We start from the raw sequence: 57,174 nt of genomic DNA, 5'->3' as shown, positions 1-57,174 counted from the left end.
GGGTTGCGCGAGTCCGAGCGGCTTTTTAATCAGCATTTCGTCATTTCGGATAGAGCGGAAGATTGATTCAACGAACTTCTAACTCAGGACACTAGAGATGAAAAAGAAGGCTGCGCCGACGGCGACGCTGCTTCAAGTCGTGTTTTTTCCATAGGCCTTCGGCTTATACGATGGCCGTCCGTTGAACACAGTACGGCGGAAGTAGCCGCGCCTGCACAGTCATGCGGGAAGTGCTTTCAGTCGTTTGTGTATGGGGGATCGGCTGACGACTGATAGTCAAATCATTAAGAAAACAGCCTGGTTCCCTTCCACGACCAAACCTGCGCGGAAAGGCTTTTTCGAGACCCACTGGTTGGTCGGGTCGCATTCCGTATTGCGCTACTGGGATGGGAAGTTATGGCATGCAGATGGACAAGTCTGCAGTAAACAGGACTGGCCGCGCAGATTACAAAATCCAGTCCTGATACGGCAGACAAATTTAGCCCCCCTCAGAAAACCCGCAACCAGTTGTAAACGAAATTCTCAAGCATGAGCGCCCATGCCGCGTCGCGCCATCAAGCTCAGGCATCTCGAGGAACCAGTGTGCTTCCTTCAAGATGAAATCAGGTTCGCCGTTGACCTCCACACGTCGATGTCGTTACACTCGATGTCTGGCCATCGCTCCCTCGCCTCCCGGCTCATGGATCTAAAGCAGATTCAGTATTTCATCGCGCTGTTCGAAGATGGCTCCGTAACGCGGGCCGCGAAGCGGCTCAATATCGTGCAGCCCGCGCTCAGCATGCAGATCTCCAAGCTTGAAACGGAACTGAACAGCCAGCTCTTTGAGCGCGGCCCGCATGGCATGACCCCCACCGACGCCGCACGGCAGATGTACCGCCTCTACATGCCGATCATGCGCGACATCGACCACGCGCGCGAGCAGCTCTGCCGGCACGATGTGATCGTGGCCGGGCGTATCTCGCTCGGGATGGTGGCGTCGGAAGCGCAGAGCGTCCTGCCGGAATCGCTCGCGCTATTCAACGCGCTCTACCCACATGTCGAGGTGTCGGTGGCCGATGGTTTCAGCGCGCAACTGATCGACGCGGTGGAAGCGGGCCGGCTCGACGCGGCCATCATCAACCGGCCCCGCGGGCGCCTGTCGCTCGATACGTCTCCACTGGTAGTCGAAGAGATGGTGCTCGTCACGAGCGCGGAACACGGCCCTGCGCTGCCCGACACCATTACGGCATCCGCGCTGACGGAGCTCGAGCTCGTGCTGCCGACGCGCCGCAACGGCCTGCGCGGCGTGCTCGACGCCGCGCTGCTGAATGCCGACATCGTGATCAAGCCGCAGTTCGAGATCGACCTGCTGACCACGATCGTGCAATTTGTCGAACAAAGCAGCATCGCGACGATCATGCCGCGCGTGGTCGTGCAGCGGAAGGTCGACGACAGCCTGCTGCGCGCGACCCCGATCTCGGCGCCGCGCATCGTGCGTCACATCGTTTGCGTGAGCCATCCGAAGCGGCCGATCGGTCCTGCCACGACCGAGCTCATCGACATCATCGCCGACCAGATCCGCCGCGTCACAACGGGGATCGAGATCGCGGACCCCGATCCGGCCAACGGTAACCAGGCGTGAGCCGCTTCGCTGGTGCTGGCCTTCCGCCGGCTGGCGCGCGTCGCTACGCGCATCGCTGCGGGTAGCGAACGGCGCGACGCAAGTCGGCCTATCGCGCGCGGTCGCGCGATCAGTACGGGTCGCGCACTGGCGTGTTGTCGAGCTTGCCGAGCGTCTCCGGCACGACGAACGCGCCGACGAGAAAGATCACGCTGATCGCGCCGACGAACACGGCAAGCGTCATCGGTAGATCGAGTGGCGTCTTCGCGACCAGCGAGACGAGCGTGGGCATCATCCCGCCGATCGCAAAGCCAATATTCCACGACAGACCCGTGCCGGTCGCGCGGATCGCCGTCGGAAACCGCTCGTTCAGGAAGATCAGAATCGGCGCATAACCGGCGCTGCCGAGCGCACTCAGGATGACCGCGTAGACACCGACCATCGTGATGGTCTGCGCCGTCGGCAACAGCAGGAACAATGCGGGCAATGCAAACAGACGGATTGCGCCGAGCAGGATGAAGGTCCGTTTGCGGCCGATGAACGTGCTCAGGTGACCGGCCGCGACCGATGCGATCACCACGGCCACGCTGCACAACATAAGGATCGCAGCAGCCGTCCCATTCGGTGCGTGGTTGACGACCTTGAGGAAGGTCGGCAGATAACCCGACGTCAGGTAATAACCGCTGCCGCCGCCGATCGTCAGCAGCAGGTTGACGAACAGGATCGAACGATAGTCGCGCGAGAACAGCGTGCGAATCGGCGAACGAACCACCTCGACCGGCGCATTACGCGTCTTGTCGGCGGCGGCACGCGCGGCCTTTTCCGCGGCAAGCTTCTTCCACAGCGGCGATTCTTCGAGGCTGTTGAAGACGAAGAGTCCGAGCACCGAGCTGATGATCCCGGTGAAGAACATGCAGCGCCAGCCCCACACGTCGAAGAGGTCGCCGGGAAACAGCGAGGACATCGCGAGATACGTCAGCGAAGCGAGCATCGCACCAAGGCCTGCCCCGCCGCCGCCGATCAGCCCCGACACCGCGCCGCGGTACTTCAGCGCAACGGATTCCGTGCCGATCGTGTGCGTCGACGCCACCACGCCGCCGACGAATACTCCCTGCACCAGACGCAGCAGCAGAAAGAGCACCGGCGCGATCACGCCCACCTGTTCGACGGTCGGCAGCAAACCGAACGCCGCCGTCGACAGACCGACGCCGACCACCGCGAGAATCATCGCGCCCTTGCGGCCGCGCCGGTCCGCATACGAGCCGAACAACGCGGATCCGAGCGGCCGCATCAGCAGCGTGACGGCAAACGACGCATACACCGCGGCGAGCGACAGCATCGCGTGCTCGGAGGGGAAGAACAACCGGCCAACGACCGGTGCGACGAACAACAGGACGAACAGATCGAACAGATCGAGTGCCCATCCCAGACACGAGGCTACCACTGCGCCCATCACCTGCCGCCTGTTGATTGCGGGCACGGCGGCGCCACTTTGCGCTGCAACGGACATCATCATCTCCTAAGTTAATACCGGGCTGGCCCAGATGTGAACTCACCCGATGTGCGACGCGCTTCGGCCTCGTCAAAGGCACGGCGCGCTCTTGTTGCGTTGACGAAAATCGTTATGACGTCAGGCGAGCCAGACCGCGCTGGTCTTGCGCCGCAAACTGCGTCTTGCCGAGCATCGCGTCGGCGATCTTCTCGGCGATCATGATGGTCGGAATGTTCGTGTTGGCTGACGGCAGACGCGGCATCAGCGACGCATCGACCACACGCAGCCCATGCGCGCCATGCACGCGCCCTTCGGTATCCGTCACGGCGCTGCGCTCGCGCGCGTCGCCCTTCCGGCAAGTACCGCTCGCATGCCAGACGCCGAACACGTTCGCGCGAATGAAGTCGTTCAATGCGCGCTCGTTTGTGAGTACCGACGACATCTGCACGCCGCGCGTGAAGAAGCGTTTGATCAACGCCCGCCGCATCGGTGCGGGTGTATCGAGCAGCAGCCCCAGCAGCGATGTGATCACCGCATTGGTTTTACTCAAGCGGCTCAATGCCTTCACGCGCGGCGAAAAAGCGGCGGGGAAAAAGTCGCGCTGATCCTCGCTCAGTCCCGAGGCCGCGACCACGCGCGCCAGCATGCGCACGCCTGCGGCGAGCCGCGCGACATCGCGCTCGTCGTCGAGCAGATTGAGATCGACCTGCGGTGCGGCGAACGAATCGCTCGAGACGAGCTGCACGCGACCGCGCGAATACGGACGGTTGCACCACAGGAAAAACAGGCCCAGCCGGTTACCGAGTGCATGCCACGCGGCGCGCGTCGCACTCGACAGATACAGATCGGACGCCTCGCAATCCGCGACGCCCGACGTGAATCGCGCTGCCGTCATGCTGGCGCGGCGCCTTGCGAGCGGCATGCGAAAGCGCGGCTCGAGAAAATGACAGAACGTCAGCGACGGATGGTCCTGCAGATTCCGCCCGACGCCCAGCAGATCGAGCACACACTCAATGCCGAGTGCGCGCAGTTCGCTCGCGTCGCCCACGCCCGCGCGCATGAGCAGTGCCGGCGACTGCAACGCGCCGGCGCACACGATCGTTTCCCGCGCGTTGAAGCGCAGTCGCTCGCCTTGCGGCGAAACGGCAACCACGCCGCGTGCAGCCACCCCTTCCATCACGATGCGCTCGACGCGCAGGTTCGAAAAGATCTGCAGGTTCGGCCGCTTGCGTGTTTCTGCATCGAGATAGGCGACCGCGGTCGATACGCGCCGGTCGTCGCGATTCGAAAACGCGCCGGGAAAATAGCCGTCGTCGAACTGCGCGTTCTGGTCCTGCAACGCCGCGAAGCCGTTGCTGCGCAATCCGTGGGCGAACGCGTTGCAAAACGGCGGCCACTGCTGCGGCATGATACGGCGGATCGGCACCGGTCCATCCGAGCCTTGCAGCGGACCATATGGAAAGTTGACGTCGCTCTCGAGCTTGCGGAAATACGGCAGCACGTCATCCCACGCCCAGCCTGCCGCACCGCTGGCGGCCCAGTCGTCGTAGTCGCGCGGCAGGCCGCGATTGGCCGACTGCACGTTGATGCTCGAACCGCCGCCCATCACACGGCCCTGCTCATAGACTTTAGCCGCCGACTTCCGCGTGGCCTTCGCCTTGAGCTCAGGCCAGATCCAGGTCTCCCCGCAGAAAACAGGCATCGGGTAGCTGTCGAGGATCGCCTCCGGCACCGCGCCCGGCGGCGTATCCGCGCCCGCCTCGATCAATGCGACGCTCACCGACGGCACGGCCGACAGCCGATGCGCGAGCACGCATCCTGCCGACCCTCCGCCGACGATCACATAATCGAAACACGCGCTTACCCGCTCCATGCCTGTCTCCTGGATTGCTCGATCTATGCGCTGCTATCAGCTACCGCGAAACACGGGCTTGCGTTTGCCATGAAACGCTTCGACGCCTTCACGGAAATCGTCCGAACTGCGCAGCCGGCTATAGCAATGTCCTTCCAGTTCGATCGCGATCGAAAGCGGCGCGTCTTCGGTGTCGTTCAGCAGCTTCTTCGCAGTGCGCTGCGCGAGCGGCGAGAAGGCGCGCAACTCGTCGACGAGTGCATCGGTCGCGGCTTCGAGCTCCGCATCGGGCACGCAGTCGACCACGATGCCCCAGTCATACGCCTGCTTGCCCGGAATGCGGCGCGAGCGCATCACGATGTCCTTCGTGCGGCCGACGCCGACCATCTTCTGCAGACGCGCCGAGCCGCCCGAACCCGGAATCTGGCCGAGCTTCTGTTCCGGCAGTGCGTAGAAGCTGGTGTCGGTCGCGATGCGGAAATCACAGGCGAGCGACAGTTCGAAACCGACGCCGAAGCAGAAGCCGCGATTGGCCGCGATCACCGGCTTCGAGCACCGTGCGGGCGCAGCGACATTCCACGCCAGCTTCGACACGTGTTCCGGCGACGCTTCGAGAAAGCCCTTGATGTCGCCACCGCTCGAAAAGTGCTCGCCTTTCGCACGCAGCACGATCACGCGGACGCGGTCGTCCTCGTCGAGTGCTTCGAATGCGGCGCGCAGCTGGTCGCGTGCATGCATCGAGATCACGTTGAACGGCGGGCGGTGCAGGATGATGTCGGCGCGTTCGCGCGCGGCGTCGATTTCGATCGAGAAGCCGTCGAGTTCCTGCAGCAGCGTCTGGCCGCGATGAGTCAGGTCAGTCATGTGTTACTCCTTTTGTGGTTCTGTCAGGTTGTGCGGCGCCGTGCTCCGTTTCGTACTCGCCCGCGGAAAGCTTGCGGCGCAGGATCTTGCCGACCGGCGATTTCGGAATGTCGTCGACAAACACGTATTCGCGCGGGCGCTTGAAGTTGACGAGATCGGAAGTCCGGCAAAAGTCATCGAGCGCCTGGGCTTCGACGTATTCGCTGCGCTTGATGAAGGCGACGACACGCTGCCCCCAGCGCTCGTCTTTCACGCCAGCGACGGCCACTTCGTCCACCGCCGGATGCAGCGACAACACCGATTCGATATCGACCGGCGAGATGTTCTCGCCGCCGCTGATGATCATGTCGTCGACGCGGCCCGACACGAAGAGATCGCCGTCGTTATCGAAGTAGCCGGTGTCGCCGGTGAAATACCAGCCGTCGCGCAACGACTTCGCGTTCGCGTCGGGCCGGTTCCAGTAGCCCTCGAAGGACTCGTCGCCGAGCAGATCCGCGATGATCTGGCCTTCTTCGCCGGTTTGCGCGAGTTCGTCGGGCGACGTCGCGTCGAGCTTCACGACGCGCAGCCGCGTATTGATGCCGGCGCGGCCCGCGCTGCCGGGTTTGAGCGTCGCCTCCTGATCGATACTGAACGTGTAGACCTCGGACGAGCCGTAGTGATTGACGAACAGTTCCGGCTTGAAAGCAGCCGAAAGACGCTTCAGCAGACCGTCGTTCATCGGCGCGCCGGCAAAGCCAAGTTTCGTCACCGAACTTTTGTCGGTGCGCGCGAACTCCGGCGCGGCGAGCAGATCGTGATAGAGCGTGGGCACCAGATACAGACACGTCAGCCGGTACGTGCAGATGGAATCGAGCGCAAGGGTCGCATTCCAGCGGCGAACGCAGACGAACAGCCCGTCGACGAGCGCCATCGACAACAGCGAGCGCACGCCCATCGTGTGATAGAGCGGCATCACGCCGAGCGTGCGTTCGCCGTTCCGATAGAGGTTCTGTGCGACGTGCGCGAGCGCGGCGGCGCGTTCGTGGCGATGCCGGCGCGGCACGCCCTTCGCCTTGCCCGTGGTGCCGGACGTGTAGAGGATCAGCGAGTAGTCTTCCGCGGTGGCCTGCGGGGTGGCCCCAACAGTAGCTGCGCCTTCGCGCCGACGCTCGCGCAGCAGTGCATCGAACGAAATCGACGCGCCCGCCGCATCGTCCAGCGCAATGCGCGCAACGGCCTTCGCGGCGACGCTTTGCGTGACGGCTTCGGCGGAAACCGGCTCGTACACGATGGCTTTGACGCCCGCATCGGTCACGCAGTAATCGAGCTCGTCGGGTTTCGCCCGCCAGTTCAGCGGCACGATCGCCACGCCGGCGAACTGGCACGCCCAGTGCAGCGTCGCCATTTCCCAGCGGTTTTGCAGCACGACGAGCAGACGGTCGCCGTGTGCGAGACCAAGTTCGCGCAGACCGTCCGCAAGGTTCAGGATAATCCGGTGCCACTGCGCATACGTGAGCGTCAGTTCACCGTCGACGAGCGCCAGCGCGTTCGGGCTACGCTCCACGCTTTGCAGAAAGGTTCGGCCGAGATCAAGCATCGCTCGTCTCCTTCTGTTCCTGCGCGTCGCGCCGGCGCGCCGCCACATCGAGCACGGCGGCGACGATCGGCGTATAGCCGGTACAGCGGCACAGATGGCCCGACAGCATGTCGCGCACCTGCGCCTCGTTCGGATCGGGCACGCGCATCAGATAGTCGGCGCACGACATCAGAATGCCGGCGGTGCAAAAGCCGCACTGCAGCGCGTGATGTCGCTGGAACGCCTGCTGAAGGTCGCCAAGCGTCTGGTCGGGGGCGAGGCCTTCTACCGTATCGATGCGGCGGCCGTCCGCCTGCACCGCGAGCATCAGGCACGAACGTCCCGCCACACCGTCGATGTGAACCGTGCAGGCGCCGCACACGCCGTGTTCGCATCCGACGTGCGTGCCGGTTGCGCCCAGTTCGTGCCGCAGAAGATCGGACAGCAGATCGCGTGGCTCGCAATAGCCACTGCGTTCGCGGCCGTTGAGCGTCACGGTGATTCGCCGCCGTTCGCCGCGTGGTTGTATGCCCTGCGGCATGGTATTAACAGGGGTCTTCGGGGTCTTGCTCACTTCGCCTCCTCTATCACGCGCCATCCCAGTTGCCGGACCAGATGCCGGCGATACGTCGCACTGACATGCGCGTCGTCTTGCGCGCCCAGCTTCCAGCTCAAATCGTTCAATGCAGTACGCAGGTCGTCGCCCTGCAGACGCGGCCAGCGCTCCACCACCGGCCGGTCGGCGACGCCGCCCACTGCGAGCCGGATCGCGTTATCCGTGACCACCGCCGCGCACGACACGAGCGCGAAATCGCCATGACGTGCGGAGAATTCCGCGAAGCCGTAGCGCTCGCCCGGCTTTTTCAGCGGAAAACGCACCGCCTCGACGAGTTCGTCCGGCTCGCGCGCCGTCATCAACATCCCCTGAAAAAAGTCCTCGGCGGCGAGCACGCGCTTGCGCTTTGTCGAGCGCAGCAGCACATCGCCGCCCAGGGCTGCCAATGCGAGAGGCAACTCAGCGCTCGGATCCGCGTGAGCGATCGAGCCGCATACGGTGCCGCGATTGCGGATCTGAAAGTGGGAAATGTGCGGGAACGCGAGAGCGAGCAACGGCACTTCGTCGCGCAGCGACGGGCGCCACTCGACGCTGCCCTGCGTCGTCGCCGCACCGATAACGAGCTGCCCCGCCTCGTTGTCGAGACGCACCGTATTCAACTCGTCTGTGCGGGAAATATCGACGAGCCAGCGCGGTTGCGCGAGGCGCATGTTCAGCACCGCCATCAGCGACTGGCCGCCGGCCAGCACGCGTGCGTCTTCGCCGCCATGCGCGAGCGCTTCGAGCGCATGTTCCGTACTCGTCGCGCGCAGATAATCGAACGGCGCCGGTTTCATGTTCTGCTCCTGAAGAATGCGAGGAAGCGCGACAGCCACGAGCCTTGCGCGCGGCCTTGGTCGACGGGTTTGCCTGACGCTTGCCGGCCCAGCGATTCGAACAGTTGCCGCAGCACGACTTTCGCCGCGCCTTCGAGCATCCGTCCGCCGACTGCCGCAACCTTGCCGGACACCTGCGCTTCATAGTCGTACGACAGCCGCGTGCCCTGCTCCGTGGGCGTCAGTTCGACGAGCCCTTCGCCACGCGCGGTGCCAAGCGGCGAGCTGCCGGCGCCCGCCAGCCGCAGACGATGCGGTGCGTCGATATCCGACAACCCGATCCGCGCTTCGAAGCGCGCCTTGATCATGCCGACGCCGACCGTCACATCCGCGCGATACTGGTTCGGTCCGGTCGCTTCGAGCGCGTGGCAGCCTGGAATGACCTTCGCGAGCGCCTGCGGGTCCATCAGCACCGCGAAGATCGCTTCGGGTGTGGCGTCGAGATCGACAGTGCCCCGCGCCGTCAGCGCCTTGCCGCCTGCAAGCGCCTTGTTCGGCGCGGCGGCAGCTGCCGCTTCAAGTAACTCGGGACGCGAAGGCGGTGGATCGTCGATGCCGATCAGGTGCATCACCTTCGCGGGCGTAAGCGGCAAGCGGATATCCTCGACGCCGAGTGCATCGGCCACTGCATTTGCGATGCACGGCGGCGTGCTCATGTTGTTGCCTTCGCCGAGCCCTTTCGCGCCGAGCGGCGTGAACGGCGACGGCGTTTCCAGATGCACGATCACCGGATCAGGCACTTCGCAGGTGGTCGGCATCAGGTAGTCGGCGAGCGTGCCCGACTGGAAACTGCCGTCTGCGCCGTAGCGGAACTCTTCCATCAGTGCCGCGCCCAGGCCCTGCGCGAACGCGCCGCGAATCTGGCCGTCGGCGAGTGCCGGATTGAGCAGCGTGCCGGCGTCGTGTGCGGTCACATAGCGGTCGATGCGCACGCGGCCGGTTGCGCGGTCCACTTCGACGGCGCACATGTCAAACGCGAAACCGTAGGCCGCCGAAGTGTTGATGCGATCCTGCTCGTCGGGCGCATCCATGTGCGGCGGCGTCCAGAACACCGTCTCGCGCAGGCCCGGCTCTTCGCCTTCGGGCAACAGCGCGGGCGCCCAGTGCGGCGCATTGCTCGCGACGCGGCCAAACGGCAGCGCGCGGTCTTCCTTGCCCTTCGCAAAGATGCGGCCGTCTTCGAAACAGATGTCCTCAGGCGCACAACCCGATTGCTTCGCGACGATGCGGGCCACCTTATCGCGCACACGCATCGCTGCCAGATGCACCGTGCCGGCCACCGCACCGGCAAAACGACTCGAATAGTTACCTGCCGCCACCGACCACGCGTCCTTGTGCGTGTCAAACTCGACGTTGACGACAATGTCCCGTGGATTCAGACCAAGCACGTCGGCTACGACCTGCGCGCAGACCGTCATATGCCCCTGCCCCGCCGGCGTCGATGCAATCGTCACGACCACGCCGCCGAGCAGATCGACGCTGACCGTCGCGCTCGCGATTGCGCCGCTCTTCGGGCCGGCTTTTTTGCGCGCCTCGGCGGGCATCACGGTCGTGATGTAGCCCATGTTCGACACGGAAGGCTCAACGATCGCCGCAAAGCCGATGCCGTACAGACGTCCTTCGCGACGCGCAGCATCGCGACGCGCGACGAGTTCGTCGTAGCCGCCTTCAGCGAGCGAGCGGCGCAGCGCTTCCTGATAGTTACCGGAATCGAGCAGCGCACCCGCTGCGGCGCGATACGGGAACGCATCGGCGGCGACGAAGTTGCGGCGATACACGTCGAGCACATCGAGCTTCAGTTCGATCGCGATGCGTTGCATCAGACGTTCAAGCGCGAAATACACCTGCGGTCCACCGAAACCGCGGACGAGGCCCGTCGGCGTTTTATTCGTGAGCGCCACGCGGTTGCGCACGACGAGATTCGGAATCGCGTACGCGCCCGTCAGGCAGCCGTGCATCCGGTAGAACGTTGCAGGTTCCGGCGCACGCAGATAGCCGCCGCAGTCCTCGATCTGGTCGTATGAGAGCGCGGTGATGCGGCCGTCGCCTTCGACGGCGGCTTCGAGCGTGGTCAGGCGCGCGGTGGCCGACGTGGCCGCGCTCAGATGTTCGAGCCGATCCTCGACCCATTTCACCGGTGCACCGGCCTTGCGCGACGCAAGGCACATCAGCACCACATACGGAAACACCGCCTGCTTCACGCCGAAGCTGCCACCCGAATCGCGCGGCGCCTTGTGCCGCAGACGATTTGCCGGCACGTTCAGCGCCATCGACATCACCGCATGCAGTGAGAACGGTCCCATGAAATTCGACGTGACGTCATAGCCTTCATCGCCGGACAGATACTCGGCGATCACCACGCCGCATTCGATCGGCGCACACGTGTTGCGCGGATAGTGCGCGTCGATTGTCACGCGATGCGGCGCGCGTTCGAATGCCGCTTCGGGCTCGCCATAGCGATAGTGACGATCGCTGATCACGTTCGTGCCGACCTTCGGATGCAGAACGGGCGCATCGTCGGCGATCGCGTTTTCGATCGACGTCACCGGCGGCAGCGTCTGGTAATCGACCTTGATCAGATCGAGCGCGTCTTCAGCGAGCGCACGCGATTCGGCCAGCACTACGGCAACCGGTTCGCCGACATAGCGCACGCGATCCATCGCGAGCGCCCACTGCTCCATCGGCGACTTCACGCCGACCACGAACGGCCGCGACCAACCGGGCAGATCATCACGTGTGAGCACGGCGCGCACGCCGGCCAGTTTCAGCGCAGCGTCCGTATCGATGCTGCCCAGTTCTGCATGGGCGTGCGGCGAGCGCAACACCGCGGCGTGCAGCGTGCCGGGTTTCACGGCGATGTCGTCGCCGTAACGTCCGCGGCCGGTCAGGATCGCCGGATCCTCGACGCGTTCCATCGAGCGGCCCACATGACGCTGGCGCTGGCGTTCAGCCGACGTTTCGGGCTCGCCAGCGGCGCGTGCATCCGCTACCAGTTCGGCAACTGTATCGCGCTGATTCATTTCACTGCTCCCTGTGCGCGCGTGCCGGTTGCATCGGCGTCGTCGCCCTCGTCGTTGTCGCGTCGGTTGAACTCACTGGCAAGACCGCTCCAGCGGCGCGCAATCTCGCGATGCTCGATGCCGAACAGATCCATGATCCGGCCGACCGTGTGATCGACGATGTCGTCGACGGTTTGAGGGTGCGCATAGAACGCGGGCACCGGCGGCATCACGATCGCGCCCATTTCGGTGGCGAGCGTCATGTTGCGCAAGTGGGCGAGATTGAGCGGCGTTTCGCGCGCGACGAGCACGAGGCGACGGCGCTCCTTGAGCATCACGTCCGCGGCGCGCGTCAGCAGGTTGTCGGCGAAACCGTTGGCGACGCTCGCCAGCGTTTTCATCGAGCACGGCGCGATCACCATGCCCGCGGTGAGAAACGAACCGCTCGCCACCGTCGCGCCGATGTCGCGCACGTTGTGCACTACGTCGGCAAGACCATCGAGGTCCGTACGCGTGAGACCGAGCTCCTGCGCAGCGGTAATGGCGCCCGACGGCGACACGATCAGATGCGTCTCGCGCGTGCCGAGCCGGCGCAAGGCCGCCAGCAGTCGCACGCCGATGACTGCCCCACTCGCACCCGAAATGCCGACGACGATCCGTTCACGCGTTTGCGTTGACTGCATGGCCGTGCCTCGCTCAGACCGCGTCGCGCAGCTGGCCGCTGTGCAGGTAGGCATCGAACGCCGCGTTGCTCGTGGCGACGAGCCGGTCGAGATCGACGCTGTCCTGCCCCGGAATCTGTACGCGTGTGAATACATGTGCCGGATAGACGACCGGGCGCGTCGCGTCGAGACCCATCTTGGCGCTGACACCCTGCATGTGCGGCGGCGCATCGTCGGGCTGGCCGACGGTCGTCGACGGATCGAGTGGCGAGCCCTGTGCGCCGGCCACAATCACAAGATCCCGATCCGCCTGGAAGCGCGTGGCGATCGCCCATTCGATTTCGGCGGGATCGTGCACGTCCACATCGGTATCGACGACGACCACCTGCTTGATGTCGTAATGCGTGCCGAACGCGCACAAAATCACGTTTTTCGCTTCGCCTTCGCGCTTCTTGTCGAACTGGACCCACAGGTGATACCGGCACACGCCGCCCACCGACAACTCCACGTCCTTCACGCCCGGATGGCTGCGCTGCAGATGCGCCAGCAATGTTGCTTCGCGCGGAATGGCGCCGAGCAGCAGATGCTCCATTTCAGCCGGAACAATCGTGTGATAGATGGGCTGTTCGCGGTGTGTGACCGCCGTCACCTCGATCACCTCACGCGCTTCGCGCGCGCTGTAGTACTTCGGGAATTCGCCGAACGGACCTTCGGGCTCGCGCACCTTGGGCAGAATGCGGCCCTCGATCACTATTTCCGAAAATGCGGGTACACGCACGTCGTTCGTCACGCATTTGACGACTGGCAGCGGCGCGCCGTGCAAGGCACCGGCGATCTCCAGTTCGTCGTTGTCGATCGGGGAAATGGCCTGCGACGCCAGCATCGTCAACGGATCGACGCCGATCGCGATCGCCACGTCGAGCGCGTCGCCCGCCGCTTCCGCGGCCTGATAGAACGCCAGCAGATGACGCGGCAACATCAGGATCGCCATGCGGTCCGGGGCGTGCACCTGAATGCGGTTGATCGACACGTTCTGGATGCCGGTCCGCGGATTACGCGCAATAACGAGGCCTGCCGTGATGTAGGGACCGTTGTCGTGCTCGCTGTGGGTCGGGATCGGCAGCAATGCGTGCAGATCGATGCCCTGCGTGCGGACGACCTGCTGGCACGCGGCCTCTTCGCGTGGCAGTTCGTGCCAGGCAACCGGATGGCCGGCCGCATCGCGGAAGCGTTCGAGCAGCGCGGCCTCGGGCACGCCCATCGCTTCGGCGATCCATGCGCGCTTCGACATGAAGCCGCTCACTACCGGAATGGCGTGGCCGCCGGGTTTGAGAAAGATGGCGGCCTGTTCGCCGTCGAGCCGTTTGGCGACTGCCGCGAGTTCGTGTTCGAGTGAAACCGGTTGATCGATCGTCGCGACGCGGCCCGTTGCCGACAGGCGTTCAAGCCAGTGGCGCAGCGTCGGCGCGGTGCTCTGCGGCGCCCATGAGGATTGAGGTGTGCCGCTGCCTGCGGCATCGCGTGAGTTCATTTACGTCTCCATCGGTGCTTGCCGTCGGGCGCCGGAACGAGTCTGTCGGGCGGACATGCAGCAAGTTGGAATGAAGCGTAGCGAGAACGGGCTATAACTTCTAATATTGTTTTTTGATGTTTTCTATCACTAGTTCTGATATCAGTGTTAGCCCCGATGACGCCCTTCGCGCGCTCGGTTATCAATAGGCAACGCTTCCGGCAAGGGTCTTTCTCAGCTATTCAGACAGTTACGCGGTGTGCTGTTGTCACCGGCTTTCGTGAGCGACCTGATGGACCGCGCAGCGGATATTAACTTTCGTGATGCACCCCGCGGCGCCCCCCTGGACGTCAAATGGACCTCGCATGGACCTGAAGCAGATCCAGTATTTCATCGCGCTGTTCGAGGACGGCTCCGTGACGCGCGCCGCCAAGCGCCTGAACATCGTGCAGCCGGCGCTCAGCATGCAGATCGCCAAGCTGGAGGAAGAACTGCATCAGCAACTGTTCGACCGCGGCGCGCACGGCATGGCGCCCACCGCCGCCGGACGGCTGATGTATCGCCTCTTTCTGCCGATCATCCGCGATCTCGCGCATGCGCGTCAGCAAATGGTTCAGCGCGACGAGATCGTGACGGGCCACGTGTCGATCGGGCTGATCGCATCGGTGACGGAAAGCGTGCTCGCCGATTCGCTGTCACGCTTTCACGCGCGCTATCCGCATGTCGAAGTAACCGTCGCCGACGGCTACACCGCGACCTTCATCGACTGGGTGTCGGGCGGCCAGCTCGACGCCGCGCTGATCAACAAGCCGCGCTCGCGCCTGTCGCTCGACTCGCAGCCGCTCCTCGACGAAGAGATGGTGCTCGTCACCAGCGCCGAACACGGCCCCGAACTGCCGCATGCGATCGAGCTCGCGCAACTGCCCGAACTCGAACTCGTCCTGCCCACCAAGCGCCACGGCCTGCGCGGCGTGCTCGATACGGCCGCGCAGCATGAGGACGTGCTGCTTGCGCCGCGCTTCGAAATCGATGTGTTGAGCACGATCGTGAAGCTCGTCGAAAGCACCCGCTTTGCGACGATCCTGCCGCGCATCGCGGTTGAGCGCGCAGTGCGTCGAGGGGCGTTGCGCGCCTATCCGATTCTCGCGCCGCGCATCGTACGCCATATCGTGCGCATCAGTCATCCGCGGCGGCCGTTGAGCGCTGCTGCCGAAGCGCTGATCACCATCATCGCCGACGAATTACGTGAAGTGTCGAGCGAATCGGCGCCGACCGATGGCGGCACGCACCGGTTACCCCCTGGCTTGTCATCCTCGAAGGAAGCCTCTGCATGAACGCATTTCACTGGATCGCTGGCGAATGGACCGGCACGCCCGCCGTCGACAGCATCGATTCCGCGACCGGCCTTGCGATCGGCCGCTTCACCACGACGGCATCGCTGAAGCCGACGCCGCCATTGCCGCAGCCCGATACGCAGGAAACTGTAACGGTTCTGGTGCAAATAGGTAAGCGGGTTGAGAAGCTTCATATAGGTAGGATTCCTTATCGCGCGAACAGGAACGCATTCCATACGGCGGGCTCAGCGGCTTCCCTGAGGCCGAGCTTCGCGAGCTCGAACTGGCCCTTGCGAATGCGATGCGTCAATTCGATACCTGAAATCGTGGTCGCGGCGCTCCTGAACCGTTTGAATCCAAGCATCACGTTCGTTCTTGACTCGATGTGGCGATGGTCCTGCTCGATCACGTTGTTCAGATATTTTGTGGACCCTTTCCTGCCAAGTGCATTTGACGCTGAAGATCGATGTCTTCGGTGCAGACGGTTAGTTGCGTTAGTTCGCCCTGCCATATGTCCTGACTGCAGCAGGCCTGGCCTGCACCCACGAGCCGTCCGGACGTCGCTATGAGGCTTTCCTATCGACCTGGCGGTACTGGAAACGACTTTTTCGCGCCCGGCGTTGTGCAGAGCGCCATGCATTCTTCGATGGCGCTGGCAGCTGGATGACCCGCCCCCGAACGCTCAGAGTCTAACGAGTTCGTTTTTAAATAAGGCCCAATTTCGGGAAGCAATGTCCGCCCCCTAATTCATGCACTGTACCCACGCCTGAGAACACGGCCGCATGTCTCTGGGTCAGTTGTAGCCAAGAATCGCGGTTAAACTAACGTCTGGCCGGTCGTCCACATTGCCTGCCAATGATGTCATCGGGCCTGTGAGCAACACCCTATAGAATGACAAGCGAATATCGGCGAAGCGGTTCGCTACGGGCCGCGCATCGAGCGTGGACGCTCCGCCGGCATGGTTCACGCTTGGATAACAAAAAACGTTCATTTGAATACCTAACTAATGATCTATATGTCAACCACGGATGGTTCGCTTGCGCCGACTGAACGGGCCGAACGATTTCGGCTTTCTTCCAGTTTCATCAGTTGCAAAATACATTATTTCGCTGATTGTTTGCCTTTTTCATAATGATCCTGCTCGAAAAACGATGCGATGGGACAGTCTCTCTTCAACGCTTTCGCGCGAAGCATGCTTCAGCGGCGATCGGTGTTCGGTCACACCCGCAGATACCCCAATCACACCGCGCATCAAGCAGCACTCATTGACGGGCGTTCGACATCTGGCGGGAACACACACCAGGCGCCGTCGCCTTGACGGAAGAAATAGATTGCAAACGCGCCTGTCGATATCGATGCCTCGACGCATACATAGCGCGTATGATTCGAGCCCGCGCCACTTCCGTGTGTTATCCGAGCTGACATTGCATGAGCCATCGCAAGCCATTTTTCCACCGTGTAACGCAAGGGCCTTTCAGTCTTTTCCATGGTTTTCTCCTTCAACCTCGTTTCTGCTGGAGCGGCCGGCCAACGTTCACTTTTCCACTAGGCAGGCGGTACCCAAGAATTGCGGTCCGTTCGGACGATTCGTAAAGCGTTATCGCGACAACGTGTCCTTGGTTGCCAGGGCACAGATGCTGTATATAAATCTCCAACTCCTGACACTAGAATGAGGACATCCCATCCATTCGCACTTCGATTAATCTGCAGTCAAATTCGCTACGACGCGACGCACTCTCGCCTGAGGCGATTCAGGCTGCACCCCTTTCCTCCCTGAACAGGTAAAGCGCCTCCTGAATGGGTCGGTCGGAAAAAGAAAACAGGACGCTGTCCTCGTCTGCCTCGTGCTGCACGTGATGCCACGACGGGACGACAAAGATATCCCGCTCGCTCCACTCCACGACGACATCGTTTCCGATCCGACTGCGACCCCGCCCTTCGATAGGCACAAAGACCGTCGCGTCGGTGGAACGGTACGCTGCCGTCGAAAGCCCCTTAGGCAGCAACTGCGTGAAAGTAGCCATCGTCGCCATCGCATACTTCCCGTTGTTCGGGTTGACATATCTCATCTTCAGCCCATGACAGGGATCCCAGGCGTTCGTGCGGCGCATCCGTTCCAACGCTTCGCGTGTCCGTGCATAAGGATAGTTGAAGATTGGCGAGGTTCCGCCGCCGGGGTGATGGTCTACCGGAAGCAGGTTGGCGCCGTAGCGGAAGTCACTGTCGCCGACGGGGCGCGTAATCGGTTGCTCGTCCTCGCCAAGATGCTCGGCGAACGAGGCGTCCACGAACTGCACCATCGGTATGTCCAGACCGTCCAGCCAGAAGATGGGGCTATCGCTTTCGTTGCCATGATCGTGCCATGCCATCGGCGGCGTGATAATGAAGTCGCCTTCGTTCATCATTGTGCGTTCGCCATTCACCGATGTGTGAGCGCCACCGCCTTCCATCACAAAGCGCAGGGCTGTTTGCGCGTGACGGTGCGCGGGCGCTACCTCGCCGGGAAGGACCAGTTGTACGCCCGCATACAGATCGGTTGTGATCTTCGACTCACCACGCAGGCCGGGATTCTCCAGCACGAGCACACGTCGTTCGGCTTCCTTGGCCGTAATGAGGTCGCCCGCCTCCATCATGGCCGCGCGGACGTCTGCGAAACGCCAGTGTGCTGGAACGCATTTGCTGCGAGGCTCGGGGGTAATCAAGTCATTAAGCGACGTCCAAAGTGGCGCGAGGTTCTTCTGTCCGATCCGTTCGTAAAAAGCCTCGCGCTCGGGCGTCTCCATCACGCCCACGTTGCCAGTGTTATCAGGCATCATTTCCCCCGTTCTCTTCCGACTTAATCCCGCGTTTATTGAAAATCCGTGCAGGAGCCGTTTCCTTCAACGCTGCGACCGCGATGGCTCCCGCGCAGATTGTCCAGAGCGGCATGGTTACCGCATGCTCGATGCCGAAATGCTTGGCCAGGTAACCGGCATAAGCAGGCGCCACGCCACCGCCGAAGACTTCCCCGATACCGATGATCATGCCCGATGCGGTGGACATCAGTTGAACCGGCACGGCTTCCGCCGCGACCGGACCGACGGTCAGCGTGATCAGGCTATACAGACAACCCATCGCGACCATCAGGCAGACGAACAACGGAACCGGCGCCGCACCCGTTCGCAGGAAAATCCATAGCGACAGAAATACGCCGGCCGTTGAAAACAGCATGACGGGCTTGCGGCCGACGCGGTCTGAAAGCGCAGGCAGCACGAGAGCCCCGATCGCCCCGCCAAAGCCTAGCGACGAAAGAATGAAACCCATCTGCTGCATATCGAGATGCAGATAGTCGACAAGATAGTTGGGAAACAGCGCAGCAATGACGATCTGGCACGCGAGCCAGCACAGCATGCAGATGATGCCGAGCGGCACATTGCGATAACGAAACACCTCATACCAGCGATGTTGGGCCGTATCGTGTGTCATCGTGTGCATCGCAATTTCCGTCGGTGACGGCCGGCGCAATACCCGTTGCGCGACGAACGCTACGACGAGACCCGGAAACGCCACCAGCAGAAAAATCCACGGCCAGCTCATCACCTTGAGAAGTTGCGTCACGACAATCGGTGTGAGACCAAGCCCGAGCAGAGCCGGCATCATTTGCTGGATCCCGACATTGCGTCCGTGCCGGCTCGGCGGCGACGCATCCATGGTCGCAATGATGCTCGCAGGCGTGAAGGCGCCCTCAGCTACCCCCATGAATGCCCGGATGGCAATCAGGCTGCCGACCCCCGTCGCGAGTCCGCCAAGACCTGCCAGCAACGAAAAACCGATCATCGCGGGGACAATGACTCTCTTGAAGCCGATCCTGTCTGAAAGATTGCCTGTCAGGAGCGCCGACAAGCCCCATGCGAGCGCCAACGCTCCGGTGATATGCCCGAGATCCTGATAATCGAGCTTCAGGTCGCGCATCAGTACCGGCATCAACGGCACGATCAGGAAGCGATCTATGCCGACCAGCCCCATGCCGAGGGCCATCAGCGTGACAGCCTTCCATTCATAGCTCTTTGACGGCTCGACGTGTGACGGCGCAACCGTTGAGGGCGCCAGAGGAGGGTTGACGTTCATTCGAAGTCCTTCTGGTTGGATGGCGTCGCACGTTCGAACGCCGGCATTGCAAGCGCCGCATCCGAAATCCGCTGCAAGGTTGGAAAAGGAGTCATGTCAAGATCGAAATTACGGGCGTTGATGACCTGAGGAACGAGGCAAATGTCTGCGATGGTGACGTTGTCGCCGTGGCAAAAGCGCCCTGTGTCGGGGCTGGCGGCAAGCATCGCCTCGATGGCGCCAAAACCATCTGCTATCCATCGGTTGTAGCAACTCTTGACAGCGTCTTCTGGCTGATGAAGCGTCTTGCGCAGATAGTTGAGAACGCGCAGATTGTCGATGGGATGGATATCGCAAGCGACAATCTGTGCCAGCGCACGAACGCGTGCGCGCGCGGCCGGATCGGCAGGCAGCAATGGCGGATCTGGCCGCGTCTCATCAAGGTAGTCAAGAATGGACAACGACTGGACTAGCACCCGTCCGTCGATTTCCAGCGTCGGCACGAGCCCTTGACGATTCAGCTGCAAGTAGTCCGGTGCGCGCTGCTCGCCGCGCCGCAGATGATGAAACGCATCCTCATACGCTATCCCCTTGAGATTGAGCGCTATCCGGACGCGAAACGACGCGGAAGACCGGTAGTAGCCGTGAAGTGTGACCGGCTCATTCATGAGGTCGAATCCCTCAGGTGCGGCAATCCGTCGATCCGCGCGTGAAGCAGGTCGTCGGCCACGACAGCGCCGAATCCTTCAACTTTTCCCGTATTATCAAGATCGCCTGGCATCAGATCGACATCAGGCGACAACCAGTGAATCAACTCGGAGATAAAGGGTAAACCGTGGTACACGGAAAAAACCGCACCGTCCTCGACAACGATCTGATCCATCGTGTCTTCGATAGACCAGTCTCGCCAGAACTGCTCTACAGTCGGCGTATATCCCGCTTTCACCGCTCCGACCTTAGACGGGCGGACCAGCTCACATAAGGGCTTCGCAAAGCGGTTCGCGTAGTTATACGCTTGCGTGTTACAGGCATGAACGACTGCACCCGATGCCAGAGATTCAACCATCATTTTTGTCTCCTCGCATTTGTGTTGTTACTAACTATCGACACTACCGTGATCAGTGTCCAACGATAAAAATCGACGACGCGATCTCGATAAGTGATTACCGGTCATCGGGGTTCAACGCGCATTCATCGCCTCAACTCCGCAGAGCTACCGATCCTTAAAAGCCGTTGGAGATGAAGAATTCAAATTGACTTATCGGGTTTCCAATTTACGGCGAAACCGCAACGGTCTATCCTGATCGCAAGCGATGTCCCGTACTGGTAATCCCTATACACTGCGATCACTGACTGCAGACACGGGTGTCTGCAGCGCTAAACCCAAACACCAAGGCCGTCGCCATGAAACCCCTGATCCACATGCTAATCACCGCCTCCGTTCTGGCCGTTCCGGTTCTGTCCTTTGCTCAGCAATCGACCGCGCCTGTCACACGTGCGCAGGTGCGCGCCGAACTCAGTCAACTTGAAGCCGCCGGCTTTAAGGGCGCCCCCACCGGTCCTTATTACCCCGCGAACCTTCAGGCCGCGGAGTCGCGGGTCGCCAGGCAAAACGTCGTCGAGAAAGCGACAACCAGCAACTATGGACCGTCAACCAGCGGTTCGTCGCAGTCGGGCCATTCCGGCGTTTCGGCGAACGCGCAATAGACGGACTACGAACAGTTAAAGCCAAGGCCGTTGCACGCCGAGCAACGGCCGGTTCGCGCTTACCGCTCTATCGCATAGACACTGAGCCGATTGTCGACTGACGAGACCCCGGGCACGCTCTTAGCGATCTCTCCAGCGCGAACCACCTGATCACTCTTCGGCACAGAACCAGACAACGTTACAACGCCGCCTTTCGCGTAGACGAACAGTTGTGTCATGTCGATCCCCTTTACCTTCGCCATTGCGGTACGCACGTTCTTGGCGAGCTTACGGTTAGCGGCCCTGACCGATTTTGCGCTCGGTGCGCTGCCCGCATCCGCCGACGCTACTACCGCACTGCTATTACCGTCCTGCGCGGACGCCGAAAACGGTGCGATAGTGGCTGCCAATGCGACCACCAATCCAATCTGTACCACTGCTCTCATTTTGCTTCTCTCTATGTTGGAGGTGTTAGAGACCGACCTGGATTCACCCGGCAGCTTGCGAGTCAATGCCGGCATATTCCGTGAGGGAGGCACCGCCACTGCACCGCCTCCCCCGACACAGATCGCCATTCGTCGAACCGCCGGTCTGACGTCTTTCAGCCTTAGAACGAATGCCGCACGCCAATCTGCACACCGGTTTGACTACTGTCGGCAGACGACGTCCTATAAGCAGCAGACGTACCGTTGTACGAATCGAAGTTAAGTGCCGAGTGGCGCGAGTAGCCCACTACCAGATACAGATCGGTGCGCTTTGACAGCAGGTAGTCGCCGATGGCCATAAGCTGCTGCGGGCTGGCCGGCCTCGTCACCTCGCCGTTGATTCCGGTTGCCGTGCGAATGCGGTCGTAGTAGTACGCAATGGTCAGTATCTTGTCGACCGCAAACAGGTAGCGCGCAGCCGCCCAGAAGTAATCGTCGCGAGCGGCGTAGCCGGCGAGCGGATCGTTCTTTCCGTACCGATACCCTCCCATGAGCTTGAGCGCGGCGGTCGAATAGGTGACACCGATAGCCGCTTTTTCGAACCGCGCATAGCTACTGCCGATACCCTCCGCACGATGAAGGTTGTCGTAACCAAGACTTACGGAGACCGTGCCGTTATCGTATGAGGCAGCACCGCCGTAGCCCGAACCATTCGAAAACTGCCCTGCAAGATTGCTAAAGGAATAGTGGCCAATCAGCGTCACCGGCCCAAAAGCGTTCTTGTATTTGACGACGTTGCTCTCCCAAAGGTTGGCCCCGACTTCCGCGACGACTGGCTCGTAAGTACCCGACAGGTCTGTAGGCGACGACGGGTAAAGCGCATCCACGAGGGACGTGTACTGCCGGCCAAAACGAAGCGTGCCGGCTTTCGGTGACGTCAAACCAATCCACGCGCTACGACCGAAAAACTCCTGCATCAGACGGCCGTTTGGAACCAGAAAGCCATCTTCCAACTGGAACTCCGCCTTTAGTCCACCTCCGAGATCCTCATTGCCTGTGAGGCCCCAACGCGAGCCCCCGGAGCGAGCCCCGTCCGCCATTGCCCAGCGATTGCCCGTCGCTGCAGGCTGGGTGGGGCTGGTCGGCCAATGATTGGTGAATTCGATTGCGGTGTCGAGAATGCCGTAGAGCGTTACACTCGATTCAGCATGCCCACAAACCGCAAACGCCCCGGCTACCAGGCCGACGAACATCTGCCTCTTCATCAAAAGTCCCCTCCCTTTAGAATTGCCAGCTCGAAACTCTTCGCACTTCAGCTTATTCGTGTTTTTTGTAGCGGGCACTCTTTCCGTCGCCTGAACGTTGCAGGCAATCTTGCTTTTCAGACGAAGGCAAACGGCCAACCGCGAATCCTGCTTCACATACACGGGTCGCGAAGCGGTCTTTTTGCACTTCACTTAGTAGTGCAAATCTGATGATCGACTTTCACATTCTATGGAACGCGTCATCGGGCGCTCCTGACATCTGACCTTCGGCGAGTCTTCGTTACCTGCCCTCCCCGTCGTGCCGCAGATTCGCTGAAGGTCCTGTGTTCGGGATCAGGGTGAGCGCTCTGACCTGCAATCCCGCCGCGCATCGCCCTTCGATTTCTGGCACGCAAAGATCCTTCCGGGCATTGATAGATGCCGGCACGTAAGGACTCTGGAATTTGGTGCGCTAAGGGTTCAAGCCAGAACCATTGCGTCAATCACGGGAAGGCTGCCGATCGTCGTCTCCGGACTTGCGTTTTGCATTGCTGCAAACTATCGGGGCAACCGTGATCGCTGTCTAACGATTAAAAATAACTACGCGATCTCGATATGTAATCACCCACATTCCGGTTTCGAAGAAAACGGCCGATTTGGACTATTGGCTTGGTGACAGGAAAAGCATCTGGCCGGCGATCCCTGCTGCGATTTCACGAAAATTCGTGAGAGCCGGATTGTCCGTACTGGAATTCCATGCCGCGATCAGTTCATAAGACGTGAGCAGGTCTTCGATGGGTATGTAGATGACGCCGAGTTGCTGGACGCGCGCTACCCACTGAGGCACCAACGTAACGCCAAGTCCCGCGCTAACAAGCGCAAGGAGCGTATGAAGCTGTTCGGCCTCCTGGACGATTCGAGGTGTAAACCCGGCCGAAGCGCAGCACGCGACGATGATTTCCAGAAGCCGGCTGTTCATTCTTCGGGGGAACAGAACAAACGGCTCGTTGGCGAGCTCGACAATGGGCAGCGTCGACCGTACGGCAAGCCGATGCCCCTCCGGGATGGCCGCCACTAAAGGGGCCACAGCGAGTGCAACAGACTTGAGCGCGTCACCAGGGGATGGCGACGGCATGATTCCAATATCGATGACCGAAGTCCGGAGCGCCTCGATCTGCGCGCTTCGATCGAGCGGATGCAGCGTCAATTCAACCTGCGGCCACCTCTGGCGAAAGTCTCGGAGTATCGGCGGCAGTACGGACCAAAGTACATTATCGACGAAGCCGATCGCGAGCCACCCGACCGTACCATCCGCCGACGCGCGGGCGCGGCGCATGGCCTCATCTGCCCGACGAAGCAGATCACGCGCTTCAGGTAAAAATATCTCGCCCGGAACAGTGAGCCGAACGTTGTGGCGTGAACGCTCCAACAGCGAAAATCCCAGCTCTTCTTCAAGCAGTTTCACCTGATGGCTCACCGCGGACTGCACCACGTGCATACGCTGCGCGGCCCGACCGAAATGCAACTCTTCGGCAACTGCCGTGAAATAACGAAGTCTACGCAGGTCCATGATGAGAAAGCGCCATAAGGTTGCGAAAGTCCCGTCGAAGCTCCACACCATCAGATGCTTGCTTCACGAACTGAACCACGGCCCATCGGCTGCGGTACGCCAGGCAATCTACGAAAGCCGTGCTTCGGCAGACCAGCCAATTGGTATCATCGGGTCGCGTCGAGCACGAGCTTGCCGCGAGCGTGACGGGTCAAGTTTTTTTTCAGGGCATCGGCCGCACGCGATAGCGGAAAGACCGATTCGACTTCGGCCCTGAGCTCGCCCGAATCGAAGTGCGCAGCGATCGCGGCCAACTGCTTGCCATCGGAGCGGGTTGCGAAGTGTTTCGCCACCACACCCGCTAGCCTCGCGCGCTCGGCATCCGGTGGACTGACCGGTGACACCAGGGTACCGCCCGCCTTTAACAATGACCAGGAACGATCCTGTGTTTCACCGCCAACCAGATCCAGGACGATGTCCACGGACGACACGATCTGCTCGAAGGACTCCGTCTGATAGTCGATGACCTGTGTCGCGCCAAGCCGTCTGACGTAGTCAAGATTGCTGGACGACGCCGTTGCGATTACGTTTGCGCCGGCCATTCTTGCCAACTGCACCGCCATACTGCCAACGCCGCCCGCCGCGCCGTGAATCAACACGAGCTGACCCGGCTTGACACCAGCGTGCTCATGCAACGCCTGCCATGCAGTCAATGCTGTCGCAGGCACGCCTGCCGCTTCAAGCAGGGAAAGCTTATTCGGGACTAAAGCCAGGCGATCCGTTGAGGCGATCATCCTCGTGGCGTACCCGCCGACGATCCCGATGTAACCGAAGACCTCGTCACCCACGGCGAAGTCCCTGACCCCGGCGCCCAGTGCCGAAATCTTTCCCGACACCTCAACGCCAGGCGTGTAAGGCAGTGACAGCGGCAGGAACGCTTTCATCCTGCCTTCCAGAATTTTCCAGTCGACCGGGTTGACGCCGCTCCCCGCAACGTCGATTAATACTTCGCCCTCTCCCGGTACCGGGTCAGGGATATCTTCCAGCGTCAGAACTTCGGGGCCGCCGTAGACATAGGCACGTATTGCTTTCATGAGTTACTCCTGATTGAGCAACCGTACAGTTACGGTTGCTTTGATGTGTCAGATCACCGAGAGCAGGCCGCCATCAACAAGCAAGGCGATACCGGTGACATAGCTCGACATGTCCGAACCGAGCCACGCAACAGCGTCGCCTATTTCGGACGGCGTCCCCAGGCGGCGCAATGGAGTGCGTTGTCGAAAACCTTCCGAGGCTGCGGCAATGCCGGGATTCGTGCGCAGCAAGTGTGTGTCGATCGTGCCGGGGCAGATGGCATTCACGCGGATACCGTCGGGGCCGAGCGCGTCCGCCAAGGCCTTGGCCATCAGCACGACGCCACCCTTGCTGGTCGAGTAAGCGACGGTCATACCGGCGCCCGCGATACCGCCCATGCTCGCAATCAGTACGATGCTGCCAGGCTTGCCACGCGCCTTCATCTGGCGTGCCGCGGCTTGCGCACCGAAAAGCACGCCGTCGAGATTGACCGCCATCAACCGCCGGTAGTCGCTTTCGGCGACGTCGGGACCGTCCTCGCGCAACGTGATGCCGGCGTTGCAAACCATTACGTCGACGCCGCCAAACTCGGCCGCCGCATCGACCAGCGCGTCGACTTCCGCGTGCTGCGTTACGTCGGTGCGTTGAAATCGCGTGAGCACACCCAGCGCTTCGATCTCGGCAGTCGTCTGCGTACCGCCCTCGTGCGGGGTTTCGGTGACGTCGGAGATGATCACTGCCTTCGCTCCGTGCCGCGCCGCAGTAATCGCAATGGCCCGACCGATGCCGCTGGCGGCGCCGGTGACCAGCACGACCTTGTCCTTAAGAATATCGCTCATTTTGGTATCCTTATAAATAAATCAACTTGACCGCATGTACTGAATCAACAGTCTAGTGGTGCGTAGCGGTTGTCAAGGCGCCACCGCGTGAGCGCAGTCGGTTCTTCACGCTTTCTTCGCACCGGCAGGAAAAGCACCGAGTTGCTGCATCAGCGAGAAGAGATTGGCGACACCCCAGTGCTCGGCAATCTTGCCGTTGCGTACGCGCATCGCGTCGACAGTTTCAAAATGGATCTTTCGACCGGTGGGCGGCACGCCAAGGAAGGTGCCTTCGTGTGTGCCGTGATACGTCTTGTAGGTCGTCACCAGATCGCCGTCGGCAACCTGCCAATGAATGTCCGCGTGGAAATCAGGGAACGCGGCACGCAGTGCGTGGTAGAGGCCGCGTGCACCATCCTTGTCCGGGGTGCAGTTCGGCTGCGGCGTATGGTCGACGAAATCGTTCGCGAATAATTCTTCGAATACGTCAAAGTTGCCGCCGCCTTGAACCTCTTCGGTATTGCGACGAACTACAGCCTTTGCTTCTTCGCTTGCGTTGCTACGGGTCATGTCATGCTCCAGAACGGTTGAAATGCGAGTGTTTCAGTTCACAACGATACGGGTCGATCACTGCAGCTCGAAGCCACCGATGGTCACCCCACCGTCGACCACGAGCATCTGCCCGATCACATAACTCGCCGCCGACGAGCAGAGCCAGACAGCGGCGGCGGCCACTTCGGCCGGTTGGGCGCCCCGCTTCGCCGGGAATCGCGGTGCGGGCAAGTTCGGCGAAGGCCGGGTTCTGCGCGCTATTGGCGGGTGATCCCTTACACGGCGCCCTTTGGCGCACCTATAATTAGCATACCGATCTATTATCACGTTACGCTGGGCGATGACGCCCAGCTCACTCAAAGACTTGCCAGCAAAAGCGTTAGCCGAACAGCTTCGCCGCCGTCTTTGCGACCAGTTCGCCCTGATGGTGAGCGCCGGCCAGATCGATCTCGCTTGGCTGACGCGACCCGTCGCCGGAAGCGACGGTGGTTGCGCCATAAGGTGCGCCGCCGACGATCTCGCTCATGTTCATCTGCCCCTGATGGCTATAGGGCAGCCCGACGATAACCATGCCGAGATGCATCAGGTTCGTGATGATCGAGAAAAGCGTGGTCTCCTGCCCGCCATGCTGGGTGGCAGTCGACGCGAACGCGCCGCCAACCTTGCCGTGCAGTGCGCCACGCATCCACAAACCCCCTGTCTGATCGAGGAACGCTGCCATCTGCGACGACATGCGGCCATAGCGCGTGCCGGTACCCACGACGATCGCATCGTAGTTCTCGAGGTCGGCGACCGTTGCGACCGGAGCCACCTGGTCGAGCTTGAAATGCGCGCCCTTGGCGACCTCTTGAGGCACCGTTTCCGGTACGCGTTTGACGTCGACCTGCGCGCCTGCGCTGCGGGCGCCCTGCGCGACGGCCTCAGCCATCTGCTCGATATGTCCGTACGACGAATAGTAGAGAACAAGAACCTTAGCCATCGCAATCTCCTGAGGGTGATGAAGCGGGCCATCATGGCGCCGCAGGGGTGCAGCAGATGTCCTGCGAGGACGACCCAGGGCCGTCCCGAATGTCGTTACTGTGCGGTACCTGCGACCCGCACCTCGCGACGGTTATCGAAGCTGAATGCGCCTGCGCCATAAGCCACGACCTGGATCAAACCACCGGCCATCGCGACGTTCTTGAGAAAGTGGAACATCTGGTTCTGGTCGCCGAGCGCGCGGTGGAAGATCAGCGCGGTAATGATCGAATACGCTGCCAGCAGCACGGCAACGAGTCGCGTGCGATAGCCGACGATCAGCAGAACGCTGCCAATCAGTTCAAGAGCCATCGAGCCGAGATAGCCGAGCAGCGGTACGGGCAATCCTAGCGACCCGATGTAGCCGATGGTCGCTCCCGGCGCGGTGAGTTTGCTAAAGCCGCTCACCAGAAAAATGGCAGCGATGAGAATGCGGCCAATCAGCGGAAGGGCCTGGTTAGAATTTGCAGAGGTTGAGTTCATGACGAGTTCCTTAAGTTAATTAAAAAGAGACGAAGGTTAAGTGGACTGCTTGTGCGACTACCGGATACGACCGCGAGAGCGAAGCTGCTTGCCAATTCGTGCGATCTGGGCTTCTCCCGCTTGCAGCGCGGCCTCTGACGTGTGAACCGAGTAGTAGCCGAGCACCAGGTCGTGCGGGTGTTTTACTGCGGATGCGAAAATGAATTCGGCGTCGCTGTCTGCGACGAAGTCGAGAGCGTCTTCGGACTCGCTGAAGACCGCGAGTTCGCTGCGCAGACGCTCACCCGCGACACGAAGCACACCCCGATGCACGTGGGTCCAGCCCACGGTATGTGCAGTGGGCGGCACATAGCGCCAGCGCTCGCCCGTCTTGAGCTGTACGTGCAGATAGTTGATCCCTTCCGGAGCCAATACCGGGCTGTGTGCGTCCCTATAGCTGCCGAGAATGACGCGCGCAGGACCCACATGCGGGATGGCCTGCGCGGGTAGATATTGGGTTTGCGGTTCCCCATTCTCGATTTCGGGCGGCAACGCCACCCACATCTGGTAACCGTGAAAGCGCTTCAGGTCTGCAGGACTGGCGTCGTGCCAGATACCGTTGCCAGCGTTCATCCACTCGACGCTGCCCGCGGACAACACGCCCGACGCGCCCGTCGTGTCTTCGTAACTCAGGTTGCCCGAGAGCAGGACCGTGATCGTCGCGATGCCCGAATGCGGGTGCATTGGAAACAGTGCGTCGCTCGACGGCGTGAAATCGAAGTAGTCCAGGAACACGAACGGCTTGATCAGCTCGCCCAGCTCGGCGGGACTAACGATGCGCGTGACCGGGCCATGGGGGCGCCCCTGGGTACGCGCCACAACGGTGCGCGAAGGACTGGCTGGCCGGGCAACGGGCGTGGCTACTTCGAGTAGATCAGTGGTGGGAGCCATGACGATTTCCTTGTGGGGATGACATGGCTGAAGGTTAGAAGCTGGCGAACCCCAACGGAAGCCTATATATTTCGATAAAGTCCATCGTCTCAACCGATGAACCTTTGCAACGAGCATCTCCGCGTGGCAGTTCGCCGAGGCATCTTCGGTTCTGGTGCTTGTACAGAGGAAGCGCTTGAGATGGTGAACCCGCTGCTTATCGAGTTCCTGGATGGATTACAACCGTGGCAATGAAATGTCAGGTCGACCAAGACCGTCACTCTTCATTTGAGGTTTGTTTTAGTCGACCGAGAAACCAACGGCCCGCAGGGCCTGGCGGCGTATCTTTGCGATAGATTGCAAGCATGGTGATCGGCGGCGTTTGGGGCTGAAAGTTTTCGATTCGCAGCGGTACCAGATCGCCCGAAACAAGATCGGCGTGTACCATCACCGCAGGCATATGCCCCCACCCGAAGCCAGCTCGCAAAAACGCATGCTTCGCGCCCAGATCCGCCAATCGCCAGATCTGCGAAGAGAACACCCCGAATGTCTTACCATCGGTCAGCGGCGTGCGATCAGTCAATACAAGCTGAACATGTTCTTCCAGCTCGCGCGATCGGATCACTCTGTTAAGCGATGCCAAGGGATGTGTCGGACCGGTAACGGTGACCATCGGCACATCGAGCAGCTTCTCGGCATCAACCGATTCGGGCACGGCCGGCATAGAACCGCTAATGCCGAGCCTGCACGCCCGCTCCACCACTCGCTGCACTACCGCACCCAAGGCTTCGACATACAACCGAACTGGAGTGTCAGGAAACGCGTCACGGAATTCTCCAACCGCCCGTGTGAGTGAGGCCATCGGATACATGACGTCCACCACGACGGAAAGCTCTGGCTCGAGTCCTTCCGCGATTGCTCGCGCCCGCGACTTGAAACCATCCATGCAGTTGACGGTGAGACGCGCCTGCGAAAGCAATGCAGCACCTTCATCTGTCAATCGTGGATAGTGACCACTCCGGTCGAACAATGGCACATTGATTTGAGCCTCAAGATTGGCGAGCGTCTGGCTCACGACGGACTGTGCCCTGCGAAGCTTACGTCCTGCCGCAGAGAAGCTTCCTTCGTCTGCGGCAGCGATAAAGGTGCGCAATTGGTCCATGGATACGCCGTCGAGCATATATCGATTTTCCGGATGGAATTTGTCGAGAAATATCGCCTTCTGAGCGAGATGTCAAGCGCTTAATCTTCGTCATGTCGTCACCGAAGACAGGCACATCGCCATTGAGCGTGGCCTTGATGCGCGGTTACGTACACGAATTCGTCTCAGCTGGTGCCAACGCAAGCGACTGTTTATGAACGTCGCATCTTCCCCCGGCAGTGCCTCCAAAAAAGCGCCTAAACTCACGCATTGACGATTTTGTCAAAATGCTCTTGGCTCGCGAGCGCCGCAGCATCGCCGCGCCCTCCTCGCTCATCAAGATCCGAAAGCAGATCTCGCGCACGAGGCCCAACGCAAGCACTTGACTTCTAGTGGCGTCGCAACGCCTCCAGCAGCCGTAGCACCGCGTACACAAGCCGCCTCGCCAGGTAACGTTGACTGCATGCTTCGAGAGGAGATCTGCGTCGACGACGATTGCCCACGATCGACTGCAAGCAGAAATTCCGGTGCCGACGCAAAATCGATGCGTATAGACAAAGCATCGGCTCGGACTCGCTGGCTTGCGTCTCAGTGGAAAACGGCAACTGCACCGCCAGTTATCGGCGCTTTTGTCCCTGACAGACGATCGTACGTGCTGCGGACGCGGCGGTGTTCGTCGTGCAGGTCATCTGGGTCAAGCTGGATCCGTCGAGTCAGGCCCCAGGTGGGTTATCTGAAGTAGACGCCGCGATCTATTTTCAAAACTAACGACTACCGCCATGAAGTCTTTCAATAACGGCTCGTCGGCGCGCTGCCAATCCACGGATAGCGTTCAGTGTCAGCCCCCGCATAATCGGGGTCGAGATATACAAAGCAGCGCTGAATCTTGAAGTCGCGAATTTCAAATACATCGCACCACCGCCCGGCGTGCGTAGTCCCTGCTCGCCAGGATGCGCCATTCCTTAGCTTCCCGGATGAGGTGGCTTCAACCACTACCAGATCCCCTTGCTGAATAAAATTCGCATACGGGATGTCGTGCGATATTTCGGCGAGGATACCCATCAGGTCCTCGAGAAATTGGGCAATCTCCTTACGACCACGTGCGATGCCCCACTTCGGAAAATAGACTTCGGCCTTCTCGTCGAATAGCTCGAGAATATCGCCTCCGCGATCTACGCGCCTGAAATACTCTATTGCGAGCGCTTTACGCTGCTCATCAGTCATCGACTGGATCTGCATAACCGTCTCCGAGAATAATTGCGCGTCAAGGCTGCCTGGATTGGCCGCCTCAACGTCGGGTTACGGGAGAAGCCCCGAAGCTACCGCGCCGATCGACGTGCAGACTTGCCACTGCCCATCGCCTGCACGCCTGAGGTGACGCTCGTCACTCCTGCGCCTCGTTGTTCTGAATGAAAAAAGTCGGAACATCAGGTCCCCAGAGATACAGCGAATCTTCCGGCGGATGATCGGCGCTGCACCATTCCACGCCCGGGGGGACAAAGTCCATATTGGCCGAGTATTCCCAGAACGAGCCCCAAGGGTCCCGAACGTACTGAAAATGATTCGAGCCCAGAACGTGCCGCCCGACACCCCACCCGTCGGCATATCCAGCACGTTTCATCTGCATCTTGCCGCGCCCGACATCGTCCATGGTGGGCACATCCCAGGCACTGTGATGCCAGCCCTTTGAAGTCGACTGAACGAACGCGACCAGATGGTGATCGCTTCCATGCCTGCCATGCATGAATGCCACGATGCCCTTCGAGCCATCAGAGAACTTCAAACCAAGAGCCTGCAGATAGAACACAACGGCGCGTTCGACGTTCGGCGTAAACAGCACTACATGAGACAGCCTGGTCGGCCGGACAATCGATCGGTCACGCTGCGGACCAACTGCCCCGTTCCACGTTTTTAGCAAGATGGGAGTTGGCCACAGCGGCTTCGACGATGGCGACGTCTTTTCGCCGGCTCGAACTTGCAGGAGATTGCCGTCCGGATCCTCAAACCAGAATCCGTCCGCGTTAGCGCAGCTGCCGTGCGGGTAAGCCACTTTACCGCCCGCAGCATTGATCTGTTTTGTCAATGCGTCGAGGTCGTCGGCAAAACAGTTGAACGAAAGGTACGCGAGCCGCTTCCTTGATCCCGGCAAGACCCTCGTCCAGATATGAGCATTGCCCGCTGTACGGAGTTCGAGACCCGGTCCCGTCTCCATGACATCGAGGCCAAAGCCATCGAAGAAATGCTTTGCAGCCTGGAGGTCAGGCACTTCCAGTGCAAAGTGATTGATCGAATGCACGCCGACCAGCGGCACGGCCAGTCTTGTCGCTTCCATGACTTCCCCTCCTTCGTTATGCGCCGGCATTCGACTCTTGCAGTGTCAACGCGGACGTTGTTTCGGGATTTAGGCCCAGAATGCGTGATAGTGCCTGGTGCAGGCCTGCGACAGGGTCGGCTATGAGGGTTCTTGACCGGAATGCGACGAATCGGTCGGGTCGTATAAGCAGGCAGCCGTCCTCCTCTATCTCCGACAGTTCCGTCCATCGGCCATACACGTCCTCGACCTCGGCACCGGGCCCTATCGACACGGCTTGAAGCGGTATTCCGAACTCTGTAGCGACCTTACCGGCCGCGTCTGACCACTGCCTGCCGCCAATGCCGGTGATAAGCGTGAATGCGCCGTGCCCAACCAGGTCAAGCGTCGATACGAGTTCTTCTTCCCGCTGGACCCACGCGTGAGGCAAGTAAGCCCCCGGCGTAGTGGTTGGGTGGTAATACAACTCAGGATCGCGACCCGGTTGTGCAACTGCGGAACCGTCCGGGACCACAGCGGCTGAAGCGTAGCGTTGACCGAGTTCGATTCCATGGCAGTTGAACTGATAGTTCTGCAATTCGATCGCGGCTGCGAGGGCATTTCTCTTGTGCCGACCTTCTTCAGAATCGGAGAACAACTGAGTCAATGCCGCCCATCCTTCCCCATCGCTCTGGCCCGGCCGAAAGCCAAGAGCTTGTGGTATCGGCTGCATGTTCGCTACAGACTTCATCGCGCGCTCAACGACCTGACGCGCGACCGGCTGCCGCTCGTCAGAGTAAGTCTGGAGTAGCGAAGGTGTGGCCTGCCCCTTGACGATCATCGCCAGCTTCCACGCGACATTAAACGCGTCCTGGATTGACGTGTTGGATCCCAGACCATTCGCCGGCGGGTGACGATGCGCCGCGTCGCCCGCAATGACGACGCGCCCCCTGGTCATACTGCGCGCATACATCTTGTTGATCGTCCACTTTGACACTGACTTAACCGTAATGGGAATGCTGGCGTCGCCAATCGTGCTTCGCGCGCGTGCGATGACGGCTTCCTCGCTATGCGCGGGCTCGCCGTCGCGCGGGTCGTACATGAATACCAACACCCACTCGTTCCATGGGCGCACACAGATCCAGGTGCCGCTGCCGACCCAGTAGTCGTTGCCGGGCTGGGCCATCCAGTACAGTACGCCCGGACGATGTGCACAATATCTGGCAAGGTCGACCTCCAGCCAACAGTTCATCGCACACCCCAACCCTGACTCGCCATCGAGCTCGAAGCCGATTTCTTTGACGACGGTACTCTGAGCACCGTCTGCACCGACCACGTAATCCGACACGACCTCAAGCTCCTCACCTGTCAGGCGGTTTACGAGTCGCGAGTAGACTGCGTCGTCCGTCTGATGCATGGATATCAGTTCAGTATTGAAGAGGAACCGTGCGCCGCTTTCGCGAGCTGCCGTCAGAATGAGCGGCTCAAGCAGATGTTGTGGCGCATTGCACATCTGGGAAGGACTGGCCATCTCATAGTCCGCCTTGCGCTTCTCCCCTGTTCCCCATGCCTGCAGTCGTCCCAGTTCCACACCGCCAAAGCTCGTCGCCCACACGTTGTTCGTCATCGATTCGCGCGGTGTCGCGAGCGCGCGAACGCGATCTTCGATGCCCAGATCGCGGAATACTTCGACGGTGCGCTGATTGGTAATGTGAGCACGCGGCCCGTGCGCTGTGCCCGAATAACGCGTGATGGCGAGCACTTCGACGCCATACCTGGCCAGTAGCGCAGCCGTTGTCAGGCCCGCCGGACCTGCGCCCACAACGAATACCGGAACGCGAATCTGCTTCATGTCTCCTCCACCTTTCCTTTGCTCCACGCCGAGGTATCGAGCGTGACAGGTTTGTTAGGGTTTGGCATCGTAGCGAGTGCGTTGATTGGCGTAGTCAGAACGCAACATCGCCAGCGCCTTTTAACCCAACCAATTCACGCGCTTCGTTAGGTGTAGCAATTGACAGGCCGATCTCCTCAAGAATCTGCCTCATCTTCGTAACTTGCTCAGCGTTATTTCGAGCGAGACGGCCTTTAGCGAGCCAAAGATTGTCTTCAAGACCGACGCGCACGTTGCCGCCCATGACCGCTGCCTGAGCACCGATATTTGTCTGCGTGCTGCCCACGCCTAACACCGACCATGCGTACTCGTCGCCAAACAGGCGGTCCGCGGTGCGTTTCATATGCAAAACATCCTCCGGATGGGTGCCGATGCCACCACGGATGCCAAAGGCGGACTGAATGAAAAGCGGTCCCTTCAAAAGCCCTCGATCCAGAAAATGTGCGGCCGTATAAAGGTGCCCGATGTCGTAGCACTCGATCTCAAACTTCGTACCGTTGCCTCCGCACGACTCGAGGATATAGGCGATGTCCTTGAACGTATTCTTGAAGATTCGGTCGTCACTTGACGCAAGGTAAGGCCGTTCCCAGTCGTATCTGAACTCCGTGTAACGCGACAGCATCTCGTAGAGACCAAAGTTCATCGAGCCCATGTTGAGCGAAGCGAGTTCCGGTTTGAATTGCAACGCTGGCTGAAGCCGCTCCTCGACACTCATCGTCGGTGCGCCACCGGTCGTCAGGTTAATGACGACGTCCGATTCGGCTTTGATCAGCGGTAGGAAGCGCCGGAATATTTCCGGGTCCTGACTCGGGATGCCGGTTAACGGATCGCGCGCGTGAAGGTGAGCGATGGCCGCGCCTGCATGCCCCGCTTCGATCGCCGACTGGGCAATGTCTTCGGGCGTGACAGGCAAATAAGGCGACATGGACGGCGTATGAATCGAGCCCGTTATCGCGCAGGTGACAATAACTTTCCGTTGGTGCTTCCCCATGACTCAGTCTCCGGCCGGCTTCGCAGTGTCAAGTCGACGTACGGCATCGGGCTCAGCGACAATTCTGTTCTCGATGAAACCAATCTTATCGACTTCGACGCGCACGACATCCCCGATTGACAATAGCGAGGGCGGGGACATCGCAATGCCCACTCCAGCCGGTGTGCCTGTAGCGAGCAGGTCGCCCGGCATCAGCGTCATCACCTGGCTCAGGTAGGAAATCTGCTCGGCCACGCTATAGATCATTGAGCGCGTGGAAGCTTGCTGACGAACAATTCCATTGACCGTTAGCCGCAGTTGCAGATCTTGCGGATCGCCGATCTCGTCCGCAGTCGTAACCCATGGGCCGGTTGGACCATGGGTATCGAACGACTTTCCAAGGGTAAAGGTCGGGCTGCGAGCCTGCCAGTCGCGAGCGCTTACATCGTTGATCACCAGATAGCCGGCGACTGCAGATAGCGCTTCGTCACTCGATGCGTAGCGGCAACGCGCGCCGATCACCACTCCGAGCTCGGCTTCGTAATCGAGTTCTTTAACGACATGCGGATAGTGGACGGGATCGAACGGGCCGGTAACGCTCGTCACCTGCTTGTTGAACCAGAGCTGTGAGTCGGGAACCTTGACACCTGCCCGACGGGCCTCGTCGGCGTGCTCCCGATAGTTCATTCCGATGGCGAGGAACTTCCCGGGGTGAGGCACCGGCGCATTCAGTACCACATCGGCGAGCAGATAGCTCGGACTTTCGAGGGTCTCGACCGACTCCCGCAACACTGAATCCCGCCACATTGCAGTGATCAGACTCACAACATCGTCGGCGGCATCACCCACCGCGCGCAAGTCGATCACCCTGTCCCCCACCACTTTTCCAACTGACATATTGCCTCGATGAGTAAACATTGCCAGCTTCATGATGGTCGTTTCCGTGTGGGCTGAATGATCTCGCCGTTTTAGGCGACATTTTGAAATTTGCCGACAACAGACGTTGCGTCGATGGACCGTGACTTTCCCAGTTTCGGAAGAACGTCGCTCCGTCGTGTCTCCTGCTTGTGCGAAGATTCGAGGCAACTATCCGAGGAGTTGCGATCACTGTCTAATGATAAAAATTGACAACTTGATCTCCATTAGTGATCAGCCACACGCAACACTCAACGCATTCATGCTTTTGCACGCGTCCTGCGCGGCGGAGCGGCCGAACGACGACGCGGCGCCGATCGGTCGGACTGGCGGTCTGCGCAGTGGGTATTCCCTATCATCGCCCGTGTATCGCGATTATTGTCTGAAGGGTAGCTGTCAGTTGGCGCAACCTGCCATGAGGCATGGTGACCTGAAGAGACGTCGGTTGATCTGAGTTCAAGATCACGCAGTCAGTATTCATCGTTGGACGCAGACGCGTCACACAACCATACTTCGTATCACTCGACACGGGCGCAAACACAACCATTGGTCGCTGACAGGCCGAGGATTTCGTGACGTCGCGAGTCCAGAACACCAGATCGGAGACAATATGACACTCGTGTCGCTCGCTCGCCGTTCGGCAACCGCGCATACGTCCCATTGCGGCCTGCATCGACCCGCTGCTATCGAATAAACAGGAGTTCCCACTATGCGCATCGAGTTCACCTTACCCACACCGACGGTGCTTATCCAGGGCAGCGACTCCGTCTTTCCGGTTCGGCGCATCTACTGCGTGGGCCGCAACTATGCCGCCCATATCCGCGAGATGGGCTTCGACCCGAACCGCGAACCGCCCTTTTTCTTCTGCAAGCCGGCAGATGCCATCGTGAACGTTCCAGCTGATACGACCGTCGAAGTTCCCTACCCGCCGCAGACCAGCGAATACCACCACGAAATCGAACTGGTCGTAGCGATTGGACGCGCCGGCAGTGACATCGCGGTAGAAGATGCTTTGGACCACGTATTCGGATACGCGGTCGGTCTCGACATGACCCGGCGCGACCTGCAGCTTGCGCTGCGCGACAAGGGGCGGCCGTGGGAGCTGGGCAAGGCATTCGACCAATCGGCGCCCATCGCGCCGCTCCGCAGAGTCAGCGAGGTCGGTCACATTGACCGTGGCGCACTCTGGGTACAGGTCAATGGTGAGGATCGCCAACGTACGGACCTCAGCAAGCTCGTCTGGTCTGTACCGGAAATCATCGCCAACCTGTCCACATATTTCGAACTGCAGCCTGGCGACCTCATCTACACCGGCACGCCCGATGGCGTAGGGTCCGTCCAACGGGGGGACACCATGACCGGGTGCATCGCTGGCCTGGGTGAGTTGAGCGTGAAGGTGCGGTGATCATGTCCGCGGAGGCGGAACGTCACGTGCTTTCGCGAGCCGCATGTCTGAAATAGGACGGCAGGCCCACACGTCATTCGAATCCCATCCTCACAACCGATAGGAGCTAGTCATGAATTACGCCACCCTGGCGGCGCCAGGCCGAGAAATGCCCACGGCGGACGCGCTGACATTGATGCACGTCCCCGCAAAGTTCGATGTAACGAAATGGCCCCGGGAAGTCGAAGCGTTTCTCCACAGGACCACCGACCCTCATCACCAGGCCATGTTAAAGAACTACTTCCGCCATTTGCTGCTGGAAGTGGCAGGTTACTGGGATCAAATCATCGTTCCCGAACTCACCGTCGACGAGCCCATGTACCGCGTCGGTGACCGCCGCCAGATGCACGTTCTGACGGGCAAGGCAGCCGTCGAAGGGTTCTATCGCGAAGCCGCCGAAACGCGCCAGAACGTGATGGGCGCACGGACCATGAACATGGGCGTCGACGACTACGGCATCACCACTGAAGCCGTATGGACCCACGTCGTACCCGGGATGTGCCTGAAGGACCACGGCATCAACGCCGACCCCGCGGCGCACTACCTGATGACGCACCACCTCTTCCAGATCTTCACGTACACGAAAGAGCCAAAACCAAAGCTCATTGCGGAGCGTATCTACGACGACCCGGAGAGCTACACCTATGAAAAGCTTGCACCCGCCGACGTCGTGACGCCGGAGATCGCCCGGGAACTCCTCGCCCCCTTCCTGGCTCGAGCCACGCTGGACTGATGCCCCCTCCCGTCTAGGTTAATGATGTGACGACGTCTTCAGGACGACGTCACTCATCGGCCGTCACGAAGGTCGGCCTGAAAGCGCCCGAGCTGGTCTGAGCTAGCGAGGCGCCAGCCGATTAGAGAACTGCCTTGGATCAATTAATCCAGATTGAGCTTTTTGTCCGAACCGTCGAACTCGGGAGCATATCTCGCGCCGCAGAGGAGCTAGGGCTGTCAAACGCTGCTGCCAGCTGGCACCTGAGATCGCTCGATGAACGATTAAGTGCGCGGCTCCTTGAACGAATCACGCGTCGGCAATGTTTGACGGAAGGGGGACGTACGTATCACCAGCGTTGCCTCATCATTGTTGCTGAGTTGGCGGTAGCCGAACTCGGGGTCAACGATTCGAATGCCAAATCGACCGGAGTCTTGAGAGTAACCAGTTCCGTATCTTTCGCGATGATGCGGTCACCAAGTTTGAAACATGGACAATCAGCGCACCGAGCGTGTCAGCGGCGGCCGCCTAGGTCGTAAACCGCATTAAATGTGTCACCGCCCGTACCTTGACAATTCGGGCCGACGAACCGCAATAGTGACAACATTGCTTGCAGTCCGAACGAAGACACAAAATTGTGAAAAGCTTGCATGAAATTGAAAATAACTTCTTCACGCGGCACCGAATAGGAACAATGTAGTTGTCGGCGCACCGTCTCACTCTGCATCGGAAGCCGCCAACACTGCCAGGACCATTGCCGTAACACTGACGCGGCGCCGATGATTCGTCAGTGGCGAACTAACTGGTCGCGCGGAAATGTCCGATCGCGCGTTACGTTTCGCGACAGGTGCCGGCCAGTTTTCCGGTGCTTGAGCTGTATGAAGGTGTGCGACGTGATGTCTGTAGTGTTCCGCTCCCGCTTGTAGTGCTTTTAAGGATGCAAGCGGTCGTGATCGCGCCGGAGCGATCACCATCCTGTAGTGCTCCCGGTCAGGGTCTGCGTCAAGCACGACCCACTCCCGTTCCGGATAGTCGATCGCTGGAAACGGCAGCCATAAAGGTCCCGATCGCGCGCCTCCGTCGTTGACCGCATCAAGGTAGCAGGAAAAACTGTCGAGGCAAGCCAGTGCAAAAACGCGCAGGATTATCCAGCGTTCGACGGGCGGGGTCCATCCGGGCAAGCCGACTGGCGCGAAGAGCGAAAGCCAGACAATGACACCGAGCAGCCCATGTTCGCATCGGCCGAAAAGATGCGCCGGTACGCCGACACCTTCCCATTTTGTCCGCCATCGCAGTACCGCTTGAGCAACCGGACAGAACGGTGTCGTTGAGCATGCATCGAGCCGCCATGTGAGATAGCGGCCAGCGGTATAGACACACCTGCGATGCCTTTGCACGACATGGCGTATGAGATGTCGTCGAATCGACTTATAACACGCGATGGCGTCAGGCAGCACGTCATCGGAAGCGCGTATCGCCAGTGAGCGGAGCAAATCTCCGACGCACTTACTGCGATGGTCAACATCTGTTTCTAACGATTCGCGAGCAAAGGCCACCGGATGGACCAGGACGTTCGAAACCCCTTCAGTCTGCCCCTGCACGACACGCGCGCAGAAGCCGCCGAGCCCTTCCTCGCCGCTGCCCCGTGACGGCGCCGAAGCCAGCCAGGCCTCGCAGACTTCCTGCTGACTCAAGTTAGCCAGCAGTCGCCGAAGATTTGATGAACGGCGGCCGAACCAATCCCGCGCAAGACCTTGCGCGACCTTGCACCGGTACGCGAGCGATAACCTGGTCGCTGGATCATCTGCCGCGCCGGGCGAACGCACCCAGTTGTGCCCGCATGTCGGGCAACATAGCGGCACCCGGAAATTGCACGCCTGCAGTCGGTAGGTCATCAAGGCCTCGCCACATTGGGTGCAACGGTCACGGAGTGGACCGCCGTGGACCGGGCATGTCTTGCACCCGTCAGACTGAAAAACGGCGAGATGAATGCCGCGCGCCGCACACTGCATGCACCACATCAATTGTTGCGATCCGGCACTCCGCGAGACGTCGCTAACCGGCAAAAACGCAGCCGCGACGTCGCAAAGCGGAATGCACATCAGATCGGACACCCGAAGGAGATCAAACTGACGCATGTCGCGGAGGTCAATGCCGTGCTTCAAAGTCCAGCGGCTCGGCTTTCGTAAGAAAAGTTCCGCCAATGCCGTGTACGACAACGCGTTCAATTGCTGGAACCTCGCGAACAGCATAAATGCAGACTGACCCGGCAGATTCCAGTCGTCGCGCCAGCACCACTCGCCGACTTGCCAATTGTCTGCGCCGGGAAGCAGAATTTCGAAGCGACTTTTCATGGTCCAGCGGATACGTCATCAACGAATACGATGCGCAAATCTTCCAGTGCCGCGACGTAGTTGGATTCGTCTACCGCTTGCGCCCACGATGCCGGGCTGAGCGCAAAATCCGATGCATCGTGGCTCATGTTCTCGACGAGCGCGATCTCGATAGTGCGCGCGACATACTCCATCGGCAGCTCCATCGCGAAATCAAACCTCGCGCGCCGGTGGGCAGCATCGAAAGCATCCCACAAGGCGAGGTGCTGCTCCCCAAGCCGGAAGCCGGTGTCGAATGCGCGTTGCAGAAAATAGCGCGTGTAAGGCCAGTCACTGCCATCTGGGAAAGTGGACGTGTCGTAAGCGGCGAGCGACATCTTCAGATCGTCGGCGGCACGAAAGCCGTCGAAGCGCAACTCATCGACCATGAAACGGGACACGATCTGCGAGGTGTCCACGCTCTGCCGGAACGAACTCTTGCGGTTCAGGATGCCAGATTGACCGACCAGGAATGTGAACATCCGCACACCGCGACGCTCGAGTTCGTCCTGCACGTCCCGTAACCATTCATAGTGTTCGAGCTCAAGCCGCTGCGCCTCATCGACAAATACGAGCAGTTTGTTGCCGGCGGCACGTTCGACCAGTTCGGCCAGCTTGTGGTAGAGGCGCAGTCGGCGCTGCAACGCCGTGCCGCTATCCGGACGCCCATGTCGTGCCGCCTCAAGCAGCATGCCGAAAAACAACGCCTCCGAGCGCGACGGATTGCGCGGCATGCCGATCGTCAGGATTGCCACGCGAGGCAGCTCCAGATTCAGCAGCCGAACACAGTACCGGATCGCATAGGTCTTGCCCCAGCGAGTGTGCCCATAGATGACAGCGCCAGCGACGCCGCGCCGGATGCACTGACGCACGCGTGAGTACATCGCGGCGATTGCCGGGGTGGGCACCATGTACGCCTGGTTCACGAGCGGATGCGCCGATGGATCAACGGGGCGTTTCAGCGAATCAGGCATCGTTCACCGGAACGTGAAAATCTGCGTGAGCCACGGTGCGTCCGGCGCCTTTCGGGCGGGTGTTTCTGGCGCCGGCGCTTCGCTTTTCACGGCTGGGCCAGCGTGTGCGACATCGGGCGAAGGTAGTGCGTGCGACTTCGCCCGGTCTGTCAGCATGCGCGCCAGGTCATTGGCGTCGCGTGTATGGCTTCGCGCCTGTTCCTTCTTGTAGGCAAACCACGCGCCAACGGGATCGCTGCCTTCGCGCACCGACAGCTTTCGCTGATGGATCAGTGAGAAGATTTCCTGTCGCACGCGCAGCGAATGTGGCGTAAAGCACCAGGGACGCGCGGCAGTCAACACCCCCAGTTCTGACCCGTCCATATGGAACGCGTGGAGATGGCGGATGTCCTTGACGTTGAAATAGATGCGAAGCTGCTTGCCGATCAGCCCTGCGATGCCCGACAGCACCCGGTTGTCGTAACGCACGTGTTCGAAATTGATATGCGGGCGGTCGCCGCGGCTCACGTTGCCGCGGATCGTGACAACGCGGGCCTCCTGAAGCAGGCACAAGGCGCTGCGTCTGGCCACCGGCAACGTACGCAGCAGGCCGTCCTGTTTCTCGAGCAGGAAATGCATTGCCTCCAGCGGCGTACGCCCGCCCAGTCCCCCATGCGGCTCGCCAGTGTAGTTGGCGAGAACCACGTCGATCACATCTTCGAGCTCGTCGAGTGTCATCATCAGAGAGGTTTTCTCGCCGACGTCGTTGAGCACACGTTCGACTGCGCGCGGATCGCTGCCCGTGGTGGCCGGCAATCTGTGCGCGAAATGCGACGCGATCTGATCAAAAAAGCGCTCAATCAGCGCGCGTTCGTTTTTCTGGCCCAGTGGCCCATTGTCGGCTGTGCAGCCGACAACCTGGGTCAGGCGCTCAAGTGTCGCCTTCGCGAAATGGGCCTTCGCTGCGTCAAAGCGGAACGTGCCCCAGCACGCCCACGCGGTACCGGGAATCGCCTCGGACGGGAAGCCTCCGCCTGGTCTGACCGCTAGCGCCGGAATCTGCGAAGCGCGGACTGGGTGTGGCATCAGGCTCGCCTGCAAGGCCGCGGCAATGTCGTCCTTGTTGTACTCGTGGCCCAGCGCGAGCGCGTAGCCAATTACTGCACGCGTTGCGACATCGAGCACCAGCAGAATCCAGATCCTGTGCAGCACAAGCAATGTTTCGAAACCGAACGGATCGTCGATGCGCAGTGTCAGGCGCGCATCGATCTTGTGACCGTCGAATTCGACCGCTTCAAATGGACGGGTTGCGGGTTTGCGAAGGCCTTCAGGATCGTCATTCCAGCGATGAGTGATCTGCGTGGCGCCTGCTGCCCGAGCCGCGGCGTCGAAATTCCGGTTCGACAGCGCGCGGGCGTGACTGGCAAGCGATCGCTCGGCGAGGTATTTTTGGTTGAACGGATATTCGTGCGCCTGGATGCCCGCCTGCCGGCATCGCGCAAGAAAGCCTCCATGCAGTCGCCACAGGTGACGGTGAACTTCGGTGAGTTCTGCGTGCTTCCTGCTGCGCTCGGTGACCTTGCGTTCGATCCAGCGAGCGATGTCCGGATAGCGCTGCAGCAACTGGGTGAAGGCTCCGCTGGCGTTGCTCGAGACGCCCTCACGGGATGGCTTGACCGGCGAGCGGCGGTCGTACGACCGCGTGTGCTGATAAGGGATCAATGCGCGGCAGCCAAAGATTCGGCCGTCCTCGTGCTGCGTGATGCACCGCTCGAAGACGCGATAAAGGTCGTTGAAACCAACTCCCGTTTCCCGGCTGATTTCGCGCAAAGGTGTGTGGCCGTCCAGAAACAGCGTCATCGCCCGGATCCGGCGCTTCAGCACGTCGCGCCCCTCTTCAGAAAGCGCGCTGTCGTCTGCCGCTGGCCATTGACCGATATCGGTCAGATCGCGCGGAATGGAGCTTCGATCGAACCGCAATACGCCGAAGGCGATCTGCTTCATACCAGCTCCAGATGGGTATTCGGCCCCAGTGGCTCGAATGCAAGTGCCGGACATCCCACCTCGCCGCGCAGCACCAGTCTGAAGGCAGCCGAGCGAACGAGCATCGGATCGACCGTCGCGAATCGCCGTTCGAGTTCTGCCAGCGTAGTGCCGTCGCTACACGCGGTGATCACGTCCGATGTCAATTTCTCGACTGGGAGCGTGTGACTACCTGCCAGGTAACGAAGCATCATGATCCGGTTTTCGCGAAGCACCTGTGGGTCGTCGAGCTCCTGCGGATGAATCATCTGCAACTGCATCGAAGACGCCCGGCTCCACGACTGAAAAGCCGGGAACAGGGAATGTCCTTGCGCCACAGAAGTCCATTCCGCCGTTCTCAGCACGACACACAATTTCTCGTCGTGACGCGTGCGGACCCAGAAGTCGACAACCCGCGACGGCTTCGCGTCCGGGATGCACAGGGGCCGCTCGCAGTAAGTGACCACGTACGGGTCTGATTCGAGGCGAACCCAGAGATCGAGGGCGAGCCGACCGAACAGGGTTAGCCGGCGCCCGATCTTCGGACCGAAGTTTTTTTCATCATCTCCTCCAACCCTTTTTAAAAATGGAACTCCAGATGCTTCAATGTAGTTCGACGCCAGCGCGCCGAACCGAAACCGTTCCTGAGGTCTGAAGCGCGACCGTGCCCGGCAACGTCCCCGCCTAATGTGCGACAACACATCACTGCCTGTCTGCCTATAAAACCTTTTCGCGTTCTTAAAGGAAAACGGGCCTTTACATTCAGTTGCCGGTGCATGGTTATCGAATTTATTAACTTATATTTAACATGCCTATATATTATTATACTTAGGTATCCGATATAAATAAAACGCACATGAAGACACTATGCTCTCGATGATTCACCTGTTTCATAGGGCCCGCAGCCGCCACCTCATCTCATGCAGCGGAATCTGTCGTCGCGAACTGCGCTCAGCGACACCGCACCTGACTCCATCGCCCGCCGGTCCTCGACGCCTATGCGGGACGCCTTCGCACCACAAATCACGGTTGCCGTGACAAGTCGAAGATGAGCGCCGCTTCGACCCATTTCTCACCGGGTGGAGTCCATGGCGTTGGGGCCTGGAACTTCCACATCAGACTCTGCCATCTCGTCAGCACGGGATCGTTTGCTTCAGCATCCGCAACCCGCTGAGCGCTGAAGATTGCGTCATCTGTTTCCATCAGCATGCATAGCCGGGTGCCCAAACGAAAAATTTCCATACGAGTAATACCCTGAGTGCGCAGATGCTTCGCCACCTCCGGCCAGATCTCGCGGTGCATGGCTTCGTACTCGGCAATCAGATCCGGGGAATCCTTGAGGTCCAACATCAGGCAAGATCTCATCAGATTCTCCAAAGGCTGTGTGATTTGCCGCGCTTTCTGTGACGCGTAATACATTGATTCAAACCTGCTTTATCCAGGCGCGGCTGGAATAATGACCTGCAGCACCTCGATGGCCCCACGCCCGAACCTTGCACGCGATGCCTCCTTCTGCGGACCTTTCCCAACATTCAGCCGGATGCACTTGAATCCCGGTCACGGGAAGCTTTCTCCTCCGGACGGTCAAGCCTGATCGGTACGCTGCCGCTGCACCCCAAGCCCGTCGATTCCGAGGCAGATGTCCTGGCCCGCACGCAGATACACGGGCGGCCTTTGCCCAAGGCCAACTCAGGGAGGCGTTCCTGTCGAGATCACGTCGCCGGGTTGCAGGCTCATCACTTTCGACAGATACGACACCAGTTGCGCAACGCCAAACGCCATGGTCCGGGTGTTACCACTTTGATAGCGATGCCCGTCTACTTCGAGCCACAAGTCGAGTTGCTGGGGATCCGCCACTTCATCTTTCGTCACGAGCCACGGACCGATGGGTCCGAACGTGTCGAAGCCCTTGCCCTTGTCCCACTGCGTGCCGTGTTCGAGCTGCCATTCACGTTCGGACACGTCGTTGATGACGCAATAGCCAGCGACGTAATCCAGTGCATCGGCCTCATCGACGTACCTGGCCGTTTCTCCGATTACCACACCGAGCTCCACCTCCCAGTCGGTCTTCTTCGAATCGCGCGGGATTTCGACGTCCTCGTTCGGCCCGCAGATCGCGCTCGTCCATTTGCCGAAGACGACCGGCTCGCTGGGAACTGGCAGGTCCGATTCGGCGGCATGGTCAGCCTAGTTCAAGCCAATGCAGACGAATTTGCCGACGCGCCCCACGCAGGGGCCGATGCGTGGCTCGCCTGGCACCTCGGCGAGCGATGTCGGATCTAGTGCACGCAGCTTCGCCAGCCCCGGATCCGGGAGGACGTCGCCGGCAATGTCCTCTACGACGTTCGAAAGATCGCGAATCTTGCTGTGCGCGTCCAGCAGTCCCGGCTGTTCCTGTCCCTTCGGTCCGTAACGGAGGAGCTTCATGTTGTCTTATCCCTGTTGCTGAAACGGCACTGAATGGCGCGGTTAATTCGACCAGCCGCCATCAATCAAGTGGATCTGGCCGGTCGTAAACGACGACTCATCGGATGCGATATACAAAGCGAGCGCCGCGATCTCCTCGGGCTTGCCCACACGTCCCATTGGCTGACGCGCAACGAACGCCGCACTCACCTGCTCGACACTCTGGCCCTGCTCCTTTGCCTGTTCAGCGATGCGCTGCTGCAGCGACGGCGAATCGACCGTGCCTGGGCAGATCGCGTTGCACCGGATCCCGCGCGTGACAAAATCGGCGGCGACTGCCTTCGTCAGACCGATCACAGCAGCCTTCGAAGCACCATAGACAAAGCGGTTCGGCACGCCTTTCACGCTCGACGCAGCCGACGACATGTTGATGATCGAACCTCTGCCTTTCTCCAGCATCGCGGGTAGAAACGCGCGAATGGTCCGGTACATCGCCTTCGCGTTAAGGTCAAATGCCAGGTCCCAATCCGCTTCAGTCGTCTCCAGGATGGACCCGGCGTGCACAAAGCCAGCGCAGTTAAACAGAGCATCGAGTGCGCCAAGCTCTTGCGCCAGCATATTGACTGCCGCGCTGTCACGAACGTCGAGCTTGCGTACATCGAATGGCTTGCCGGCCAGCAATTCAATGCGAATATCAGTCGCGACTACGTGCGCGCCTTCAGCAGCGAAGCGTTCGGCGGTCGCGAGGCCGATGCCTTGGGCTGCCGCAGTAACCAGTACTTTTTTTCCTGCCAGTCTCTGCGTCATTTGCTGGGATTCCATTTTAAATTGCGATTGGGGCATGCCGGGCAACCTGGCACTCGGTCCAGCGGCTCGCCTTCGGCGGCATTACAGCGTCCCTTTGCGGTGATTTCACAAACTTCACACGACGCGATAGAACGCTCTGGCGTTCGCGCCGAATATCGCGTCGCGCGCCGCGTCGGACAGCGACGCAAGCAAGGTGTTCGTCACTGAATGCCATAACAGGTAATCGCCGTTCATGTTGAGCACAGGCCAGTCACTGCCCCACATCAGGCGCGCCGGACCGAAGACATTCAGAATATGATCGACATACGGCTGTAGGGTCGCTTCAGTCCAGCCGGGTGCGGCTTCGCTTGCAAGACCCGACAGTTTGCAATGAATGTTCGGCAGGCGCGCGAGGCGCGCAATGCCGTCGGCCCACCTTCGCCAGCCCACATGGCCATCGCGGACCGGCGGCTTCGCGCCATGATCGACGACGATGCGCAACTGCGGAAAGCGCGCCGCAAATGTCTCAAGCGCATCGACGTGGCGCGCGAAAATCAGTGCGTCGAAGGCAAGGTCATGGGCGAGCAGCGCTTCTACGGCGCGCTCTAGCGCAGGATTGGCGATCCAGTTGTCATCCGGCAGGTCCTGCAGCATCGGGCGCACGCCCTTGAACTTTGGGTCACGAGCAAGTTCGGCAATGAACGCGGGCGCTTCGGGCGCGAGCATCGGCACCCAGCCGACGACACCGCCAATCGACGGCTCATGCGCCGCAAGCGCCAGCAGGTAACGGGTCTCGGCAAGTGACGGCGCGGCCTGCACAACGATCGTACGCTCGACGCCTGCCGCAGATATCAGGGGCGCGAGATCCGCCGGAAGGAAGTCACGATACAGTTCGCCCAGCCCGGGGGTGAGCCACCCGTAATCACCGCGCCCCGGCTGCCAGAAATGTTGATGGGCATCGATCTTCATGAACGCTCCCCTGCGAGCGCGCGAAGATGTGTCGCTGCCACGAAATCGCGCGGCACGGGCGAGCGTTGATCGATCAAGCCGAGCGATTTCAGCTCGTCCCAGAACGCGAGTGGAATCGGCAACGCGAAACCACGTGCGTTATCGAGCATTTCTTCTGGCGAACGCGCGCCTGTCACGATGCATTTCACTGCCGGATGCGCATACGGAAACTGCAGCGCGGCAGCGCTCAATGGCACGCCGAACGTATCGCACACCGCAACCAGGCGCTCGACCCGCGCCACAATATCCGGCGGCGCACTCGCGTAGTTGAACACGGGTTGCGTGCCATCCGGACCGTTTGCGGGGGAGCCACGTCCGCGCGCGAGAATGCCCGAATTGAAAGCACCGCCGATCAGCACGCCGACGCCGCGCGCGTCGCAGGTCGGCAGCAGGTCAGCAAGAACAGTCTGTTCGAGTAGCGTGTAGCGTCCTGCGAGCAGCGCGCAGTCGAGATCGAACTCGCGCAACGCGTCGACGATCGCCGCACTCTCGTTCACGCCCAGTCCCACCGCGCCAACGACGCCCGCCGATCGCAGTTCGTCCAGCGCCTTGAATCCACTGTCCGAAAGCTGTCGCCAGTAATGCGCCGCCCGTTCGGGATCGCTGCCATGCATATAGCTGCCGATGTCGTGCACGAGCAGCACATCAATACGCGCCATCCCGAGCCGTTGCAGACTGTCTTCGAACGAGCGGAGTATTGCGTCGCGCGTGTAGTCGAAGCGGGCCTTGAATGGAAACGGATTCACCCAGCCGTCCGGCGAGACGGATCCACCACCCGCGTCGGCGGGTGTCAGCGTCCGCCCTGCTTTGGTCGATAGCACGAATTCGTCGCGGTTGCGGCTCGCGAGCGCGGCGCCCAGCCGGTGTTCGCCCTTCGTATAGCCGTAGAACGGGGCCGTATCGAAGTAACGCACACCGGCGTCCCAGGCCGCATCGACAGTGGCGAGCGCCTGTGCATGGGGTACGTCGCGATACATGCCGGCGATGCCCGCCGATCCGAAGCCGAGCGCGCTGAACTGCAACGGAGCGGGCCGCTCGCGCACATCCGGCACTGAATCTCTTCCAGGCTGCGCGCGGTCCATCATGCGCCTCGCACCGCGACGCGCGCGGCGCGCGTACCGACCGTCACGTTCACGTGCTGGTTCGCGCGAATCGCCTGCCAGTCCCAGTCGATGCCAAGACCCGGCTCGCCTGGCGCGACCGCGTACCCTTGCTCGATCCTCACACGCGAACCCGTGAGCGTATCGAGTTGTGGAATGTATTCGACCCACGCGGAGTTCGGCACCGCGGCACACAGACTCACATGCAATTCCATGAGAAAGTGCGGGCAGATTGCTATGTTCATCGCCTCGGCGAGATGAGCAATCTTCAGCCAAGGCGTGATACCGCCGACACGCGCCACGTCTGCCTGCACGATTGAGCAGGCGTCCGCCTTCATGTATTCGGCGAATTGCGCGGGGTGATACATTGACTCGCCAACCGCGACCGGCACCGTCGTGGAAGCGCTCAGTTGCCGATGGCCAGCGATGTTTTCGGCGGGCATCGGTTCCTCCAGCCACGCTAGGTGCAGTGGCTCAAACGCGTGGGCTCGCCGCAGCGCCTCCCCGAGCGTGAACCCCTGGTTTGCATCGACCATCAGCTCGAAGTCGTCACCCACCGCTTCGCGCACCGCCGCAAGGCGCGCGACGTCCTCCGACAGGTGCGGGCGCCCGACTTTCACCTTCGCGCCGTAGAAGCCCTCATCCTGCGCGTTCAGAGTCTGTTCAACGAGTTCGCTTGCCGAGAGGTGCAGCCAGCCACCCTCGGTCGTGTAAGTCCGCACGCGTGGCTTCGCACCGCCCGCCGCAACCCACAACGGCAGTCCGGCCACACGCGTATTGCGATCCCACAGCGCGGTGTCGATCGCGGCCAGTGCGAGACTCGTGATCGCACCGACCGCAGTCGCGTGCGTGTGATAGAACAGATGCTGCCAGATCGCTTCATATTCTGCGGGATTGCGGCCGATCAGTTGCGGCGCAAGATGATCCTGCAGCAACGCGACGATCGACGAGCCGCCCGTACCGATCGTGTACGTGTAGCCTGTGCCGGTGCTGCCATCACTACAACGAATTGTGAGCAGCACCGTTTCCTGAGCGACGAACGACTGGATGGCATCCGTGCGCCGCACCTTCGGCTGAAGGTCGACTTGCTGGATTTCGACGGATTCGATGAGAGTCATTTTTGTTCTATCCTTTCACGCCGCCAAGCGTGAGACCTGCGATCAGGTGTTTCTGAACGATGAACGTCAGGATGATGGCCGGAATGATGATGATCACAGCCATCGCGCACATGCCGGCCCAGTCCACCGTGAACTGCGCGGTAAAGTCCATCAAGCCGACGGGTAGGGTTTTGGTATCAGGGCTGCGGCACAGTTGCGACGCCAGCGCGAACTCGTTCCAGCTGGTCAGAAATGCGAAGATCGCAGCCGACGCGACGCCCGAGCGGGCGAGCGGCAGCTCGATATGCCAGAATGCCTGCCAGCGGCTGCAGCCGTCGATCTGAGCAGCCTCGGCGAGTTCTGCGGGCACTTCGCGAAAGAACCCGTCGATCAGCCACACAGTGAACGGCACGTTCATCGCGAGATAGACAATAACCACGCCGATGCGCGTGTCGAGCAGACCCGTCCACGCCCACAGCATAAAGATCGGCAGCGAGAGTGCGATGCCTGGAATCGCACGCGTGAGCATCAGCACCACGAACAACAGCTTCTTGTGGCGGAACTCGAAACGCGCAAACGCATAGCCGCCGAGCACCCCGACCACGATCGCAGCGACCGTGCTCGCGACTGAAATAACGACCGAATTCACGAAATACTGACGAATCGGCAACGACGCCATCCCGCCAAAGCCGAACACGTTGCGGAAGTTGTCGAGCGTATAACTGCCGGCATTAACCAGCGGCTGGTTCGACAGGATCGCGACATTCGAGCGGAAGGCGTTGAGCATGACCCAAAGGCCGGGCAGACAGATGACCGCCATCACGAGGAAGACTGCGAACCACAGGGCACCCCGTTTCACCGGCGCTCGAAACGAATCGAATGCGGAAGCGTTATTGAAAGTCGTACTCATGATGTCAGCTCGGTCCCATGTGTTTGCGTGCCGCGTTGAGCTTGCGGAAAAAGTACAGTGTGAATAGCACCGACACGAGCACGGACACGTAGCCGATGGCATTGGCGTAACCCATGCGCGAATCGTCGTAGGCGATGCGGCCTACCATCGTCCAGAGCAATTCCGTACGTCCGCCGGGACCGCCGTTGGTCATGATGCGGACGATGTCATAAGCCCGGCCGACATCCAGCGAACGGATCGTCATCGCGATATAGATGAACGGCATCAGGTAAGGCAGTGTCACGTAGCGGAAGGTTTGCCACGGCGTGCAGCCGTCGACTTTGGACGCTTCGACCGGATCCTTCGGCAGCGCCATCAGGCCAGCGAGCAGAATCACCGCGAACACCGGCGTCGAATTCCACACTTCCGCCACGATCAGTGACGCGAGCGCCGATTCCGCGTTGACCAGGAACGGGATCGTGCTCTTCAGGCCGAACACTGTCTGCAGTACATGGTTGATGACGCCCGTGCTGTCATTGAGCAGAAACTTGAACTGAAAGCCGACCAGCACGGGTGAAAACATCATCGGGAACATCATGATGGTGCGCAAAGTGCGCTGGCCTTTCACAATCTGGTTGAGCAGCAGCGCGATCCCGAGGCCCAGCAACAGTTCCAGATTCAACGCAATCGTCAGGAATAGCACGGTACGGCCGAACGCGGCCCAGAAGTCCCCGTTCGCAAACGCGCGCAGATAGTTTCGCAGGCCGACGACATTCCAGATCGTGTCCGGATCGATAAGCCGGTACGCGGTGAAACTCGTGTATAGCGAGAAAAGCAGCGGTAGCACAACGACGATCGCCACCGAGAAAAACGCTGGCAGCAGCAGCCTTAACGGCACGGCCAGGCTCTCATGCAGGGCCGGCCCGGAGGATCGTGCCGCCGGCGAATAGCGGATATTGAATCGCATATTGGAGCGCATATTGAAGCAGGGGAATGCGGATCGACAGCATGACGCGGAGCGCAGCCCGCGCCATGGGTGTCACTAGTTGGATGCGTCCTGCATGATGTCGGAGACTTTTTTCGCCGCATCGTCGAGCGCCTGCTGGGATGATTTGTCGCCGATCAGCGCCTTCTGCAGTTCCGGCCACAGCGCATTGGAAATTTCGTCCCATTGCTGGATCCGGGGCGGCGTAAAGGCATCCTGCTGAGCTGCCGTGCTGAACGTCGAGATCGCATGCGCCATATACGTATCCTGTTTCGCCTCGAACTCCTTCATGATCGCCTGCTGCGCATCGACCCGCGACGGGATCGTTCCGAGCCGTGCCTCCACCATCTGCGATTCGAGGCTGGTCACGAACTGGATGAAGCTCGCAGCGACTTCCGGTCGGTCACAGGTCTTCGTGATCGAGAAGCTATGCGAACCTGACCAGCCCGGCCGCTTGTTGGCAATGCCGAGCGGTGCCGGCACCACGCCGACCTTGCCGGCCATTTGGGAAGTCTTCGGATCGTTGTAGAACGAAGCGAAGCCTGGCCAGTCGAGATCCAGCGCCACTTTGCCTGCAGCGAAGTTGTTGCCGAGATCGTCCCAGACGTAGCTTGGCACCCCTTTGGGTACGGCGCCCGCCTTGTATAGATCCACGAACCAGTTCAGCGTCTTGACGCCAATCGGCGAGTTGAACGCCGGACGGTTTTTCCCATCCAGCAACTGACCGCCATTGGCGATCAACAGCGAATAGAACGTGCCGGTGATCGCTTCGTCCTTGCCGGGGAACTGCGTGCCGTAAAAGTTCGGCGCCTTGGTGAAGAACTTCGCCTGCTGGGCAAATTCAACGTAGTTCTTCGGTGGCGCAAGCGGTTCGCCGAACTGCTTGTGATAGGCGCTCTGGTTGGCCGGATCGTTGTAGGCCGCCTTGTTGTAGTAGAGCGCCTCAATATCCACCGAGCGCGGAATCTGCACCAGATGTCCATTGATCTCGGACTGCTTGAGCAGGTTCGGCGAGAACGCCGCCAGATAACTGGCCGGGAACAAGCCCTTCAGATCACGGAAAATTGGGTACTGTGCCGAAAAATTCGTGTGATTGGACGACACGCAATAGTCGATGTGACCGGACGCGATGTCCTGCTTCAGTTCACGATCGAGTTCGAAATGGCTCTTGCGCGATACGATCTCGACTTTCGCACCAGTCTGTTTTTCCCACAGCGGAATCCGTGTATAGAGCGCTTCGTACTGCACACCGCCGATCAGCTTGACCCGCAACGTGTAGCCCTTGTACTCGCCGTCGGCATGCGCGACACTCGACACGACGATACCCGCAAGCGCGAATACCGAAGCTGCAAGCCTGAACATGGTTTTATAACGCATCATTGTCTCCTCTTGTATGGCTTCCGCCGTGGGCCGCGCGGCTTGCCGGCGGCAACTGTGTCATGCGAGCCCCGCGACGGATTGGCTCGCAATCCCGTTCAGCGTAACCGTCGCCCGCTGGCGAGGTCGAACACGAGCACCTTCGAGGGTTCCGCTCGCAGCAAGATGGTCGTGCCTGCACGCACATCGGTGCGACCGTTCATCATCACGCAACAGGGCTGGCCGGCGACCATGCCGAAAAGTTCGGTCGCCGCACCGGTCGGCTCGACCACCTCGAGCGCAAACGGCATGCCGTCTGCGCCTGCAAGACTCAGATGCTCGGGACGAATACCGTACGTCACCTCCTGGCCGTGCGTAGCGTTGACGGGCGGCACCGGCAACGCGAGCTCGCCGATCCGCACGTGTGCGCCGTGTCCATGCTGCTCGTAAATGCCTTTGAAGAAGTTCATCGCAGGCGAGCCGATGAAGCCGGCCACGAAGAGATTGTCGGGGTCGTCATATAAAGCGAGCGGTGTACCGATCTGCTCGATCACACCGCCGTTCAGCACGACGATGCGGTCCGCCATCGTCATCGCCTCGATCTGGTCGTGCGTCACATAGACTGTCGTGGCACGCAGGCGCTGGTGGAGCGCCTTGATCTCTGCGCGCATCTGTACACGGAGCCTCGCATCGAGATTCGAGAGCGGCTCGTCGAACAGGAACACCTTCGGATCACGCACGATCGCGCGGCCCATCGCCACGCGCTGCCGCTGACCGCCCGACAGATGGCGCGGATGACGGTCGAGCAGATCCTGCAGGCCCAGCATCTGTGCCGCCTTTTGCGCCCGCGACGCAATCTCCTGTGCATCGCGATTGCGCAGCTTGAGCGCGAACGTCAGGTTCTCGAGCACCGTCATGTGCGGATAGAGCGCATAGTTCTGGAAAACCATCGCGATATCGCGATCACGCGGCGGCCGCGCATTGACGATCTCGCCGTCTATGACGATGCGCCCGTGGCTGACGCTTTCGAGGCCCGCCAATGCACGCAGCAGCGTGGATTTCCCGCACCCGCTCGGCCCGACCAGCACGAGAAACTCCCCGTCCGGAACCTGCAGGTCGATCTGCTTCAACACCTGCTGCTCGCCAAACGATTTTTTGACCTGCTCGAATGCAACCGCTGCCATTCGCCCTCCTTCCCGGGTTGTTCAACGACCGGCCGTTCAACGTACCTGAACACTCCTGCCGCGCCATGTAGACAATGGTACATATGAAATAGCATTTCATGGATAAAATTTTATAGGTGTTTTCCCGTTCGTCAAACGGGCTGCTGTCGGCCTACGCAGCCTTGAATCGCCCTACAATTTGTCTGGTTACCATGTCCGTCATTTCATCTACGATTTCTGGAGAAAACTTGAACGCCAACGCAACGCGCTATTCGGCACCGGCACTGGAAAAAGGCCTGGACATCATCGAATTGCTGGCCGACCACGCGGAAGGTTTGTCTCTCGCCGAACTCGCAAAAGAACTCGGCCGCACCACCGCCGAAATTTTCCGGATGGTCGTGACGCTGGAATCACGCGGCTACCTGCACACGATCGGCGACCGGTATGTACTCTCGCTGCTGCTCTTCCAGTTAGCGCACCGGCATCAGCCAGTGCGCTCGCTAGTGTCGACCGCGTTGCCGCTGATGACGCTGCTCGCCAAGCAGGCTGGACAGTCGTTTCACCTCTGCGTATATCAGAAGGGACGCGTACTGATCGTCGCTGGCGTCGAAAGTCCGGAGCGCTGGGGTTTTGCGTTGAAGGTCGGCACGTTGATCGGACTCACTGATACCGCGTCGGGGCAGGTGTTGCTCGCCTTCCAGGAGGAACCGCAACGCGTCGAGATGCTCGAACTGCATGTTCCGGTGGACGGCGAGCGGGCCGTGGACCCGCAACAGCTTGCAACGGACCTCGCGCAGATCCGCAAACACGGCAACGCGCGCATGTCCAGCCGCCAGGTCAAGGGGGTAAAGAATCTGGCCTACCCTGTGTTCGGCTGGGATGGTCACGCCATTGCGGCACTGACTACCCCATATATCGAGCGAATCGACGATGCCACCGTACCGTCTATGGCAGAAGTCGGCGACATGATGAAGCGCGCAGCGGGAACACTCACTTCATTGATGGGCTTCAACGTTTATTGGGATGCGGCTTCGCAGCCCACACAGCAACCCGGTCGCCGATGAAACTGAAAATAACCGGCCAGAACATGGTAGACGGACAGAGGAATTCCGGTCAGCATCGTTTTGACATCGCGCGCGGCCTGCACAAATAGAGGCGTGAGCGCGCGATCCTGCCACACTACTCAGCCCCGAGCATTCGAGGTCTACGCGTCTCCCCGTTCACCAGCACTCATGAAAACAGTGGCAAAGATTCGACGGCGCTTCGGCGCCGATGCCGCGGAGGTGTAGATCGACTGGTCCTTGCAGCAGCTTTCTCGCCGGCCGTGCCAAGCCGCCAGTTCAGATCCGACAGGGCCCTGCCGACCGATGTGCCAGCGGGCATCCCCGTCAATGCCAGTTCAAGCCGATCTAGCAACTCGGGCAAACTCAGTTCCCCTGCTCCTTTTCGTGCGAACTTCCGCTTCTGCATAAGACTGTCCCCCTGATTCTGCCGACGCGCGCTGGCCGCCGACGTCATTACAAGTCTTCAAGATCCAGCGACATCTGTTTCTTCGTGTTTGCGACAACGTGGTTTTTAGCACATCAATATGAAAGACCGCAGCCCCGCCAATCCTAGCAAGGCGATCATCCGGCTGCTTCGGAAGGGAAGCCCTTTCCGGGCCAGCTACGCTATCCCGCACCAGCCGTGCCATGTTCACGCAGCGTCAGCCAGCATCGACTGACGGCAGTTTGCAGCGGCGCACCGGCACGCGTACTGCAGCCGGGCTTCTTCATCCGATGGATCGTCGAGGGCCAGCAGATATTCAATGAACAATTCTTCGCCCGGCTCGATGGGCCGCAGCGTGTGAATGAAGATGCGGTCATCGTCTTCGATGGTCTCGCAGTTGGGCGCGCATGCGTGATTAAGCCAGCTGTTGAAGTTCGTTAATTCCGCTAGCCATGTCCACAGATGCGCTAATGGATGTCCACGATTTCCGCTAGCGCGTCTGTCGAAGCTCGACGCGCGCTCACTGTCCGGCACGGACGATGAAGCGGAGTGCGAGAGTGCAGTTTCAGAAGGATACTCGCCCGGGATGCCTGTAAACGTGCGGCGTCGCGCGCAGGATGATCCCGCCATCCGGTAGGCTGGTGATGCTGAAGTCGAACTGCGCTGTCGGGATCTTTTTGGGGTCCAGCGGGTCAATGGGCTGCGGCATCATCCGCTCTCCTGTCGGTGAAGGCCACGGGCTCCATAGGGGCTTCTCCGTGGTTAGCGTCTCGATCGGGACGGTCTTTCGCTGCCATAGCCACCAATATTGCTCAAACATGGCTATTTGTATCAGCGCCTTCGAAGCGTCCACGTCGACCGCAGTCATCTTGCCGTCATAGACGGGCTCGGGGGTTTTCGGGGGTGTCGCAAGGATTGTCTCAAGACGCTCGACCGCGGCGTCGTACCCGCATTCAACCGGTCGTCGCAACAGTGCCTTATGCGCGTGATGATAGATGCTCGCGGAGCCTTTCGGCAGGAGTTTTCCAGCCGAGAGCTTTG

General features: G+C 60.5%; 52 protein-coding genes and 2 pseudogenes. 7 read left to right on the top strand and 47 right to left on the bottom strand.

From position 1 onward, the window contains the following. The first annotated feature begins 679 nt into the window (after window positions 1–679). Window positions 680–1,621 carry a LysR family transcriptional regulator gene (locus P3T21_RS32310; RefSeq protein WP_429260011.1) on the top strand — a complete coding sequence of 314 codons (942 nt, stop codon included), beginning with the start codon at window positions 680–682 and terminating at the stop codon, window positions 1,619–1,621. Between the two features lie 109 nt (window positions 1,622–1,730). On the opposite strand, the gene P3T21_RS32305 is transcribed toward P3T21_RS32310, so the two are convergent. From P3T21_RS32305 to P3T21_RS32265, 9 genes are all read right to left on the bottom strand, one after another. Beyond that, a complete protein-coding gene (locus tag P3T21_RS32305) occupies window positions 1,731–3,110 on the bottom strand; it encodes an MFS transporter (RefSeq protein WP_429260007.1) in 1,380 nt (459 codons plus the stop codon). Between the two features lie 112 nt (window positions 3,111–3,222). Further along, complete coding sequence (locus P3T21_RS32300; protein ID WP_429260006.1) at window positions 3,223–4,965, bottom strand: GMC family oxidoreductase; 1,743 nt, start codon at window positions 4,963–4,965, stop codon at window positions 3,223–3,225. 36 nt (window positions 4,966–5,001) lie between these two features. Beyond that, a complete protein-coding gene (locus P3T21_RS32295; RefSeq protein ID WP_063496441.1) occupies window positions 5,002–5,808 on the bottom strand; it encodes an enoyl-CoA hydratase/isomerase family protein in 807 nt (268 codons plus the stop codon). After that, window positions 5,801–7,387: an AMP-binding protein gene (locus P3T21_RS32290; protein ID WP_429260005.1), complete on the bottom strand. Its 1,587-nt coding sequence runs from the start codon at window positions 7,385–7,387 to the stop codon at window positions 5,801–5,803. The genes P3T21_RS32295 and P3T21_RS32290 overlap by 8 nt, the downstream gene beginning before the upstream one ends. After that, window positions 7,380–7,907: a (2Fe-2S)-binding protein gene (locus tag P3T21_RS32285; RefSeq protein WP_429260010.1), complete on the bottom strand. Its 528-nt coding sequence runs from the start codon at window positions 7,905–7,907 to the stop codon at window positions 7,380–7,382. Before P3T21_RS32285 ends, P3T21_RS32290 begins: the two co-directional genes overlap by 8 nt. A 29-nt stretch (window positions 7,908–7,936) precedes the next feature. Then, on the bottom strand, window positions 7,937–8,758 hold the full coding sequence (locus P3T21_RS32280) for an FAD binding domain-containing protein (protein WP_429260004.1): 822 nt from the start codon (window positions 8,756–8,758) through the stop codon (window positions 7,937–7,939). Further along, window positions 8,755–11,817 (bottom strand): xanthine dehydrogenase family protein molybdopterin-binding subunit, encoded by a 3,063-nt coding sequence (locus P3T21_RS32275; protein ID WP_429260003.1) that lies wholly within the window; start codon window positions 11,815–11,817, stop codon window positions 8,755–8,757. Before P3T21_RS32275 ends, P3T21_RS32280 begins: the two co-directional genes overlap by 4 nt. After that, window positions 11,814–12,479 (bottom strand): UbiX family flavin prenyltransferase, encoded by a 666-nt coding sequence (locus P3T21_RS32270; RefSeq protein WP_236002560.1) that lies wholly within the window; start codon window positions 12,477–12,479, stop codon window positions 11,814–11,816. The genes P3T21_RS32275 and P3T21_RS32270 overlap by 4 nt, the downstream gene beginning before the upstream one ends. A gap of 13 nt (window positions 12,480–12,492) precedes the next feature. Further along, on the bottom strand, window positions 12,493–13,989 hold the full coding sequence (locus tag P3T21_RS32265; protein WP_429260002.1) for a UbiD family decarboxylase: 1,497 nt from the start codon (window positions 13,987–13,989) through the stop codon (window positions 12,493–12,495). A 344-nt stretch (window positions 13,990–14,333) separates the two neighbouring features. On the opposite strand from P3T21_RS32265, the gene P3T21_RS32260 reads away from it, so the two are divergent. Further along, window positions 14,334–15,302 (top strand): LysR family transcriptional regulator, encoded by a 969-nt coding sequence (locus P3T21_RS32260; RefSeq protein ID WP_429260001.1) that lies wholly within the window; start codon window positions 14,334–14,336, stop codon window positions 15,300–15,302. A gap of 208 nt (window positions 15,303–15,510) precedes the next feature. Here P3T21_RS32260 and P3T21_RS32255 read toward each other — a convergent pair. The 6 genes and pseudogenes from P3T21_RS32255 to P3T21_RS32230 all read right to left on the bottom strand — a co-directional run. Further along, window positions 15,511–15,726: pseudogene (locus P3T21_RS32255) on the bottom strand (DDE-type integrase/transposase/recombinase); the annotation flags it as partial. A gap of 827 nt (window positions 15,727–16,553) precedes the next feature. Beyond that, complete coding sequence (locus P3T21_RS32250) at window positions 16,554–16,790, bottom strand: hypothetical protein (RefSeq protein ID WP_429260000.1); 237 nt, start codon at window positions 16,788–16,790, stop codon at window positions 16,554–16,556. A gap of 263 nt (window positions 16,791–17,053) precedes the next feature. After that, a complete protein-coding gene (gtdA, locus tag P3T21_RS32245; RefSeq protein WP_429260009.1) occupies window positions 17,054–18,115 on the bottom strand; it encodes a gentisate 1,2-dioxygenase in 1,062 nt (353 codons plus the stop codon). Continuing rightward, complete coding sequence (locus P3T21_RS32240) at window positions 18,108–19,409, bottom strand: MFS transporter (protein WP_429259999.1); 1,302 nt, start codon at window positions 19,407–19,409, stop codon at window positions 18,108–18,110. Before P3T21_RS32240 ends, gtdA begins: the two co-directional genes overlap by 8 nt. Next, window positions 19,406–20,056 (bottom strand): maleylacetoacetate isomerase, encoded by a 651-nt coding sequence (maiA, locus tag P3T21_RS32235; protein WP_429259998.1) that lies wholly within the window; start codon window positions 20,054–20,056, stop codon window positions 19,406–19,408. Before maiA ends, P3T21_RS32240 begins: the two co-directional genes overlap by 4 nt. Further along, on the bottom strand, window positions 20,053–20,457 hold the full coding sequence (locus tag P3T21_RS32230; protein ID WP_429259997.1) for a hypothetical protein: 405 nt from the start codon (window positions 20,455–20,457) through the stop codon (window positions 20,053–20,055). Before P3T21_RS32230 ends, maiA begins: the two co-directional genes overlap by 4 nt. 335 nt (window positions 20,458–20,792) lie before the next feature. On the opposite strand from P3T21_RS32230, the gene P3T21_RS32225 reads away from it, so the two are divergent. After that, complete coding sequence (locus P3T21_RS32225; protein WP_429259996.1) at window positions 20,793–21,095, top strand: DUF4148 domain-containing protein; 303 nt, start codon at window positions 20,793–20,795, stop codon at window positions 21,093–21,095. A 59-nt stretch (window positions 21,096–21,154) separates the two neighbouring features. Here the strand turns inward: P3T21_RS32225 and P3T21_RS32220 are convergent, their stop codons facing one another. The 16 genes from P3T21_RS32220 to P3T21_RS32145 form a co-directional block, all read right to left on the bottom strand. Then, window positions 21,155–21,520: a BON domain-containing protein gene (locus tag P3T21_RS32220; RefSeq protein WP_429259995.1), complete on the bottom strand. Its 366-nt coding sequence runs from the start codon at window positions 21,518–21,520 to the stop codon at window positions 21,155–21,157. A 161-nt stretch (window positions 21,521–21,681) separates the two neighbouring features. Next, entirely contained in the window at window positions 21,682–22,764 is a 1,083-nt protein-coding gene (locus P3T21_RS32215) for a porin (protein ID WP_429259994.1), read from the bottom strand. 640 nt (window positions 22,765–23,404) lie between these two features. Next, window positions 23,405–24,364 carry a LysR substrate-binding domain-containing protein gene (locus tag P3T21_RS32210; protein WP_429259993.1) on the bottom strand — a complete coding sequence of 320 codons (960 nt, stop codon included), beginning with the start codon at window positions 24,362–24,364 and terminating at the stop codon, window positions 23,405–23,407. A gap of 95 nt (window positions 24,365–24,459) precedes the next feature. Beyond that, on the bottom strand, window positions 24,460–25,386 hold the full coding sequence (locus P3T21_RS32205; protein ID WP_429259992.1) for an NADP-dependent oxidoreductase: 927 nt from the start codon (window positions 25,384–25,386) through the stop codon (window positions 24,460–24,462). Window positions 25,387–25,434: 48 nt separating this feature from the next. Continuing rightward, complete coding sequence (locus P3T21_RS32200) at window positions 25,435–26,205, bottom strand: SDR family oxidoreductase (protein ID WP_429259991.1); 771 nt, start codon at window positions 26,203–26,205, stop codon at window positions 25,435–25,437. Between the two features lie 105 nt (window positions 26,206–26,310). Then, window positions 26,311–26,754 carry an ester cyclase gene (locus P3T21_RS32195; protein WP_429259990.1) on the bottom strand — a complete coding sequence of 148 codons (444 nt, stop codon included), beginning with the start codon at window positions 26,752–26,754 and terminating at the stop codon, window positions 26,311–26,313. 57 nt (window positions 26,755–26,811) lie between these two features. Next, window positions 26,812–26,967 (bottom strand): SDR family oxidoreductase, encoded by a 156-nt coding sequence (locus tag P3T21_RS32190; protein WP_429259989.1) that lies wholly within the window; start codon window positions 26,965–26,967, stop codon window positions 26,812–26,814. Between the two features lie 148 nt (window positions 26,968–27,115). Next, window positions 27,116–27,715, bottom strand: a complete 600-nt coding sequence (wrbA, locus tag P3T21_RS32185) for an NAD(P)H:quinone oxidoreductase (protein WP_429259988.1) — start codon at window positions 27,713–27,715, stop codon at window positions 27,116–27,118. A 95-nt stretch (window positions 27,716–27,810) separates the two neighbouring features. Further along, window positions 27,811–28,236 carry a DoxX family protein gene (locus P3T21_RS32180; protein ID WP_429259987.1) on the bottom strand — a complete coding sequence of 142 codons (426 nt, stop codon included), beginning with the start codon at window positions 28,234–28,236 and terminating at the stop codon, window positions 27,811–27,813. A 57-nt stretch (window positions 28,237–28,293) separates the two neighbouring features. Next, entirely contained in the window at window positions 28,294–29,166 is an 873-nt protein-coding gene (locus tag P3T21_RS32175) for a pirin family protein (RefSeq protein ID WP_429259986.1), read from the bottom strand. 256 nt (window positions 29,167–29,422) lie between these two features. Continuing rightward, window positions 29,423–30,325, bottom strand: a complete 903-nt coding sequence (locus P3T21_RS32170; protein WP_429259985.1) for a LysR family transcriptional regulator — start codon at window positions 30,323–30,325, stop codon at window positions 29,423–29,425. Window positions 30,326–31,075: 750 nt separating this feature from the next. Next, a complete protein-coding gene (locus P3T21_RS32165; RefSeq protein ID WP_429259984.1) occupies window positions 31,076–31,525 on the bottom strand; it encodes a nuclear transport factor 2 family protein in 450 nt (149 codons plus the stop codon). A gap of 145 nt (window positions 31,526–31,670) precedes the next feature. Then, window positions 31,671–32,618: a VOC family protein gene (locus tag P3T21_RS32160; RefSeq protein ID WP_429259983.1), complete on the bottom strand. Its 948-nt coding sequence runs from the start codon at window positions 32,616–32,618 to the stop codon at window positions 31,671–31,673. A gap of 16 nt (window positions 32,619–32,634) precedes the next feature. Beyond that, a complete protein-coding gene (locus P3T21_RS32155) occupies window positions 32,635–34,428 on the bottom strand; it encodes an FAD-dependent monooxygenase (protein ID WP_429259982.1) in 1,794 nt (597 codons plus the stop codon). Between the two features lie 94 nt (window positions 34,429–34,522). Further along, window positions 34,523–35,458, bottom strand: coding sequence for a 3-keto-5-aminohexanoate cleavage protein (locus P3T21_RS32150; protein WP_429259981.1), 936 nt, complete (start codon window positions 35,456–35,458; stop codon window positions 34,523–34,525). Window positions 35,459–35,461: 3 nt separating this feature from the next. Continuing rightward, the gene (locus P3T21_RS32145) at window positions 35,462–36,367 is read right to left on the bottom strand and encodes a fumarylacetoacetate hydrolase family protein (protein WP_429259980.1); all 906 of its coding nucleotides are present in this window, start codon (window positions 36,365–36,367) and stop codon (window positions 35,462–35,464) included. Between the two features lie 694 nt (window positions 36,368–37,061). Here P3T21_RS32145 and P3T21_RS32140 point away from each other — a divergent pair. The 3 genes from P3T21_RS32140 (at window position 37,062) to P3T21_RS32130 (ending at window position 39,047) form a co-directional block, all read left to right on the top strand. After that, complete coding sequence (locus P3T21_RS32140) at window positions 37,062–37,757, top strand: fumarylacetoacetate hydrolase family protein (protein ID WP_429259979.1); 696 nt, start codon at window positions 37,062–37,064, stop codon at window positions 37,755–37,757. A 112-nt stretch (window positions 37,758–37,869) separates the two neighbouring features. Then, window positions 37,870–38,529 (top strand): hypothetical protein, encoded by a 660-nt coding sequence (locus P3T21_RS32135; protein ID WP_429259978.1) that lies wholly within the window; start codon window positions 37,870–37,872, stop codon window positions 38,527–38,529. Between the two features lie 134 nt (window positions 38,530–38,663). Further along, window positions 38,664–39,047 (top strand): LysR family transcriptional regulator, encoded by a 384-nt coding sequence (locus tag P3T21_RS32130; protein ID WP_429259977.1) that lies wholly within the window; start codon window positions 38,664–38,666, stop codon window positions 39,045–39,047. A 177-nt stretch (window positions 39,048–39,224) separates the two neighbouring features. Here P3T21_RS32130 and P3T21_RS32125 read toward each other — a convergent pair whose 3' ends face one another. From P3T21_RS32125 to P3T21_RS32060, 14 genes and pseudogenes are all read right to left on the bottom strand, one after another. Beyond that, window positions 39,225–40,862 carry a hypothetical protein gene (locus P3T21_RS32125; RefSeq protein ID WP_429259976.1) on the bottom strand — a complete coding sequence of 546 codons (1,638 nt, stop codon included), beginning with the start codon at window positions 40,860–40,862 and terminating at the stop codon, window positions 39,225–39,227. After that, on the bottom strand, window positions 40,859–41,854 hold the full coding sequence (locus tag P3T21_RS32120; RefSeq protein ID WP_429259975.1) for an AAA family ATPase: 996 nt from the start codon (window positions 41,852–41,854) through the stop codon (window positions 40,859–40,861). Before P3T21_RS32120 ends, P3T21_RS32125 begins: the two co-directional genes overlap by 4 nt. 3 nt (window positions 41,855–41,857) lie before the next feature. Continuing rightward, a complete protein-coding gene (locus tag P3T21_RS32115) occupies window positions 41,858–43,837 on the bottom strand; it encodes a hypothetical protein (protein ID WP_429259974.1) in 1,980 nt (659 codons plus the stop codon). Beyond that, on the bottom strand, window positions 43,834–44,556 hold the full coding sequence (locus P3T21_RS32110; RefSeq protein ID WP_429259973.1) for a hypothetical protein: 723 nt from the start codon (window positions 44,554–44,556) through the stop codon (window positions 43,834–43,836). The genes P3T21_RS32115 and P3T21_RS32110 overlap by 4 nt, the downstream gene beginning before the upstream one ends. Window positions 44,557–44,878: 322 nt before the next feature. Further along, the gene (locus P3T21_RS32105; RefSeq protein ID WP_429259972.1) at window positions 44,879–45,220 is read right to left on the bottom strand and encodes an L-rhamnose mutarotase; all 342 of its coding nucleotides are present in this window, start codon (window positions 45,218–45,220) and stop codon (window positions 44,879–44,881) included. A gap of 219 nt (window positions 45,221–45,439) precedes the next feature. Then, window positions 45,440–46,282, bottom strand: a pseudogene (locus P3T21_RS32100) (ureidoglycolate lyase). A gap of 42 nt (window positions 46,283–46,324) precedes the next feature. Beyond that, window positions 46,325–47,068: an SDR family oxidoreductase gene (locus P3T21_RS32095; RefSeq protein ID WP_429259971.1), complete on the bottom strand. Its 744-nt coding sequence runs from the start codon at window positions 47,066–47,068 to the stop codon at window positions 46,325–46,327. Window positions 47,069–47,182: 114 nt separating this feature from the next. Beyond that, window positions 47,183–48,016 carry an amidohydrolase family protein gene (locus P3T21_RS32090; RefSeq protein WP_429259970.1) on the bottom strand — a complete coding sequence of 278 codons (834 nt, stop codon included), beginning with the start codon at window positions 48,014–48,016 and terminating at the stop codon, window positions 47,183–47,185. Further along, window positions 48,013–49,137 (bottom strand): aldo/keto reductase, encoded by a 1,125-nt coding sequence (locus P3T21_RS32085; protein WP_429260008.1) that lies wholly within the window; start codon window positions 49,135–49,137, stop codon window positions 48,013–48,015. Before P3T21_RS32085 ends, P3T21_RS32090 begins: the two co-directional genes overlap by 4 nt. Next, window positions 49,137–50,273 carry a mandelate racemase/muconate lactonizing enzyme family protein gene (locus P3T21_RS32080; RefSeq protein WP_429259969.1) on the bottom strand — a complete coding sequence of 379 codons (1,137 nt, stop codon included), beginning with the start codon at window positions 50,271–50,273 and terminating at the stop codon, window positions 49,137–49,139. The genes P3T21_RS32085 and P3T21_RS32080 overlap by 1 nt, the downstream gene beginning before the upstream one ends. A 7-nt stretch (window positions 50,274–50,280) precedes the next feature. After that, window positions 50,281–51,162, bottom strand: coding sequence for a carbohydrate ABC transporter permease (locus P3T21_RS32075; RefSeq protein ID WP_429259968.1), 882 nt, complete (start codon window positions 51,160–51,162; stop codon window positions 50,281–50,283). Between the two features lie 4 nt (window positions 51,163–51,166). Next, window positions 51,167–52,108 carry a carbohydrate ABC transporter permease gene (locus P3T21_RS32070; RefSeq protein WP_429259967.1) on the bottom strand — a complete coding sequence of 314 codons (942 nt, stop codon included), beginning with the start codon at window positions 52,106–52,108 and terminating at the stop codon, window positions 51,167–51,169. A gap of 75 nt (window positions 52,109–52,183) precedes the next feature. Beyond that, a complete protein-coding gene (locus P3T21_RS32065) occupies window positions 52,184–53,503 on the bottom strand; it encodes an ABC transporter substrate-binding protein (protein WP_429259966.1) in 1,320 nt (439 codons plus the stop codon). 98 nt (window positions 53,504–53,601) lie between these two features. After that, window positions 53,602–54,666, bottom strand: coding sequence for an ABC transporter ATP-binding protein (locus P3T21_RS32060; RefSeq protein ID WP_429259965.1), 1,065 nt, complete (start codon window positions 54,664–54,666; stop codon window positions 53,602–53,604). Between the two features lie 227 nt (window positions 54,667–54,893). Here P3T21_RS32060 and P3T21_RS32055 point away from each other — a divergent pair, with 227 nt between their 5' ends. After that, on the top strand, window positions 54,894–55,709 hold the full coding sequence (locus P3T21_RS32055) for an IclR family transcriptional regulator (protein ID WP_429259964.1): 816 nt from the start codon (window positions 54,894–54,896) through the stop codon (window positions 55,707–55,709). Between the two features lie 631 nt (window positions 55,710–56,340). Here the strand turns inward: P3T21_RS32055 and P3T21_RS32050 are convergent. Together P3T21_RS32050 and P3T21_RS32045 are read right to left on the bottom strand one after the other, a co-directional pair. After that, a complete protein-coding gene (locus P3T21_RS32050) occupies window positions 56,341–56,763 on the bottom strand; it encodes an SET domain-containing protein (RefSeq protein WP_429259963.1) in 423 nt (140 codons plus the stop codon). Beyond that, on the bottom strand, window positions 56,699–57,174 hold a 476-nt coding region (locus P3T21_RS32045), incomplete at its 5' end, for a hypothetical protein (protein WP_429259962.1). The genes P3T21_RS32045 and P3T21_RS32050, both read right to left, overlap by 65 nt.

Origin of the sequence: Paraburkholderia sp. GAS334 (assembly GCF_050436625.1) — a bacterium.
Lineage (GTDB): Bacteria > Pseudomonadota > Gammaproteobacteria > Burkholderiales > Burkholderiaceae > Paraburkholderia.
The sequence above is the reverse complement of the archived record's forward strand: the minus strand, read 5'-3'. Positions and strand labels throughout refer to the sequence as shown.

Coding starts and splice junctions, on each gene's coding strand:
- P3T21_RS32310 (WP_429260011.1), top strand. CDS start 680: ATGGATCTAAAGCAGATTCAGTATTTCATCGCGCTGTTCGAAGATGGC.
- P3T21_RS32305 (WP_429260007.1), bottom strand. CDS start 3,110: ATGTCCGTTGCAGCGCAAAGTGGCGCCGCCGTGCCCGCAATCAACAGG.
- P3T21_RS32300 (WP_429260006.1), bottom strand. CDS start 4,965: ATGGAGCGGGTAAGCGCGTGTTTCGATTATGTGATCGTCGGCGGAGGG.
- P3T21_RS32295 (WP_063496441.1), bottom strand. CDS start 5,808: ATGACTGACCTGACTCATCGCGGCCAGACGCTGCTGCAGGAACTCGAC.
- P3T21_RS32290 (WP_429260005.1), bottom strand. CDS start 7,387: ATGCTTGATCTCGGCCGAACCTTTCTGCAAAGCGTGGAGCGTAGCCCG.
- P3T21_RS32285 (WP_429260010.1), bottom strand. CDS start 7,907: ATGCCGCAGGGCATACAACCACGCGGCGAACGGCGGCGAATCACCGTG.
- P3T21_RS32280 (WP_429260004.1), bottom strand. CDS start 8,758: ATGAAACCGGCGCCGTTCGATTATCTGCGCGCGACGAGTACGGAACAT.
- P3T21_RS32275 (WP_429260003.1), bottom strand. CDS start 11,817: ATGAATCAGCGCGATACAGTTGCCGAACTGGTAGCGGATGCACGCGCC.
- P3T21_RS32270 (WP_236002560.1), bottom strand. CDS start 12,479: ATGCAGTCAACGCAAACGCGTGAACGGATCGTCGTCGGCATTTCGGGT.
- P3T21_RS32265 (WP_429260002.1), bottom strand. CDS start 13,989: ATGAACTCACGCGATGCCGCAGGCAGCGGCACACCTCAATCCTCATGG.
- P3T21_RS32260 (WP_429260001.1), top strand. CDS start 14,334: ATGGACCTGAAGCAGATCCAGTATTTCATCGCGCTGTTCGAGGACGGC.
- P3T21_RS32250 (WP_429260000.1), bottom strand. CDS start 16,790: ATGGAAAAGACTGAAAGGCCCTTGCGTTACACGGTGGAAAAATGGCTT.
- gtdA (WP_429260009.1), bottom strand. CDS start 18,115: ATGCCTGATAACACTGGCAACGTGGGCGTGATGGAGACGCCCGAGCGC.
- P3T21_RS32240 (WP_429259999.1), bottom strand. CDS start 19,409: ATGAACGTCAACCCTCCTCTGGCGCCCTCAACGGTTGCGCCGTCACAC.
- maiA (WP_429259998.1), bottom strand. CDS start 20,056: ATGAATGAGCCGGTCACACTTCACGGCTACTACCGGTCTTCCGCGTCG.
- P3T21_RS32230 (WP_429259997.1), bottom strand. CDS start 20,457: ATGATGGTTGAATCTCTGGCATCGGGTGCAGTCGTTCATGCCTGTAAC.
- P3T21_RS32225 (WP_429259996.1), top strand. CDS start 20,793: ATGAAACCCCTGATCCACATGCTAATCACCGCCTCCGTTCTGGCCGTT.
- P3T21_RS32220 (WP_429259995.1), bottom strand. CDS start 21,520: ATGAGAGCAGTGGTACAGATTGGATTGGTGGTCGCATTGGCAGCCACT.
- P3T21_RS32215 (WP_429259994.1), bottom strand. CDS start 22,764: ATGAAGAGGCAGATGTTCGTCGGCCTGGTAGCCGGGGCGTTTGCGGTT.
- P3T21_RS32210 (WP_429259993.1), bottom strand. CDS start 24,364: ATGGTGTGGAGCTTCGACGGGACTTTCGCAACCTTATGGCGCTTTCTC.
- P3T21_RS32205 (WP_429259992.1), bottom strand. CDS start 25,386: ATGAAAGCAATACGTGCCTATGTCTACGGCGGCCCCGAAGTTCTGACG.
- P3T21_RS32200 (WP_429259991.1), bottom strand. CDS start 26,205: ATGAGCGATATTCTTAAGGACAAGGTCGTGCTGGTCACCGGCGCCGCC.
- P3T21_RS32195 (WP_429259990.1), bottom strand. CDS start 26,754: ATGACCCGTAGCAACGCAAGCGAAGAAGCAAAGGCTGTAGTTCGTCGC.
- wrbA (WP_429259988.1), bottom strand. CDS start 27,715: ATGGCTAAGGTTCTTGTTCTCTACTATTCGTCGTACGGACATATCGAG.
- P3T21_RS32180 (WP_429259987.1), bottom strand. CDS start 28,236: ATGAACTCAACCTCTGCAAATTCTAACCAGGCCCTTCCGCTGATTGGC.
- P3T21_RS32175 (WP_429259986.1), bottom strand. CDS start 29,166: ATGGCTCCCACCACTGATCTACTCGAAGTAGCCACGCCCGTTGCCCGG.
- P3T21_RS32170 (WP_429259985.1), bottom strand. CDS start 30,325: ATGCTCGACGGCGTATCCATGGACCAATTGCGCACCTTTATCGCTGCC.
- P3T21_RS32165 (WP_429259984.1), bottom strand. CDS start 31,525: ATGCAGATCCAGTCGATGACTGATGAGCAGCGTAAAGCGCTCGCAATA.
- P3T21_RS32160 (WP_429259983.1), bottom strand. CDS start 32,618: ATGGAAGCGACAAGACTGGCCGTGCCGCTGGTCGGCGTGCATTCGATC.
- P3T21_RS32155 (WP_429259982.1), bottom strand. CDS start 34,428: ATGAAGCAGATTCGCGTTCCGGTATTCGTTGTGGGCGCAGGTCCGGCG.
- P3T21_RS32150 (WP_429259981.1), bottom strand. CDS start 35,458: ATGGGGAAGCACCAACGGAAAGTTATTGTCACCTGCGCGATAACGGGC.
- P3T21_RS32145 (WP_429259980.1), bottom strand. CDS start 36,367: ATGAAGCTGGCAATGTTTACTCATCGAGGCAATATGTCAGTTGGAAAA.
- P3T21_RS32140 (WP_429259979.1), top strand. CDS start 37,062: ATGCGCATCGAGTTCACCTTACCCACACCGACGGTGCTTATCCAGGGC.
- P3T21_RS32135 (WP_429259978.1), top strand. CDS start 37,870: ATGAATTACGCCACCCTGGCGGCGCCAGGCCGAGAAATGCCCACGGCG.
- P3T21_RS32125 (WP_429259976.1), bottom strand. CDS start 40,862: ATGAAAAGTCGCTTCGAAATTCTGCTTCCCGGCGCAGACAATTGGCAA.
- P3T21_RS32120 (WP_429259975.1), bottom strand. CDS start 41,854: ATGCCTGATTCGCTGAAACGCCCCGTTGATCCATCGGCGCATCCGCTC.
- P3T21_RS32115 (WP_429259974.1), bottom strand. CDS start 43,837: ATGAAGCAGATCGCCTTCGGCGTATTGCGGTTCGATCGAAGCTCCATT.
- P3T21_RS32105 (WP_429259972.1), bottom strand. CDS start 45,220: ATGAGATCTTGCCTGATGTTGGACCTCAAGGATTCCCCGGATCTGATT.
- P3T21_RS32095 (WP_429259971.1), bottom strand. CDS start 47,068: ATGACGCAGAGACTGGCAGGAAAAAAAGTACTGGTTACTGCGGCAGCC.
- P3T21_RS32090 (WP_429259970.1), bottom strand. CDS start 48,016: ATGAAGATCGATGCCCATCAACATTTCTGGCAGCCGGGGCGCGGTGAT.
- P3T21_RS32085 (WP_429260008.1), bottom strand. CDS start 49,137: ATGGACCGCGCGCAGCCTGGAAGAGATTCAGTGCCGGATGTGCGCGAG.
- P3T21_RS32080 (WP_429259969.1), bottom strand. CDS start 50,273: ATGACTCTCATCGAATCCGTCGAAATCCAGCAAGTCGACCTTCAGCCG.
- P3T21_RS32075 (WP_429259968.1), bottom strand. CDS start 51,162: ATGAGTACGACTTTCAATAACGCTTCCGCATTCGATTCGTTTCGAGCG.
- P3T21_RS32070 (WP_429259967.1), bottom strand. CDS start 52,108: ATGCGATTCAATATCCGCTATTCGCCGGCGGCACGATCCTCCGGGCCG.
- P3T21_RS32065 (WP_429259966.1), bottom strand. CDS start 53,503: ATGCGTTATAAAACCATGTTCAGGCTTGCAGCTTCGGTATTCGCGCTT.
- P3T21_RS32060 (WP_429259965.1), bottom strand. CDS start 54,666: ATGGCAGCGGTTGCATTCGAGCAGGTCAAAAAATCGTTTGGCGAGCAG.
- P3T21_RS32050 (WP_429259963.1), bottom strand. CDS start 56,763: ATGGCGGGATCATCCTGCGCGCGACGCCGCACGTTTACAGGCATCCCG.